General features: G+C 63.3%; 46 protein-coding genes (2 of these 46 only partly in view). 24 read left to right on the forward strand and 22 right to left on the reverse strand.

The window, feature by feature from the left end; genetic code table 11:
* Nucleotides 1-110 precede the first annotated feature (110 nt).
* A complete protein-coding gene (locus tag BLT66_RS00005; RefSeq protein ID WP_092754075.1) occupies nt 111-2,306 on the reverse strand; it encodes a TonB-dependent receptor in 2,196 nt (731 codons plus the stop codon).
* A 563-nt stretch (nt 2,307-2,869) separates the two neighbouring features.
* Between BLT66_RS00005 and BLT66_RS00010 the strand changes: the two genes are divergently transcribed.
* From BLT66_RS00010 to BLT66_RS00030, 5 genes are all read left to right on the forward strand, one after another.
* Nucleotides 2,870-4,564, forward strand: a complete 1,695-nt coding sequence (locus tag BLT66_RS00010; protein WP_092754079.1) for a methyl-accepting chemotaxis protein — start codon at nt 2,870-2,872, stop codon at nt 4,562-4,564.
* A gap of 192 nt (nt 4,565-4,756) precedes the next feature.
* Nucleotides 4,757-5,572: a CDP-diacylglycerol--serine O-phosphatidyltransferase gene (gene pssA, locus BLT66_RS00015; protein ID WP_092754082.1), complete on the forward strand. Its 816-nt coding sequence runs from the start codon at nt 4,757-4,759 to the stop codon at nt 5,570-5,572.
* Nucleotides 5,573-5,874: 302 nt separating this feature from the next.
* Nucleotides 5,875-7,509, forward strand: coding sequence for a 2-isopropylmalate synthase (locus BLT66_RS00020; RefSeq protein ID WP_092754085.1), 1,635 nt, complete (start codon nt 5,875-5,877; stop codon nt 7,507-7,509).
* Between the two features lie 24 nt (nt 7,510-7,533).
* Nucleotides 7,534-9,072 (forward strand): 2-isopropylmalate synthase, encoded by a 1,539-nt coding sequence (locus BLT66_RS00025; RefSeq protein ID WP_092754088.1) that lies wholly within the window; start codon nt 7,534-7,536, stop codon nt 9,070-9,072.
* An 8-nt stretch (nt 9,073-9,080) separates the two neighbouring features.
* Nucleotides 9,081-9,803: a heparan-alpha-glucosaminide N-acetyltransferase gene (locus BLT66_RS00030; RefSeq protein ID WP_092754091.1), complete on the forward strand. Its 723-nt coding sequence runs from the start codon at nt 9,081-9,083 to the stop codon at nt 9,801-9,803.
* Nucleotides 9,804-9,845: 42 nt separating this feature from the next.
* Here BLT66_RS00030 and BLT66_RS00035 read toward each other — a convergent pair whose 3' ends face one another.
* From BLT66_RS00035 to BLT66_RS00055, 5 genes are all read right to left on the reverse strand, one after another.
* Nucleotides 9,846-10,631, reverse strand: coding sequence for a peptidylprolyl isomerase (locus BLT66_RS00035; protein ID WP_092754095.1), 786 nt, complete (start codon nt 10,629-10,631; stop codon nt 9,846-9,848).
* A 126-nt stretch (nt 10,632-10,757) separates the two neighbouring features.
* The gene (locus BLT66_RS00040; RefSeq protein WP_092754098.1) at nt 10,758-11,030 is read right to left on the reverse strand and encodes a BolA family protein; all 273 of its coding nucleotides are present in this window, start codon (nt 11,028-11,030) and stop codon (nt 10,758-10,760) included.
* The gene (locus BLT66_RS00045) at nt 11,027-11,593 is read right to left on the reverse strand and encodes a septation protein A (protein ID WP_092754101.1); all 567 of its coding nucleotides are present in this window, start codon (nt 11,591-11,593) and stop codon (nt 11,027-11,029) included. The genes BLT66_RS00040 and BLT66_RS00045 overlap by 4 nt, the downstream gene beginning before the upstream one ends.
* Nucleotides 11,594-11,622: 29 nt before the next feature.
* Complete coding sequence (gene msrB, locus BLT66_RS00050) at nt 11,623-12,033, reverse strand: peptide-methionine (R)-S-oxide reductase MsrB (protein WP_092754105.1); 411 nt, start codon at nt 12,031-12,033, stop codon at nt 11,623-11,625.
* Entirely contained in the window at nt 12,030-13,532 is a 1,503-nt protein-coding gene (locus tag BLT66_RS00055) for a protein adenylyltransferase SelO (protein WP_092754108.1), read from the reverse strand. Before BLT66_RS00055 ends, msrB begins: the two co-directional genes overlap by 4 nt.
* A gap of 118 nt (nt 13,533-13,650) precedes the next feature.
* Between BLT66_RS00055 and BLT66_RS00060 the strand changes: the two genes are divergently transcribed.
* A complete protein-coding gene (locus BLT66_RS00060) occupies nt 13,651-15,282 on the forward strand; it encodes a 3-(methylthio)propionyl-CoA ligase (protein ID WP_092754111.1) in 1,632 nt (543 codons plus the stop codon).
* A gap of 78 nt (nt 15,283-15,360) precedes the next feature.
* Here BLT66_RS00060 and BLT66_RS00065 read toward each other — a convergent pair whose 3' ends face one another.
* On the reverse strand, nt 15,361-15,768 hold the full coding sequence (locus BLT66_RS00065; protein ID WP_143029118.1) for a hypothetical protein: 408 nt from the start codon (nt 15,766-15,768) through the stop codon (nt 15,361-15,363).
* 248 nt (nt 15,769-16,016) lie between these two features.
* Between BLT66_RS00065 and BLT66_RS00070 the strand changes: the two genes are divergently transcribed.
* The 9 genes from BLT66_RS00070 (at nt 16,017) to BLT66_RS00110 (ending at nt 27,511) form a co-directional block, all read left to right on the forward strand.
* Nucleotides 16,017-17,177 carry an ABC transporter permease gene (locus BLT66_RS00070; RefSeq protein WP_092754117.1) on the forward strand — a complete coding sequence of 387 codons (1,161 nt, stop codon included), beginning with the start codon at nt 16,017-16,019 and terminating at the stop codon, nt 17,175-17,177.
* 1 nt (nt 17,178) lies between these two features.
* Nucleotides 17,179-18,018: an ABC transporter ATP-binding protein gene (locus tag BLT66_RS00075; protein ID WP_218922538.1), complete on the forward strand. Its 840-nt coding sequence runs from the start codon at nt 17,179-17,181 to the stop codon at nt 18,016-18,018.
* Nucleotides 18,015-18,962: an MlaD family protein gene (locus tag BLT66_RS00080; protein WP_218922539.1), complete on the forward strand. Its 948-nt coding sequence runs from the start codon at nt 18,015-18,017 to the stop codon at nt 18,960-18,962. The genes BLT66_RS00075 and BLT66_RS00080 overlap by 4 nt, the downstream gene beginning before the upstream one ends.
* Nucleotides 18,959-19,591 (forward strand): ABC-type transport auxiliary lipoprotein family protein, encoded by a 633-nt coding sequence (locus BLT66_RS00085; RefSeq protein WP_092754126.1) that lies wholly within the window; start codon nt 18,959-18,961, stop codon nt 19,589-19,591. The genes BLT66_RS00080 and BLT66_RS00085 overlap by 4 nt, the downstream gene beginning before the upstream one ends.
* 110 nt (nt 19,592-19,701) lie before the next feature.
* Nucleotides 19,702-20,415 (forward strand): translesion DNA synthesis-associated protein ImuA, encoded by a 714-nt coding sequence (gene imuA / locus BLT66_RS00090; RefSeq protein ID WP_092754129.1) that lies wholly within the window; start codon nt 19,702-19,704, stop codon nt 20,413-20,415.
* A complete protein-coding gene (locus BLT66_RS00095) occupies nt 20,378-21,685 on the forward strand; it encodes a Y-family DNA polymerase (protein ID WP_092754132.1) in 1,308 nt (435 codons plus the stop codon). The genes imuA and BLT66_RS00095 overlap by 38 nt, the downstream gene beginning before the upstream one ends.
* Complete coding sequence (locus BLT66_RS00100) at nt 21,678-24,791, forward strand: error-prone DNA polymerase (protein WP_092754135.1); 3,114 nt, start codon at nt 21,678-21,680, stop codon at nt 24,789-24,791. The genes BLT66_RS00095 and BLT66_RS00100 overlap by 8 nt, the downstream gene beginning before the upstream one ends.
* A gap of 177 nt (nt 24,792-24,968) precedes the next feature.
* Entirely contained in the window at nt 24,969-27,044 is a 2,076-nt protein-coding gene (gene ppk1 / locus BLT66_RS00105; protein WP_092754138.1) for a polyphosphate kinase 1, read from the forward strand.
* Nucleotides 27,045-27,049: 5 nt separating this feature from the next.
* Nucleotides 27,050-27,511: a SixA phosphatase family protein gene (locus BLT66_RS00110; RefSeq protein ID WP_092756939.1), complete on the forward strand. Its 462-nt coding sequence runs from the start codon at nt 27,050-27,052 to the stop codon at nt 27,509-27,511.
* Here BLT66_RS00110 and BLT66_RS00115 read toward each other — a convergent pair.
* On the reverse strand, nt 27,508-28,020 hold the full coding sequence (locus BLT66_RS00115; RefSeq protein WP_176954930.1) for a hypothetical protein: 513 nt from the start codon (nt 28,018-28,020) through the stop codon (nt 27,508-27,510). The genes BLT66_RS00110 and BLT66_RS00115 overlap by 4 nt on opposite strands.
* Nucleotides 28,021-28,189: 169 nt before the next feature.
* On the opposite strand from BLT66_RS00115, the gene BLT66_RS00120 reads away from it, so the two are divergent.
* The 3 genes from BLT66_RS00120 (at nt 28,190) to clpA (ending at nt 32,848) form a co-directional block, all read left to right on the forward strand.
* Nucleotides 28,190-30,001 carry an EAL domain-containing protein gene (locus BLT66_RS00120; RefSeq protein ID WP_092756941.1) on the forward strand — a complete coding sequence of 604 codons (1,812 nt, stop codon included), beginning with the start codon at nt 28,190-28,192 and terminating at the stop codon, nt 29,999-30,001.
* 66 nt (nt 30,002-30,067) lie between these two features.
* Entirely contained in the window at nt 30,068-30,427 is a 360-nt protein-coding gene (gene clpS, locus BLT66_RS00125; RefSeq protein ID WP_092754141.1) for an ATP-dependent Clp protease adapter ClpS, read from the forward strand.
* A gap of 81 nt (nt 30,428-30,508) precedes the next feature.
* Nucleotides 30,509-32,848, forward strand: a complete 2,340-nt coding sequence (clpA, locus tag BLT66_RS00130; protein ID WP_092754144.1) for an ATP-dependent Clp protease ATP-binding subunit ClpA — start codon at nt 30,509-30,511, stop codon at nt 32,846-32,848.
* A 72-nt stretch (nt 32,849-32,920) separates the two neighbouring features.
* Here clpA and BLT66_RS00135 read toward each other — a convergent pair whose 3' ends face one another.
* Entirely contained in the window at nt 32,921-33,613 is a 693-nt protein-coding gene (locus tag BLT66_RS00135; protein WP_092754147.1) for a nucleotide-binding protein, read from the reverse strand.
* A 291-nt stretch (nt 33,614-33,904) separates the two neighbouring features.
* Between BLT66_RS00135 and BLT66_RS00140 the strand changes: the two genes are divergently transcribed.
* Nucleotides 33,905-34,972: a serine hydrolase gene (locus BLT66_RS00140; RefSeq protein WP_092754150.1), complete on the forward strand. Its 1,068-nt coding sequence runs from the start codon at nt 33,905-33,907 to the stop codon at nt 34,970-34,972.
* 27 nt (nt 34,973-34,999) lie between these two features.
* Here the strand turns inward: BLT66_RS00140 and BLT66_RS00145 are convergent, their stop codons facing one another.
* The 5 genes from BLT66_RS00145 to BLT66_RS00165 form a co-directional block, all read right to left on the reverse strand.
* Nucleotides 35,000-35,788, reverse strand: a complete 789-nt coding sequence (locus BLT66_RS00145; protein WP_092754153.1) for an IclR family transcriptional regulator — start codon at nt 35,786-35,788, stop codon at nt 35,000-35,002.
* A gap of 101 nt (nt 35,789-35,889) precedes the next feature.
* Complete coding sequence (locus BLT66_RS00150) at nt 35,890-36,630, reverse strand: arginyltransferase (RefSeq protein WP_092754156.1); 741 nt, start codon at nt 36,628-36,630, stop codon at nt 35,890-35,892.
* The gene (gene aat, locus BLT66_RS00155) at nt 36,627-37,403 is read right to left on the reverse strand and encodes a leucyl/phenylalanyl-tRNA--protein transferase (protein ID WP_255406700.1); all 777 of its coding nucleotides are present in this window, start codon (nt 37,401-37,403) and stop codon (nt 36,627-36,629) included. Before aat ends, BLT66_RS00150 begins: the two co-directional genes overlap by 4 nt.
* A gap of 18 nt (nt 37,404-37,421) precedes the next feature.
* The gene (pdxH, locus tag BLT66_RS00160) at nt 37,422-38,072 is read right to left on the reverse strand and encodes a pyridoxamine 5'-phosphate oxidase (RefSeq protein WP_092754159.1); all 651 of its coding nucleotides are present in this window, start codon (nt 38,070-38,072) and stop codon (nt 37,422-37,424) included.
* 85 nt (nt 38,073-38,157) lie between these two features.
* Nucleotides 38,158-39,678, reverse strand: coding sequence for an acetaldehyde dehydrogenase ExaC (locus BLT66_RS00165; protein ID WP_092754163.1), 1,521 nt, complete (start codon nt 39,676-39,678; stop codon nt 38,158-38,160).
* Nucleotides 39,679-39,966: 288 nt separating this feature from the next.
* On the opposite strand from BLT66_RS00165, the gene BLT66_RS00170 reads away from it, so the two are divergent.
* The 3 genes from BLT66_RS00170 to BLT66_RS00180 all read left to right on the forward strand — a co-directional run bounded on the left by BLT66_RS00170 (nt 39,967) and on the right by BLT66_RS00180 (nt 44,444).
* Entirely contained in the window at nt 39,967-41,886 is a 1,920-nt protein-coding gene (locus tag BLT66_RS00170) for a sigma-54-dependent Fis family transcriptional regulator (protein WP_092754166.1), read from the forward strand.
* 90 nt (nt 41,887-41,976) lie between these two features.
* Nucleotides 41,977-43,794, forward strand: coding sequence for a phosphogluconate dehydratase (gene edd / locus BLT66_RS00175; RefSeq protein WP_092754169.1), 1,818 nt, complete (start codon nt 41,977-41,979; stop codon nt 43,792-43,794).
* Nucleotides 43,785-44,444: a bifunctional 4-hydroxy-2-oxoglutarate aldolase/2-dehydro-3-deoxy-phosphogluconate aldolase gene (locus BLT66_RS00180; protein WP_092754172.1), complete on the forward strand. Its 660-nt coding sequence runs from the start codon at nt 43,785-43,787 to the stop codon at nt 44,442-44,444. The genes edd and BLT66_RS00180 overlap by 10 nt, the downstream gene beginning before the upstream one ends.
* Nucleotides 44,445-44,485: 41 nt before the next feature.
* Here BLT66_RS00180 and BLT66_RS00185 read toward each other — a convergent pair whose 3' ends face one another.
* The 4 genes from BLT66_RS00185 to BLT66_RS00200 form a co-directional block, all read right to left on the reverse strand.
* Nucleotides 44,486-45,373, reverse strand: coding sequence for a caspase family protein (locus BLT66_RS00185; RefSeq protein WP_092754175.1), 888 nt, complete (start codon nt 45,371-45,373; stop codon nt 44,486-44,488).
* Between the two features lie 103 nt (nt 45,374-45,476).
* The gene (gene gloA, locus BLT66_RS00190) at nt 45,477-45,884 is read right to left on the reverse strand and encodes a lactoylglutathione lyase (protein WP_092754178.1); all 408 of its coding nucleotides are present in this window, start codon (nt 45,882-45,884) and stop codon (nt 45,477-45,479) included.
* Nucleotides 45,885-45,931: 47 nt separating this feature from the next.
* Nucleotides 45,932-46,477, reverse strand: a complete 546-nt coding sequence (locus BLT66_RS00195; protein ID WP_092754181.1) for a PaaI family thioesterase — start codon at nt 46,475-46,477, stop codon at nt 45,932-45,934.
* A 194-nt stretch (nt 46,478-46,671) separates the two neighbouring features.
* Nucleotides 46,672-48,543, reverse strand: a complete 1,872-nt coding sequence (locus BLT66_RS00200; RefSeq protein ID WP_092754184.1) for a DEAD/DEAH box helicase — start codon at nt 48,541-48,543, stop codon at nt 46,672-46,674.
* Nucleotides 48,544-48,799: 256 nt separating this feature from the next.
* Here BLT66_RS00200 and ettA point away from each other — a divergent pair, with 256 nt between their 5' ends.
* Nucleotides 48,800-50,461, forward strand: coding sequence for an energy-dependent translational throttle protein EttA (gene ettA / locus BLT66_RS00205; RefSeq protein WP_092754187.1), 1,662 nt, complete (start codon nt 48,800-48,802; stop codon nt 50,459-50,461).
* 27 nt (nt 50,462-50,488) lie between these two features.
* Nucleotides 50,489-52,648 (forward strand): DUF1631 family protein, encoded by a 2,160-nt coding sequence (locus BLT66_RS00210; RefSeq protein ID WP_092754190.1) that lies wholly within the window; start codon nt 50,489-50,491, stop codon nt 52,646-52,648.
* A 52-nt stretch (nt 52,649-52,700) separates the two neighbouring features.
* On the opposite strand, the gene BLT66_RS00215 is transcribed toward BLT66_RS00210, so the two are convergent.
* Nucleotides 52,701-54,059 carry a TAXI family TRAP transporter solute-binding subunit gene (locus BLT66_RS00215; RefSeq protein ID WP_092754193.1) on the reverse strand — a complete coding sequence of 453 codons (1,359 nt, stop codon included), beginning with the start codon at nt 54,057-54,059 and terminating at the stop codon, nt 52,701-52,703.
* Between the two features lie 12 nt (nt 54,060-54,071).
* Entirely contained in the window at nt 54,072-57,089 is a 3,018-nt protein-coding gene (locus BLT66_RS00220) for a bifunctional diguanylate cyclase/phosphodiesterase (protein ID WP_092754196.1), read from the reverse strand.
* Between the two features lie 181 nt (nt 57,090-57,270).
* Nucleotides 57,271-57,671, reverse strand: the 3' portion of a protein-coding gene (locus BLT66_RS00225; protein ID WP_092754199.1) for a hypothetical protein. The gene runs 1 nt beyond the window's last position; the window shows 401 of its 402 coding nt (coding positions 2-402); its start codon straddles the right edge of the window (only 2 of its three bases are visible, at nt 57,670-57,671); the stop codon is at nt 57,271-57,273.
* On the reverse strand, nt 57,669-57,671 hold the final stretch of the coding sequence (locus tag BLT66_RS00230; RefSeq protein WP_255406701.1) for a heavy-metal-associated domain-containing protein. Its footprint extends 291 nt past the window's final position; the window shows 3 of its 294 coding nt (coding positions 292-294); its start codon lies beyond the right edge, outside the window; the stop codon is at nt 57,669-57,671. Before BLT66_RS00230 ends, BLT66_RS00225 begins: the two co-directional genes overlap by 4 nt.

Raw genomic sequence — 57,671 nt, forward strand, 5'->3', positions numbered from 1 at the left:
GTCTGACTGGAGTTGCTGGTAATGGAGGACTTTTGTCATTTCTGCACCTTAGTTGAATAAGGTGTTGCACTTCAGATTTGAGTCCGCCCAGCGCTGGCAGCTATTTTTTCTTAAAAGTCGAAGCTGGCGCTGAGGTTGACGCTGCGGGGCGCCCCGGCCACCAGGTAGCCGTAGCCCGAGTAGCCGCCGACCGAAGCCCAGTAGCTCTTGTTGGCCAGGTTGTCGACCCGCAGGCGCAGGGTGACGAGCTTGCCTTGCACCTCGGTCAGGTAGCGGGCGCCGGCGTCCAGCCGGGTCCAGCCAGAGACCTTCAGCGTGTTGACCGCATCGGCGTAGCTGGCGCCGGTGTAGACCACGCGGCCATCGAGCGCCAGGCCGGGCACGCCGGGTACATCCCATTCGGCGCCCAGATTGGCCTGGCGCTTGGGCACGCCGATGACTTGCTTGCCGTCGGTCGTGGCCGAGCCGGTGGACTTTTGCTCGGCGCTCAGCAAGGTTAGGCCACCCAGCAGGCGCAGGCCGCGGGTGGCTTCGCCTTGCAGGGTCAGCTCCATGCCCTGGTGGCGGTCTTCTCCGCTGGCGCTGAAGACGTTGTTGCTGACGTTCAGAAAGTCGCGCGGCCGGGTCGTGTCAAACAGCGCCAGCGTGCCGCCAAAGCGGCCCGAGTCCCATTTCAGGCCGACTTCCTTTTGCTTGGAGATATAGGGCGACAGGGTTTCGCCCTTGTTCACGGCGGTGCTGGGCGCGGTGCTGCCCTGGGTCAGGCCTTCCACATAGTTGGCGTAGAGCGAGTACTGCTTGTTGAGTTTGTAGACCACGCCGGCCATGGGGCTGAGGCGGCTCTTGTTGTAGTTGCTCGACAGTGCGCCGGTGCCGTAGTCGTAGTTGTCGATGTCCAGTGTTTGGTGCCGTGCACCCAGGGTCAGCAGGGTGCTGCCGCCGAACAGCGACAAGGTGTCGCCCAGCGCCAGGCTGGTCATCTCGGTGCGCCCCGTCAATGCGGGCGAGGCCAGGGTATTGCCGGTGAAGGCAGGCGCGCTGATCGCCGGCAATGGGGTAGCCACCGGGTTGTACAGGTTGGTGCTTTGCTGGTTGCCAAAGTCCATGGCGTAGGCGTTCTTCTTCTCCAGCTTGAAGCTGGCGGCCGAGACCACCCATTCATGGCCGACCGAGCCGGTCTGGAACTTGCCGCGCAGGCCGGCCTCCGTAGTCAGCACGCTGTCTTTACGGGTGTTGTCGAAGCGGTAGGTGCTGCCGGCGCCGGTGCTGGCATCGCTCAGCACCAGGTTGGCCAGGGAATTGGCCTCGCTGCTGCGGCGTGCGCCCAGGGCGGCCCAGGCGGTCAGGTGGTCGTTGATGTCGAACTCGCCGCGCAGCGTGCCGAACAGGTCGCGCTCGTTGGAATACGCGCCGGGCTGGGCCCAGTTGGTGGCGTTGTCGGGCGCTGCCGGCACGCTGGCCAGGGCGCTGATGTCGACGTTGGTGCGGGTTTCTTTGAGCTTGTTTTCCTGCCAGCCTATGTCGCCCGACAGGCGCACATCGCGGCTGCGCCAGTCCAGCGCGGCCGACAACAGGCCCAGCTGGCTGTCCTCTTTGTCGACTGCGGTGCCTCCGTTGCGGGTGGCGGCGTTGACGCGGATGCCGGTGGCATTGTCCGGGCCGAAGCGGCGCGCGATGTCGGCCGACAAGGTGTTGGCGCCGCCGCTGCCGGTACCGACGGTGATGCGGTTCAGCGGCTCATTGGGCGCGCGCTTGGGCACCAGGTTGATCGAGCCGCCAATGCCGCCGCCGCCCGGGTTGGCGCCGTTCAGGAAGGTGGAGGCGCCGCGCAGCACTTCGACCCGCTCAAACAGCTCGGTGGCGATGTACTGGCGTGGCAGCAGGCTGTACATGCCGTTGTAGGCCACGTCGTCCGAGCTCAGCAGAAAGCCGCGGATGAAATAGGACTCCTGGAAGTTACCGAAACCCCGTGCCATGCGCACTGTGGGGTCGTTCTGCAGCACCTCGCCCACGCTCTTGGCCTGGCGGTCCTGGATCAGCTCATTGGTGTAGCTGGTGATGGAAAACGGCGTGTCCATGTTGTCTTTGGTGCCCAGGATGCCGGCCCGGCCGCCGCGCGCCACCTGGCCGCCGGCGTAGGGCTTGCTCAGGCCTTCGGCCGAGGCATCGGCGCTGGCATTGACCTGCACGGCGGACAGCGTGCCGGCACTGTCGCTGGTCGATTGCGCGTGGGCAGCGATGCTGGCCAGGGTGAGCAATACCGCGGATGCGACGGGCGCGGGTTGAAAGTTGCGGCGTTGTGCCATGGTGTTCCTTGCAGTTGAAGTTCGGCGGTTGCTATGGATAAAGTAGCTGCTCGCGCATATGGGATAAGCGCCAGAGGCCAATTTGGTACGGATGTGCCCCGCACCGTAGTCGCCGAAACAGGGGGAGGCCGGTAGGGCAAGCCCAGCACCGGCCCGGCGGCGCGTGGAGGCGGCGGGGCAAAGAGTTTGGCTGGCTGCACGCCCGGCAGGGCATCGGCTTGCAAGAGGAGGGAGTTTAGCTTCGTAATGCGATTTATTCGCATTTGACGGCGGGTTTGTACCCATGCTTTACCGCGCGCAAGCCCAAAAAACAACAGCCATCCGCGCTATGGTGGTTGACCGGTGGCTCAGCGGCCGTGGTTCTGCAGCGCTACAGGCAAGCCACCTGGCGGTGCATGGCCCGATGCCCGTCTTGCATGCCAGAGACTTGTATCGGCATTGGCCGGCCAGGGGCTTTGTGGTTACATTCGCCGGCTTGCACGCGGCACCCTTATTGCTTACGTTTTGCTACAAACTACGCTTATTTGATTTTTACCTCTTACTGCCTCTACCGGACAAAACACATGCCTTCTCCCTCTCGACTCAAGTCTTTGTCCATTTCCAGCCGCCTTGGCCTTGGCTTCGGCTGCATGCTGGTACTGGTGATTGCCGTGGCCGCTGTGGGCCAGATCTCCGCCGGCATGGTGAACGGGCAAATGCGCCAGATCACCGGCACCAACGCCACCAAGACGCGGCTGGTCAACAGCATGCTGGAAAGCGTCAGCACCCTGGGTATCCAGAGCCGCTCGGCCGCTATGCTGACCGAAATCGACACCAAGCGCTCGGCTGAACTGGTCAAGCAAGTGCAGCAGACCCTGGATCAGTACGACAAGCGCGAAGCCGCGTTGACCGAGCTGTTCAAGGCGGCAGACACCTCATCCGCCGAACAGAAGCTCCTGAAGGACATTGGCGACATCGGCCGCAAGACCCGGCCTGATCTGCTCGAAGCCATGAAGGCCTCGGCAGACGGCGACAGCGTGGCCGCCACCACCGGCTTGATGAGCCGGGTCGACCCCAGCGAAGCCACCTGGCGCGCCAAGCTGGCCGAGCTGATCGAGCTGCAGAACACCTTGAACAACGACACCACGGCCTCGGCCGAGCTGACCCAAAGCCGTGCCCGGTTGACCGGCGGCCTGCTGGTCTTGCTGTCGCTGGCCCTGGGCGGCCTGATCGCCTGGCGCATCACCGGCAGCATCACCCAGCCGATTGGCCGTGCGGTGGTGGTGGCCGAGCGGATTGCCCGCGGCGACCTGACCTCGCAGGTTGAGGTGCGCATCCATGACGAAACCGGTCGCCTGCTGGAAGCCATTGCCGCCATGCAGGACCGGCTGCGCGCCATGGTCGGCGACATCGGCCAGACGGCAGAGTCGATCCAGGTGGCCAGCGCCGAGGTGGCCTCGGGCAATCTGGACCTGAGCCAGCGCACCGAGCAAGCGGCCAGCAACCTGCAGGGCGCGGCCACGGCTTTGTCGGACCTGACCGGCACGGTCAGCCACAGCGCGGGCTCGGCCCGCCAGGCGAACCAGCTGGCAGCCAGCGCATCCGAAGTCGCCACCCGCGGCGGCGAGGTGGTGCTGCAGGTGGTCAAGACCATGGACGAGATCAGCACCAGCTCGAAGAAGATCGCCGACATCATCAGCGTGATCGACGGCATCGCCTTCCAGACGAATATCCTGGCGCTGAATGCGGCGGTTGAAGCCGCCCGTGCCGGCGAACAAGGCCGTGGCTTTGCGGTGGTGGCCAGCGAAGTGCGTAGCCTGGCCGTGCGCGCAGCCACGGCGGCCCGCGAGATCAAGGCCTTGATCGGCACCAGCGTGGAGCGGGTGCAGGTGGGCAACGACCTGGCCAGCCATGCGGGCCAGACCATCCAGGAACTGGTGCAGTCGGTCAAGCGGGTGTCGGACATCATGGCCGAGATCACCTCGGCCACCGAAGAGCAAAGCCAGCGCATCGGCTCGGTCAGCCATTCGATGGAGCAACTGGAAAACGTCACCCAGCAGAATGCCGCCTTGGTGGAAGAGGGCGCGGCCGCCGCCGACAGCCTGCAGGATCAGGCCGGCAAGCTGACCCAGATGGTGCATGCCTTCCGCCTCAGTCGCGAAACCACCGATGGCCGCACCTGGCAAGAAAATGCCCAACCGGTGGCCGCACCACCGATTCCAACCAAGCCCGCTGCGGCGCTGGCCCGGGCCTCCGTACCGGCGCTGCCCCGCCGCTGAGTCCACCCAAGCACACCGGCGCCAGTGGCGAAAAGGCCGGTGTACTGGCTTACACTCGACCGGATGCGGTGTATTTTTGCAAGCCTGCACGTGTGAAGCACGGATGCACCTGCCCCCAAAGCCTCTTCTTTTTTAACGCGCACGGTGCAGCAAGCCGTGCCGCGCCATTTCTTTTTTGACAGGCGACCCGCCATGCATAACGGCAAAGACTCCAGCCTCACCTCCAACCCCGAAGTCCTGGTGCGCAAGCGCCGCAAGGGCATCTACATCCTGCCGAATCTGTTTACGCTGGCGGCCTTGTTTGGTGGCTTCTATGCCATCGTGATGGCGGTGAACGGCCGCTTCGACCAGGCCGCGGTCGGCGTGTTCTGTGCCATGGTGCTCGACAGCCTGGACGGCCGCGTGGCCCGCATGACCAATACCCAGAGCGCGTTTGGCGAGCAGATGGATTCGCTGTCCGACATGGTGTCGTTTGGCGCTGCACCGGCGCTGATCGCCTACATCTGGTCGCTGAAAGACCTGGGCCGCTGGGGCTGGATCGCAGCCTTTGTCTACTGCGCCTGCGCGGCTTTGCGGTTGGCCCGTTTCAATGTGAATACCGGGGTGGTCGACAAGCGCTACTTCCAGGGCTTGCCATCGCCTGCAGCCGCCGCCTTGATGGCCGGTTTTATCTGGCTGATGAACGACCAGGAGGTCGCGGGTGCGCATGTGGCCTGGCTGATGTTCGCGCTGGCGCTGTACTCTGGCCTGAGCATGGTGACCAATGCGCCGTTCTACAGCTTCAAGGACGTGCAGATGAAGAAGAGCGTGCCGTTTGCGGTGATCGTGATGATCGCGCTGGGCATTGCCATCATCAACATCCATCCGCCCATCGTGCTGTTCGGCGCATTTGTGATCTACGGCTTCAGCGGCTACGGCGTGTACGCCTGGCGCAAGTTCAAGGGCGTGCAGACCAGCGTCATCAGCACCTCGAAGGACGAACCCGATGAGCGCGGCCTGCACAAATAGGGCTCACCCCCAGGCTGCAGTGCTGCGCACTTTTCGCCAACCCCCTTGCAGGGGGCAACACCAGCAGCCTGGCAAAGCCAGCTCTGCGGTGTTTCTGGAATGCTTGCGTTTAGCCTGAAGCTAAGTAGTTAAAACGCAGTTAGAATTCGTAGCTATGAACAAGATTTCGCTAGCCCTACTACTGATCCCCTCCGGGCGGAGACGGTAGCGCACGCGCAATTCCAGTCACAACGGCCCGTATGCACCAGCAACGGGCCGTTTTTCATTGGGTTGCTGGTTTTAGAAACTTGAGAGAAGTCACCATGTTGAAGCAACCTGCCAGCAAATACCCAGCCTTCCCGCCCATCGCTTTGCGTGACCGCACCTGGCCCAACGCCCAGTTGACCCAGGCCCCGGTCTGGCTCAGCACCGACCTGCGCGACGGCAACCAGGCACTGATCGAGCCGATGGACATGGCGCGCAAGCTGCGCATGTTTGGGCATTTGCTGCAGATTGGTTTCAAGGAAATCGAGGTCGGTTTCCCGGCCGCTTCGCAGATCGAATTTGACTTCGTGCGCCGCCTTATTGACGACAACATGGTGCCCGACGACGTGACCATCCAGGTCATGACACCCGCCAAGGAACCCTTGATCCGCCGCACCATGGAAGCCCTGGTCGGCGCCAAGCGCGCCATCGTCCACATGTACAACGCCACCTCGCCCTTGATGCGCCGCGTGGTGCTGGGCATGGACGAAGACCAGATCGTCGAATTGGCCACCAGCCACGCCCGGCAGATCCAGGACTTGGCGCGCCAACAGCCGGTCACGCAGTGGACCTTCCAGTATTCGCCCGAGCATTTTTCCGGTACCGAGTTGGCATTTTCCAAGCGCGTGATCGACGCGGTCACCGATGTTTGGCAGCCGACTCCGGCTCAGCCCTGCATCATCAACTTGCCGACCACCGTCGAGCATTCCACGCCCAACGTGTTTGCCGACATGATCGAGTGGATGGACCGCAACTTGGCGCGGCGCGACAGCATCGTGCTGTCGGTGCACCCCCACAACGACCGCGGCACCGGCGTGGCAGCGGCCGAATTGGCCATGATGGCGGGAGCCCAGCGGGTGGAAGGCTGCTTGTTCGGCAACGGCGAGCGCACTGGCAATGTGGATATTGTGAATATCGCGTTGAACCTCTACACCCAGGGTGTTCCCCCCCAGTTGGACTTCTCGCAGATCGACGATATCCGCCGCATGGTCGAGCACTGCAACCAACTGCCGGTGCACCCGCGCCACCCCTATGTGGGCGAGCTGGTCTACACGTCTTTTTCCGGCACCCACCAGGACGCGATCAAGAAGGCTTTTGCCCTGCACACCGAAGACGCGGTCTGGGCGATACCCTACTTGCCTATCGACCCGAAAGACTTGGGCCGCAGCTACGAGGCGGTGATCCGCGTCAACAGCCAGTCGGGCAAGGGCGGCATGGCGTATTTGCTGGAAACCGAGTACGGCCTGGAGTTGCCGCGCCGCTTGCAGATCGAGTTCAGCCAGATCGTGCAGGCCGTGATGGACGGCGCCAACAAGGAACTCACGGCGCAGGATTTGTGGGAGCTGTTCCAGCGCGAATACGGTACCGCCAGCATCGCCACACCCATTGTTCCAGCAGCGGGGCAGGGCGTGGGGCCTATCGATGCCTTTGTGAACCACCTGAATGCCACCGGCGCCACCCAGGTCCGGGTGCTGGACTACCACGAACACGCCTTGGGCGCCGGCGCCAATGCCCAGGCCGTGGCCTATCTGGAACTGCGGATCGACGAGCAGCACACCGTGTTTGGCGTGGGCATGGACTCGAATATCGTGTCGGCTTCGCTGAAGGCGATTCTCTCGGGCTTGCAGCGCGCCCAAAGCCATGCGATTAAGCGCGAAAATACAGGGCTTGCCGAAGAACCGGCATCCGTCTAAAACTAGAACCCACAGGAGCTCTCCATGGCCGACAAACTCATCATTTTTGACACCACCTTGCGTGACGGCGAGCAGTCACCCGGCGCGTCCATGACGCGCGACGAAAAGCTGCGCATTGCGCGCCAGCTGGAACGCCTCAAGGTGGATGTGATCGAAGCTGGCTTCCCCGCCAGCTCCATCGGTGACTTCGAGGCCGTGCAGGCGATTGCCCGGGCCATCAAGGACTCGACCGTCTGCGGCCTGTCGCGCGCCAACGACCGCGATATTTCGCGCGCCGCCGAAGCCTTGAAGGACGCGGCCAGCGCGCGCATCCACACCTTCATCGCGACTTCGCCGCTGCACATGGAGAAAAAGCTGCGCATGACGCCCGACCAGGTGTTCGAGCAGGCCAAGCAGGCGGTGCGCTTTGCGCGCAACCTGGTCGCCGATGTGGAGTTCAGCCCCGAAGACGGCTACCGCAGCGACATGGACTTTTTGTGCCGCGTACTGGAGGCCGTGATCACCGAGGGCGCGACCACCATCAATGTGCCCGATACCGTGGGCTATGCGATCCCTGAGCTGTACGGCAACTTCATCAAAACCCTGCGCGAGCGCATTCCGAACAGCGACAAGGCCATCTGGTCGGTGCACTGCCATAACGACCTGGGCATGGCGGTGGCGAATTCGCTGGCCGGCGTCAAGTTGGGCGGCGCACGCCAGGTGGAGTGCACCATCAACGGCCTGGGCGAGCGCGCCGGCAATTGCTCGCTGGAAGAAATCGTCATGGCGGTGAAGACCCGGCGCGACTATTTTGGCCTGGAGCTGGGCATCGATGCCAAGCACATCCTGGCCACCAGCCGCATGGTCAGCCAGACCACCGGTTTCGTGGTGCAGCCCAACAAGGCGGTGGTCGGCGCGAACGCGTTTGCCCATGCCTCTGGCATCCACCAGGACGGCGTGCTCAAGGCGCGTGACACCTATGAAATCATGCGTGCCGAAGACGTGGGCTGGAGCCACAACAAGATCGTGCTGGGCAAGCTGAGCGGCCGCAATGCCTTCAAGCAGCGCCTGCAGGACCTGGGTGTGACCATGGACAGCGAGGCCGACATCAACGCCGCCTTTGCCCGTTTCAAGGAACTGGCCGACCGCAAGAGCGAAATCTTTGACGAAGACATCCTGGCTCTGGTCAGCGACGAGAGCATCGACCACGCGAGCGAGCAATACACCTTTGTCTCGCTGTCGCAGCACAGCGAAACCGGGGAGCGCCCGCAGGCGACGGTGGTGTTCACCGCCAACGGCAAGGAAGTCAAGGGCGAGTCCGACGGCAACGGCCCGGTGGATGCATCCCTGAAGGCCATCGAAACCCATGTGCAAAGCGGTGCAGAGATGGTGCTGTACTCGGTCAACGCCATCAGCGGCTCGACCGAAAGCCAGGGCGAAGTGACGGTGCGGCTACAGAACAGCGGCCGGGTGGTGAACGGCACGGGCTCGGACCCTGACATCGTGGTCGCTTCGGCCAAGGCCTACCTGAGCGCGCTGAACAAGCTGCAGAGCAAGGCCGATCGCGTCGCAGCACAGGGCTGATCGGGCTGATGCAGCGCTTCGACCGGATCGACGCCCTGCGTGGGCTGGCCGTCGTGTGGATGACGGCCTTCCACTTCGGCTTTGATCTGGTCCATGCGGGGCTGTGGCAGCAGAACTTCTACGCCGATCCGTTCTGGACCGGGCAGCGCACCGCCATCGTCAGCCTGTTCCTGTTCTGCGCAGGCCTGGGCCAGGCAGTGGCGGCGCAGCAGGCCGTTAGCTGGCCGCGTTTCTGGCGGCGCTGGGGCCAGGTGGCGGGCTGTGCGCTGCTGGTGTCGGCCGGTTCTGCCTTCATGTTTCCCAACAGCTGGATCTACTTTGGCGTGCTGCATGGCATCGCCGTGATGCTGGTGGTGGCGCGGCTGACGGCTGGCTGGGGCGTCTGGCTGTGGCCGCTGGGTGCACTGGCGATTGCTTCTAAATTCATAGCTGCTTACGCAATCAATATCAGCGCTACAGCCGTATTTTTTAACCAAAAGACGGTGAACTGGCTGGGCTGGATCACCCAGAAGCCCATCACCGAAGACTATGTGCCCATCTTCCCCTGGCTGGGCGTGCTGTGGTGGGGCATGGCGGCCGGCTTCTGGCTGCTGCGCCACCGGCCGGCCTGGCTGCAAGGCGCTGCGCCGCGGCCGTTGGCCTGGCTGGGCCGCTGGAGCCTGCCGTACTACATGCTGCACCAGCCGCTGCTGATCGCCGCCATCACCGGATTCACCTGGTTCAAGACGTAAAAAAGCGGCCTAGGCCGCTTTTTTGTGGGCAAGCGCTAAGGCTTATTCCACCTTCGCTGCAGCGCGCAGTTCTTGCTGGAATGCGGCGAGCTTTTGCTGTTGCAATTGCTGACCAATTTGTGGCTTCACTTCTTCGAACTTGGGCAACTGGGCTTGGCGCTCGTCGTCCAGGCGGATGATGTGGTAGCCGAACTGGCTCTTCACCGGGGTGTCGGTGGTCTGGCCCTTTTTCAGCAGGATCAGGGCTTCGGTGAATTCCTTCACGTAGCTGCTGGGGTTGGCCCAGTCCAGATCGCCGCCCTTGGCGCCGGAGCCTGGGTCCTTGCTGGACTTCTTGGCGATGGCAGCAAAGTTGCCGCCTTTCTTCAGCTGGGCAATGATGGCCTTGGCTTCGGATTCTTTTTCCACCAAGATGTGGCTGGCCTTGTATTCCTTGCCGCCGTTGGCCGCGACAAACTTGTCGTACTCGGCTTGCATGTCGGCGTCGGTCACGGGGTGGGTCTTTTGGTAGTCGGCGAACAGTTCGCGGATCAGCAGGGTCTGGCGGGCCAGATCCAGCTGGGTCTTGTAGCTGTCGGTGGCGTCCAGGCCGCGCTTTTGGGCTTCCTGCATGAAGACTTCACGCGCGATGACTTCTTCCTTGATCTGGCCTTCGAGTTCTGGCGTGATCTGGCGGCCCGACTGCGCGACCTGTTGGGCCAGCGTATCCACGCGGGATTTCGGGACTGCCTTGCCGTTCACGATGGCGACGTTCTGGGCGCTGGCCGACAAGGCCATGCCGCTCAGCAAAGCAGCGGCGACCATGGTGGATAACAGTGTTTTCTTCATACGTTTCCTAGGAGGGGGTTGGGAGTCGCCGATTCAGGATCGACTCTGATGGACAAGGTAAAAGGATGGCTTAACGTGAAACAACTTTCATGACCCGGGGAGCTCTGCCCCCCAAGTACATGAAAGTTAAAGCGCTTCAATCGCAATGGCGTGGACGCCCTGGTCGATGAAATCCTGCAGAGCATCATACACAAGGCGGTGACGCGCTACGCGGGACTGGCCCGTAAACAAAGGTGAAGCAATCCGCACCCGGAAATGGGTGCCGAAACCGCTGCCGTTGGCGCCCGCATGGCCGGCGTGGGCCGCGCTTTCGTCCAGCACTTCGAGCTGGGTTGGGGCCAGTTTTTCGCGCAGGCGCTGCTCTAGCTGGGCGGCGCTGTGGCTGATCACATCGTTCATACGGTTTTATCCGATTCGGCCACTTCGGTGGCGGGCGTATCCGAGCCCAGGTAGCGCGAGATATACCAGCCCTGGCCGCCCATGAAGACCAGCGGGAACACATAGCCCCAGATCTTGAAGTTGATCCACTGGTCGGTGGTGTAGTAGGCCGCCACATAGCCGTTGACCGCCGCCATGAAAAAGCAGTACAGCATCCAGGCGACGTTCAGGCGCATCCACACCGCATCGGGCAGCTCCAGCTGGCTGCCCAGCATCAGCTTCAGGTAGTTCTTCTTCATTGGCCACATGGCGATGCCCATGGCCAGCGCCATGGCGATGTACAGCACGGTGGGCTTCCATTTGATGAAGGTTTCGTCCTGCAGGATCAGCGTCAGCGCGCCAAAACCCAGCACCATGCCCAAGGTAATCTTGTGCATGGTGGTCAGGCGCTTGTCGATGGCGTAGGTGACGGCCATTTGCACCACGGTGGCGCCCATCAGCACGCCGGTGGCGATGTAGATGGTGGTGAGTTTGTAGGCGCCGACGAACAGCAGAATGGGTAGGAAATCGAGCAGGGTTTTCATGAAAAAGGCTTGGCAACAGACCCGGTAGCTTAACTGGCCTTGAAATCGAGCGATGCCGAGTTCATGCAGTAGCGCAGGCCGGTGGGCGAGGGGCCGTCTTCGAACACATGGCCCAGGTGGGCGCCGCATTCGGAGCAGACGGTTTCGACCCGGCGCATGCCGTGGCTGGTGTCGGTGATTTCTTCGATCGCGCCGGGTTCGGCCTCTTGCGAGAAGCTGGGCCAGCCGCAGCCGGCGTCGAACTTGGTGCTGGAGTCGAACAGCTTTGCGCCGCAGCAGATGCAGCGGTACTCGCCCTGCACCCAGTGCTGGTCGTATTTGCCGGTGTGCGGGCGCTCGGTGGCCGCATGGCGGGTGACCTGGAAGGCCGCGGGCTCAGCGCCTTTTTCGGCCAATACGGCTTTCCATTCGGCGTCGGTTTTTTCAATTTTGTGGGTCATGATGAACAGCTGATAGCGATGGAAGAAGCCCAGTCGGGCGGGAAGTCGGCGTAGGTGTCATACCCCGGATGTTCGTCAAATGGGGTCTCCAGCAGCGCCAACAAGGTGTGGACTCCGGAAAAGTCCTTTTGGTTCGCCAGGCGGATGGCTTGTTCGCCCAAATGGTTGCGCAACACCAACTTCGGGTTGGTTTTAAGCATTAAATTGCCCGCCAGCGCAGTATCTATCTGCGCAAGCCGCTCTTGATACTGTAGCAACCAGGCGTCCAACGCGTCACGGTCCACCAGCATGTCGCGCACCGCGTCAGGCGTGGTACCCGGGGTTTTGGCCACCCAGTGGCTGAGGCGGCGCCAGAAGATGCTGAAGTCCACATGCTCCTGGGCCAGCAGCTGCAGAATGCCCTCGGCCAGCGCTTGGTCGCCCGGCTGCGCGTCCGGCAGGCCCAGCTTGGCGCGCAGGCGGCGGGCCATGGCTTCGGGGTAGATGGTTTTATAGCTTTCCAGCGCGGCCAGGGCGTGGTCGCGCTCGCCTATCAGCGGCAGCAGCGCCTGGCCCAGGCAGAACAAATTCCAGTGGCCGATGTTGGGCTGCTGGTCGTAGGCATAGCGGCCCTGGTCGTCGCTGTGGTTGCAGATGTGGTCGGGGTTGTAGCCGTCGAGAAACTGGAACGGCCCGTAGTCCAGGGTCAGGCCCAGGATGCTCATATTGTCGGTATTCATCACGCCGTGGCAGAAGCCCACCGCCTGCCACTGGGCGATCAGCTCGGCGGTGCGCGCGGTCACCGCCTGCAGCAGGGCCGCATACGGGTTGCCGCCAAAGGCCTGGCTGTGCCGACACTCGGGGTAGTACTGATCGATCACAAAGTCGGCCAGTTGGCGCAGCGGCTCCAGCTGGTTGCGCGCGGCAAAGTGTTCGAAATGGCCAAAGCGGATGAAGCTGGGCGCCACCCGGGTCACCACCGAGGCGGTTTCCATGGTTTCGCGGCGCACCGGCGCATCCGAGCCGGTGATGCACAGCGCCCGCGACGTAGCAATGCCCAGGCCGTGCATGGCCTCGCTGCACAAAAACTCGCGGATGCTGGAGCGCAGCACGGCCCGGCCGTCGCCCATGCGCGAATACGGCGTGCGGCCCGCGCCCTTGAATTGCAGCTCCAGCCCCTGGCCGTTGGCGGCCAGCACCTCGCCCAGCAGGATGGCCCGGCCGTCGCCCAGCTGCCCGGCCCATTGGCCGAACTGGTGGCCGCTGTAGACGCTGGCCAGGGTCTGGCTGCCGCGGATGGGGGTGTTGCCGGTGAAGGCCTGTGCGCCGGCGTCGGAGCTAAGCCAACTGGGGTCCAAGCCCAGCTCGCGCGCCATCGCGGCACTGTGGCCTACCCAGTAGGGAGCGGGCAGGGGAGTCGGCTGCAGGTTCGTATAAAAATTGCTGCCCAGGCCGGCAAAGCGGTTGCGCCAGGTCAGGCCCAGATCGAGGTCTAGTGGAGTCTCAACGGCAATATTCATCGCTAGATTGTCCCGCAGATGCCACGGGACGCGCTGGCGACACCCTGCGGGTCAACACTGGGACCAGGGAGACTGGCGTTGGGCAATACTGGAATCCATACCAAAGAGGAGTAGACCGATGCTGGGCCTGATGCAAAACCAACCCCTGCTGATCTCGACGCTGATCGCATTTGCCGACCGCCACCATGGCGATGCCGAAATCGTTTCGCGCCGGGTCGAGGGCGACATCCACCGCACGACCTACCGCCAGGTGGCTGCCCGCGCCCGACAGGTTGCGAATGCGCTCGACGGCCTGGGCCTGGGCTTCAGCGACCGCGTGGCCACCCTGGCCTGGAACGGCTACCGGCACCTGGAGCTGTACTTCGGCGTCAGCGGCTCGGGCCGGGTGCTGCACACCATCAACCCGCGTCTGCACCCCGATCAGATCGCCTGGATCACCCAGCACGCCGAAGACCGGGTGCTGTGCTTCGACGCCACCTTCTTGCCGCTGGTCCAGGCGGTGCACGCGCGTTGCCCTACGGTGCAGCACTGGGTGATGCTCTGCGATGCCGACAAGCTGCCGGCCGACACCGGCATCCCCGGCCTGCTGAGTTACGAGGCTTGGATAACCGCGGCCTCCAGCAGCTACGACTGGCCGGTGTTCGACGAAAACACTGCCTCCAGCATGTGCTACACCAGCGGCACCACCGGCGACCCCAAGGCTGCGCTGTACAGCCACCGCTCCACCACCTTGCATGCCTACGCCGCCGCCTTGCCCGATGCCATGGACATCAGCGCGCGCGATGCGGTGCTGCCGGTCGTGCCCATGTTCCACGTCAACGCCTGGGGCATTCCGTACAGCGCGGCGCTGACCGGCTGCAAGCTGGTGTTCCCCGGCCCGGCGATGGACGGCAAATCCATCTACGAGCTGATCGAGGCCGAAAAGGTGACCTTCGCCGCCGGCGTACCCACCGTCTGGCAGATGCTGCTCGGCCATATGCAGCCGGCCGGCCTGCGCTTCAGCAGCCTGCAGCGCACGGTGATTGGCGGCTCGGCCTGCCCGCCGGCCATGGTCAACGCGTTCCAGAACACCTATGGCGTGGAAGTGCTGCACGCCTGGGGCATGACCGAAATTTCACCCCTGGGAACCCTCTGCAGCTTGAAGAACAAGCACCTGCTGCTATCTAAAGAGGAGCAAATGGCGATCCGCCTGAAGCAGGGGCGTGCGGTTTACGGCGTGGACATGCAGATCGTCGACGGCGACGGCCAGCCGCTGCCGCACGACGGCGTGGCCGCCGGCGACCTGCTGGTCAAGGGCCCGTGGATCGTGGCCGACTATTACAAAAGCCAGGTGCCCAGCCCGCTGGTGGACGGCTGGTTCCCCACCGGCGACGTGGCCACCATCGACGCCGATGGCTACCTGCAGATCACCGACCGCAGCAAGGACGTGATCAAGTCGGGCGGCGAATGGATCAGCTCGATCGCGGTGGAAAACATCGCCGTCGCCCACCCGGCCGTCGCCATGGCGGCCTGCATCGGCATCAAGCACCCCAAGTGGGACGAGCGGCCCATCGTGGTGGTAGTGAAGAAGCCCGGCGCCGAGCTCACGGCCGCTGAGCTGCTGCAGTTCTACGAGGGCAAAACCGCCAAGTGGCAGATCCCCGACGATGTGGTGTTCGTCGACGCGATCCCGCTGGGCGCTACCGGCAAGATGCAGAAGATGCGCTTGCGCGAGCAGCTGAAGGACTACCGCCTGCCCGGCAGCTCTTAAATTAAGTGCCAAATAGGCCGCTGGCGCAGTATCTAACTGCGCCAGCAGCTATGGATATAGGAGCGTATTCCGAATAACTCAGGGCGTGGCCGGCACGACTTCCACCTGGTTGTATTCGCGCAAGATGCCACCGCCAGCCACGCTGCCCGAGCTGTTGCCCTGGCCCATCATGCGGGCACGACAGGCGGTTTGGTCGTCGGGCGGCAGCTTTTCGCAGCGGGCCATGGCGTTGGCCAGCAATGTGTCGGCCGACAGGCTGCGGCGGCTTTTGTCGGTACGGGCATTGCGGGCTTCTTCCAGACAGGTCGCCAGGCTCTGCGGCGTGTGGCCGCTGCGGCAGGCGCGCACTTCGTCCTGGTAGTTGCCGGATGCGTCGATGCTGACTTGGGCCGTGGCGGCCGTGACCGCAAACAGTGCGATAGCGGCAAAGTACATATAACTACGGCGTGCTGATGTATGGGTGGAGATGTCTGCAGGGTGCGGCATGGTGTGCGCCTCCAAAGCTTTTAGGGTGGACCCAGTATGGTTTCCGCCTTGCGCGCGCGCTGCCAGACAGTGCGACGTGCTGCGGGGCGCCATTTTCTGAAGGCCTTGTAGGCCTATTCCTGCGTACGGTGGCGCACAGACGCCGGCCGTCGCCGGCCGCTAGGCTGCAGATGCACTATTTGAAAAGGAATGCATGTGTTCTGCGCTAGCTCAAATGCACACGCATGTCCTGCTGTGAAACTCAAATAATGGCAAATCTCAACCCCACGCCCGTGTCCCTGACGACCGCAGCGGCCGCCATCGCGCAACCGACTCCGCAAAGCCTGGTTTTGTCGGGCGCCTGGACTGCGGCCGGCCTGCAGGCCAACATGTTGCAGCAGCTGGATGCCGTGCAACTCTCCGCAGCGACCGCGCTCCGGGTCGATGCTGCGCAGGTGGCGGCACTGGATTCCGCCGGGGCCTGGGTGCTGCAAAAGCTGCTGCTGCGCTTGCGCAGCCAGGGCAGCGCGGTGGATCTGCAGGGCTTGGGCGCGCCGTTTTCCCGCTTGCTGGACTTTGTTGCGCAGCAAGTGGCCAACCAGGCCCGCAAGCCATTGCCCCCGCCGCTGCCCCAGCCCGGGGTGCTGGAAAGTGTTGGCCGCAGCACGGTAGAGGCCGCTGAGCAAGCCCTGGCACTGCTGGGCTTCATGGGTGAAACCGCGGTGGCCCTGGCCCGCTGCGTTGTGCAGCCCAGGCGGTTTCGCTGGCGCTCGGTTTTGGTCAACATCCGTATCGCGGGGTTTGACGCTCTGCCCATCGTCGGGTTGCTGGCTTTTTTGCTGGGCATTGTGGTGGCCTACCAGAGTGCCGACCAGTTGCGGCAGTACGGCGCCAACATCTTTATCGTGGACATCGTGGGCCTGTCGATGCTGCGCGAGTTTGCGCCCTTGATCGCTGCCATCATCGTGGCCGGCCGATCCGGCTCGGCCTATGCCGCGCAGATCGGCACCATGGTGGTGACCGAAGAGGTGGATGCCTTGCGCACCCTGGGCATAGCGCCGGTGGAGCTGCTGGTGCTGCCCAAGCTGATCGCCTTGGCGGTTGCGCTGCCGCCGTTGACGATGTTTGCCGATGTGCTCAGCGTGCTGGGCGGCATGGTGATGGCGCGCGCGCAGCTGGATGTGGGTTTTGCCGAGTTTCTGGACCGCTTTGTCAAAGCCGTCAGCGCCACCTCGTACATGGTGGGTGTGGGCAAAGCCCCGGTGTTTGCCGCCATCATCGCGGTGGTTGGCTGCTTTCAGGGGTTTCGCACCCGCGGTGGCGCCGAGAGCGTGGGCCGCCAGACCACACGCAGCGTGGTGCAGTCCATCTTTCTGGTGATCGTGGCCGATGCTTTGTTCTCCATCATCTTCAGCGTGCTGGACCTCTGATATGCCAACCACTCCCGCAGAAGATGGCCTGGTGATCGAGATGCGCAATGTTGCGACGCGCTTCGGCGCGCACACCGTGCATACCGATGTGAACCTGGGCATCCGCAAGGCCGAGATATTCGCCTTGATTGGCGGCAGTGGTTCGGGCAAATCTACCTTGTTGCGCGAAATGGTTTTGCTGCAGCGCCCCAGCGCCGGCTCGGTCAAGGTGCTGGGCATGGACTTGCTCAGCATCGGCGATGGCGATGCCCTGGCGCTGTGCCGCCGTTGGGGTGTGATGTTCCAGCATGGCGGTTTGTTCGGCGCTCTGACGGTGGGTGACAACATCGGCTTGCCGCTGCGCGAACATACCCAGCTGCCGCCGGCCCTGATTGCGGAAATCGCCGCGACCAAGCTGGCGATGGTCGGCCTGGCGCCCGAGGTGGCAGCCCAGTATCCGGCCGAGCTCAGCGGCGGCATGCTCAAGCGTGCGGCGCTGGCGCGGGCCCTGGCCCTCGACCCCGAACTGCTGTTTCTGGACGAGCCGACTGCCGGCCTGGACCCGGTCAGTGCGGCCGGCGTGGACGCCTTGGTGCTGCAGTTGCGCGGGCTGTTTGGCCTGACCATCGTGATGGTGACCCACGATCTCGACCTGCTGTGGCAGGTAGCCGACCGGGTGGCCGTGCTGGCCCAGGGCACGGTGCAAGCCATAGGTTCGATGGCCGAGCTGTCGCAGCTGGACAACCCGGCGATCCGGCCCTTTTTTGACGGTCCGCGCAGCCGGGCAGTGCAAGCGCAGGCCGGAGAGGCCGAACAGCCCGCAGGCGGCACAACCAGGAGCACACCATCGAAACCAAAGTGAACTACCCCCTCGTAGGCGTATTCGTCCTGCTGCTAGGCGCGGCCCTGGTGGCGGGCCTGCTGTGGCTCGCCTCTGGCGGCGCCGTGCGCAAGCAATACGACCTGTACCTGGCGATCGAGAACGAATCGGTTGCCGGCCTGAACCTGAACGCGCCCGTCAAATACAACGGTGTAGAGGTCGGCCGGGTGCGCGACATCCACCTGGACGCCGCTAACCCGGAGCGCGTGCAGCTGACCTTTGCGATAGAGCAGGGCACGCCGATCAAGGAAGACACGGTGGCCGTGCTGAAAACCCAGGGGCTTACCGGCATCGCCTACGTGGAGCTGGGCGGCGGCACCCCGGCCGCGCCACTGCTGCGTGCCAAAGCGCCAGGCCTGTACCCGGAAATCCGCACCAAGCCCTCGCTCAGCGCTCGACTGGAAAACGTGCTCACCACCGCCGCCGAAAAGCTCGACCGCATATCGAACAATGTGGATGCGGTGCTGAGCAACGAGAACCGGCTTGCCATCCGCCAGGTGCTGGCCGACATGGCCGTGATCAGCCGCACCATTGCCGGCCGCAAAGACAGTATTGACAAGGGCCTCGCCAACGCCGCGCGCACCTTCCAGAACACCGCCCAGGCGTCGGCACAGCTCGGGCTCGCGATTGCGCGCATCGGCCCGGCCGCCGATGCCGTGCAGAAAATGGGCTTGGAAACCGCCCTCACCAGCCAGCGGGCTGCGCAGGTGATCGATGCCGCCGCCATCGATTTGGCCCGGGTGGGAGGCGAAACCCTGCCCGAAGTACAGCGCTTGCTGGGTGAAATGAATGCCTTGTCCGGTTCGCTGCGACGCCTGAGCGAGCAAACCGAGCGCAACCCCGCTTCCTTGCTCTGGGGGCGCAGCCTGGTGCCGAACGGGCCGGGCGAATCCAACCCACAAACCCCACAGGCAATAGCACCATGAAATACTTCCCCTTGATGCACCCTATGGGCTGGTGCAGCGCCCTTGTCGCCTTGGCGCTGGCCAGTGGATGCACGGCATTGCGCCCGGCGGCGGTGGCGCAGCCCAGCGTCTACACGCTGGGCACTGCGCTGGCGGCTGCGCCCGTGCAAGCCGCCGCGTCGGCGCCGACCTTGCTGGTGGATCTGCCGCGCGCGGCGCCGGGGTTCGACACCGCCCACATCGTCTACGTGCGCAGCCCGCATACCCTGGAGTACTTTGCCCACAACGCGTGGGTGGATACGCCGGCCCGCATGCTGGCGCCGCGGATCGTGGCCGCGTTGGGCCAGGGCGGCGCTTTCCGCGCGGTGGTGCTGGCACCGACTGCGGTGGCGGGCAGTCTGCGGCTGGACACCGAAATCCTGCGCCTGCAGCAAGACTTTTCCACTGCGCCCAGCCGCACCCGCTTTACGCTGCGCGCCACCTTGGTGGATTCCAGCACCCGCCGGGTGCTGGCCTGGCGCGAGTTTGATGCAAGCGTGGCAGCCAAGACCGATGACCCTTATGGCGGCGTAGTGGCGGCCCATGGCGCGGTGCAGGCGGTGTTGGACGAGCTGGCGGCGTTTTGCGCATCCACGCTTGCCGACCGATAACGCCTGACCTTTGTAGGGGTGCTGCGCGCAGGGCTTGAGTATTTTTGGCTTGGGCCTAGAATGCAGATAACTGTTTATTTATCCAGTATTTTCTGCCGCTATTTACCGCCATGCCTGCCCGCGCTGTTCCCTTTCTCGATTCCGTCTGGCGCGCCAGCGAGCTGAGCGCGGGTGGTGCGCCCACGGTGGCCAGCGGCCATGCGGCGCTGGACGCGGCGCTACCCGGCGGCGGCTGGCCCTGCGGCAGCCTGACCGAGCTGCTGCAAACCCAGGCCGGCGTACACGAGTGGCGCTTGCTGCTGCCGGCGCTGCGCACCGTGCCGGGCGCGGTGGTGCTGGTGGCCAGCCCGCATCTGCCGAATATGCCGGCGCTGGCCAGCATGGGTTTGCCCATGGCTTCCGTCTTGCTGGTCCATGCCAGCCGGCCGGCCGACCGGCTGTGGGCGGCCGAGCAGGCGCTGCGCTGCCGCGATGTCGGCGCGCTGCTGGTCTGGCTGGACCAGGCCCGGTCTGAGCAATTGAGGCGTTTGCAGATGGCTGCCCAAAGCGCCAACCAGAACCAGGCGCCGCTGGTGTTTGCCTTCCGGCCGCTGGGCGCACAGCACGAGTCGTCGCCCGCGCCGCTGCGCATCCGCCTGGGCAGCGCGCCCGGGCACCGGCTGGAACTCGGCGTGTTGAAGCGCCGCGGCCCCAGCCTGGACCGGCCGGTGCTGTTGCTGCCCGCGCTGCCACCGGCCCTGGTGAAACCGGCGCGCATATTTACGCCCCTTGTTGGCACCCCGCTGCATGCTGTGGATCGCCCTCGCACCCCTAGCGCCGCCTGAAGAAGCCGCGGAAGCCGAGGCGCTGCTGCAAGCCCTGGCCTGGGCCGTGCTGCAGTTCAGCCCCCGTGTCTGCCGGCTGGAGCAGGCTGTGCTGCTGGAGGTGGAGGCCAGCGTACGCCTGTTCCACGGCCAGCGCCAACTGCTGCGCCAGGTGCAGCAGCAAGCGGCGCCGTGGTGCGCCTGCAGCCTGGCGCTGGCGCCCACCGCCTTGGCTGCGCTGGCCCTGCTGAAGCAGCGCAGTGCAGCCTTAGTGGGCTGTAGTCCGCACACTCTGCAGGCCCGTCTGGACGGCCTGCCCATGCAATGCCTGGCGGCGTTGGCCGCCCATCTGCCGACCCTGCAGCGCCTTGGCTGCCGCAGCCTGGGCCAGGTGCGTGCGCTGCCACGTAGCGGTGTGTCTCGCCGCTTTGGCGCTGGTGTGTTGGACGCGCTGGACCGGGCCTATGGATTGAAGCCCGAACTCTATCCCTGGGTGGTGCTGCCCGAGCAGTTTCGCCTGCGGTTGGAATTTAGCGGCCGCATCGAGGTGGCTCAGGGCATGCTGTTTGGCGTGCAGCGCCTGCTGCTGCAGCTGAAAGCCTGGCTGCAGGCCCGGCAAAGCGGCGCCATCGGCGTGCGCCTGCACTGGGAGCATGACATGCAGCGCCGCAGCGAGGCGGCGGCCGGCTGCATGGAGGTGCGCACAGCCGAAGCCACCCGCGACACCGCACACCTGGCCAAGCTGCTGGCCGAGCATCTGGCTCACACCCAGCTGGCCGCGCCGGTGGTGGCTATCACGCTGGAAGCGCTGGGCGTGGAGCGGCTGCAGGTCGGCAGCCAGAGCCTGCTGCCTGAGGACCGGGTGCGCGGCGAATCGCTGCAGCAGTTCATTGAACGGGTCTCGGCCCGGCTCGGGCCACAGCAGGTGCTGCGTGCCCACGCCGTGGCCGACCACCGTCCGCAGCGCATGCAGACCTGGGCCGCGGCCAGCACCACGCCGCCCGGCAAACCTGTCGCGCCCGATCCGGCCCAGGCCTCGCATCCGCCGTGGATCTTGCGCCAGCCACAACCTCTGGCGGTGCAGAACCACCGCCCGCTGTACCAGGGGCCGCTGCGCCTGCTGGCCGGCCCCGAGCGCATCGAGGCCGGCTGGTGGGAGGGTGTAGAAGATTTGACCCGGCGCGACTACTTCATCGCCCACAGCGAACATTCCGGCCTGCTGTGGGTTTACCGCGAGCGGGCACCGGCCCGGGGCAGCAGTGGCTGGTTCTTGCATGGCTTGTATGGCTAATAAGGAATTGCCCGGCTATGCCGAGCTGTATTGCCTGAGCAACTTCAGCTTTCAGCGCGGGGCCTCGCATCCCGAGGAACTGGTGGAACGCGCATTGGAGCTGGGCTACACCGCCCTGGCGATCACCGACGAATGCTCGGTGGCCGGCGTGGTGCGCGCGCATGTGGCAGCACGCCAGCAGCCTTTGCATTTGCTGATCGGTTCCGAATTCAAGCTGCAGGACGGCAGCCGCTTGGTGCTGCTGGCCCGCAACCGCCGCGGCTACGGCCAGCTGTGCGAATGGATCACCCTGTGCCGCGCCCCGCGCGATGCTGACTACCGGCAAGACTCCGCGCATTGGGAGGCCCAGGCCAGCCAGCTGAACGACTGCCTGGCCTTGCTATCCCCACCCCGGCTGGCCGATGCGGACGCCATCGGCGCGCGTGCCCAGTGGCTGCAGCGCCTGTTTCCGCAGCGTTGCTGGATTGCGGTGACCCTGCTGCAGCGCCTGGACGACGCGCGCTGGCTGCACACGCTGCAGCAGGCCGGCCAGCGCAGCGGCCTGAGGCTGCTGGCTGCAGGTAACGTGCACATGCATGCGCGCTCGCGCAAGCCCTTGCACGACGTGATCAGCGCCGTGCGCCTGGGGCGGCCGGTGGCCGACTGCGGCTTTGCCTTGCAGCCGAATGCCGAGTCCCATTTGCGCACCCGCGTGCGCCTGGCCGGCCTGTACCCGCCCGAGCTGCTGCAGGAAAGCCTGCTGGTGGCCGCGCTGTGCACCTTTAACCTCGACGAACTGAAGTACGAATATCCGCAAGAGGTCGTGCCGCAGGGCCATACCGCGACCAGCTTTTTGCGCCTGAGCGCGCTGGCGGGTGCCGCCGAGCGCTACCCCGAGGGTGTGCCGGCCGATGTGCTGGCGCGGCTGGACTACGAGCTGGCGCTGATCAGCGACCTGAACTACGAAAAATACTTTCTGACCGTCTATGACATCGTGCGCTTTGCGCGCAGCCGCAACATCTTGTGCCAGGGCCGCGGCTCGGCGGCCAATTCGGTGGTCTGCTACTGCCTGCGGGTCACCGAGGTCGACCCAGTCCGAAGCCATGGCCTGTTCGAACGCTTCATCAGCCGCGAGCGCAACGAGCCGCCGGACATCGACGTCGATTTCGAGCACGAACGGCGCGAGGAGGTGATCCAGTATCTGTACGAGCGCTTCGGCCGGCACCGTGCCGCGCTGACCGCCACCGTGGTCACCTACCGGCCGCGCAGCGCCATCCGCGACGTGGGCAAGGCCTTGGGCTTGCCGCTGGACATGCTGGAGGCGCTGGCCAAGAACCATGTGTGGTGGGACGGCCCCGAGGCCATGCCCGAGCGCCTGCGCGAGATCGGCGTGGACCCCACGCTGCGCAGCATCGTCTTGCTGCTGGAATTGACGCGTACGCTGATCGGCTTTCCGCGCCATCTGTCGCAACACACCGGTGGCTTTGTGCTGACCGGCGACCGGCTCACTTCCAGCGTACCGGTGCGCAATGCCGCGATGGAAAACCGCACCACCATCGAGTGGGACAAAGACGATATCGACGCGCTGGGCCTGCTGAAGGTGGACGTGCTGGCTCTCGGCATGCTGACCGCCATCCACCGCAGCCTGAACTTCATCAGCCAGTGGCGTGGCTACGCATTCACCCGGCAGCACATCAAGGAGGGCGATACAGCGACTTACGACATGTGCTGCGCCGCCGACACCATAGGCGTGTTCCAGATCGAGTCGCGGGCCCAGCAGAGCATGCTGCCCCGGCTGCGGCCGCGTTGCTATTACGACCTGGTGGTGCAGGTGGCCATCGTGCGGCCCGGGCCCATCCAGGGCGGCATGGTGCACCCATTTCTGCGGCGCCGCCAGGGTCTGGAGCCCAAAACCTTACCCAATGAAGCGCTTGGTCCAGCCCTTGAACGCACGATGGGTGTACCGATTTTTCAAGAGCAGGTGATGCAGATCGCCATGATCGCCGCGGGCTTCAGCCCCGGCGAGGCTGACGAACTGCGCCGCGCCATGGCCGCCTGGAAGCGCAAGGGGGGTATCGAGAAGTTCTACCAGCGCATCCTGGACGGCATGGCGGAGCGTAAATATGAACCCGAGTTTGCCGAGGCGATCTTCCGCCAGATGCAGGGCTTTGGCGAATACGGCTTCCCAGAAAGCCACGCGGCCAGCTTTGCGCTGCTGGTCTACGACAGCGCATACATGAAATGCCATGAGCCAGGCTGTTTTCTGGCGGCCATGCTGAATTCGCTGCCTATGGGCTTTTACGGCCCGTCGCAATTGGTGCAGGATGCGCAGCGCCATGGCGTGGAAGTGCGGCCGGCCGACGTGACCCACAGCGACTGGGACTGCACCTTGGAAGATGGAGGGCAGGACCAGCCAGCGGTACGCCTGGGCCTGCGATTGGTGTCGGGCGTGTCCCAGAAGAACATGGTGCGCCTGGTGCAGGCCCGTGCCGATCAACCGTTCAGCAGCACCGAAGACCTGGCCTTGCGCGCGCAGCTGGACGCGCCTACCTTGAATGCGTTGGCCCGGGCCGATGCGCTGGCCAGCCTGTCCGGGCATCGGCGCCAGCAGGTCTGGGATGCCTCGGCCTTGCATGCCACGCCTGCGCTGCTGCGCGATGCGCCGGTGGATGAGCAGGCGCTGGCTTTGGAAGAGGCCCCCGAAGCCGAGGAAATCGTCTGGGACTACGCGGCCCTGGGCATGAGCTTGCGCCGCCACCCCGTGGCCTTGCTGCGTGGCTATTTACGCAAGCGCTGGCTGCTGTCGGCCGCCGAATTGCGCGATCTGCCGGAGGCCGCCACCGGCCGCATGGTGCGCGCCTGCGGCTTGGTCACCGTGCGGCAGCAGCCGGGTACGGCCAAGGGCATCGTGTTTGTCACGCTGGAGGACGAAACTGGCAGCGTGAACGTGATCGTCTGGAAGAGCCTGCGCGACAGCCAGCGCGCCCCCTTGCTGCAGGCCAAGCTGCTGGCGGTGTACGGCCAGTGGCAGCGCGTGGGTGAGGTGCGGCACCTGGTGGCCAAGCACTTGCGCGATGTCAGCAATTTGCTGGGCGAACTGGCTACCAGCAGCCGGGATTTTCATTGAGTTGTCACACGAATGCTATTAAATAAATAGCTATTTGCGCTGGTGGAATATGTGCCAGAGGCCTAAAAAGCTTATGAAGTGGATAGGGCAGATGGGTCACGGCTTTGTCATCGTTTTGACATCAAATTTCATGACACTGGCCGCTACCATCCCGCGCCCGTTTGTCTGACCCTACTGATGTCCGCACTTAAAAAAAATACTTCCGTACCCGAGTCCACCCCTGGAGCGCTGCTGGACCGCGACCACAGCATCCTGGCTTTCAACGAAAGGGTGCTGGACTGCGCCCTTCGGCCTGATGTGCCCTTACTGGAGCGGCTGCGCTACCTGTGCATCGTCTCGTCCAACCTGGATGAATTTTTTGAAGTGCGTGGCGCCCCGCACCTGGTGGCGGCCCACAGCAACGACTACCGCGGTGTCTACACCGTCGACTCTTTCAAGAAACTGGCGGCCGATGCCCATGCGCTGGTAGCGCGCCAGTACGCGCTGTACAACGACCAGCTGCAGCCGGCGTTTGCCGAGCAAGGCTTCCAGATCATTCCGCATGGCGAGCGCAACCCCGTGCAGCGCCGCTGGGTCAAGGCCTACTTTGACCGCGAAGTCCGCCCATTGCTGATGCCGGTGGGGCTGGACCCCGCACACCCGTTTCCGCAGGTGGCCAACAAGTCGCTGAACTTCATCGTGCGTCTGCGCGGGCACGATGCGTTTGGCCGTGAGAACGAGATCACCATCGTCAAGGTGCCGCGCGTGCTGCCGCGGCTGATCCGCTTGCCGGATGCGGTGTCGGGCGAGCGCATGCTGTTCGTGTCGCTGTCGAGCGTGATCCGTGCGCATCTGCACGAGATGTTTGTCGGCCGCGAGGTTGGGCAGTTTTCGCAGTTCCGCGTGACCCGGCATTCCGACCTGGCGGTAGACGAGGACGATGTGCGCAACCTGCGCACCGCACTGCGTCAGGGCTTGGAAATACGGCACTTTGGCCAGGCGGTGCGGCTGGAGGTGTCGGCCGATTGCTCCGAGCATTTGTCGCAATTTCTGCTGCGGCAGTTCGACCTGCCCGAGCAGGCGCTGTACCGCGTGCATGGCCCGGTGAACCTGGCGCGGCTGACCCAGCTGATCGACCTGGTGGACCGGCCAGCCTTGCTGTTCCCGCCGTTCCAGGCCAGCTGGCCGCGGCAGCTGACGCGCGGGCAGTCGTTTTTTGAACGCCTGAAGCAAGGTGATGTGCTGATCCACCAGCCATTCGAGAGCTTTGATGCGGTGCTGGCCTTCTTACGCGAGGCGGTTCACGACCCGGCGGTGCTGGCCATCAAGCAAACCATTTACCGCACCGGCCCGGATTCCGAGCTGATGGCCTTGCTGCGTGAAGCCGTGCGCCGCGGCAAAGAAGTCACCGTGGTGGTGGAGCTGAAAGCCCGTTTCGACGAAGAAGCCAATATCAACTGGGCGGAGATGCTGGAGTCAATTGGCGCCCAGGTGGTGTACGGCGTGGTGGGTCTGAAAACCCACGCCAAGATGCTGCTGGTGACGCGCCGTGAAGGCAAGCAGCTGCGCCGCTACGGCCATTTGTCCACCGGCAACTACAACCCGCGCACGGCCCGGCTGTACACCGACATCAGCCAGCTGACCGCCGACGCGGCGCTGACCAGCGACATGGAGCAGGTGTTTGTGCACATCGCCGGCCAGAGCAAGCTGCCGCGCCTGCGCCGCCTATGGCTGGCACCGTTCCAGCTGCACCGCAAGCTGACCGACACGATGGATGCGCTGGGCAAGGCTGCGGCGCAGGGCAAGTCGACCCGCATCGTCGCCAAGATGAATGCGCTGACCGACGAGGCGCTGATTGCCGCCCTGGTGCGCGCGGGCCAGCAGGGCGTGCGCATCGACTTGGTGGTGCGCGGCGCCTGCATGCTGCCCGGCCAGGTGCCGGGCTGGACCGACAACATCCGCGTGCGCTCGGTGGTCGGCCGGTTTCTGGAGCATTCGCGCATCTTCTACTTCCGCAATGGCGACAAGGAAGATCTCTATCTGTCGAGCGCCGACTGGATGAACCGCAACATGCTGCGCCGCATCGAGCTAGCCTGGCCGGTCACCGACCCGCAACTGCGCCAGCGCGTGATCGACGAATGCCTGGTGCCCTATCTGCTGGATGAACGCGATGCCTGGGACCTGGGCCCGGACGGTAGCTATACCCGAACCCGCAGCGACGGCCCTGGCGCGCAGGCCGCCTTGATGGGCCGCTACGGCCAACGCCGCAGGTGAACGCCATGGACCTGATCTTGTGGCGCCACGCCGAAGCAGAGGAGGGGGATGAAACCGTGGACGACATGGTCCGTTGCCTGACGCCGCGCGGCGTCAAGCAAGCCCACCGCATGGCCCAGTGGCTGGACCGGAATCTGCCCGAAAGCACCCGGGTACTGGCCAGCCCGGCGCACCGTACCGAGCAAACCGTACGCGCTATGGGCCGCCGCTACAAACTGCGGCCTGAATTGGCGCCTGGTTGCAGCCCAGAGCAGCTATTGGCGGCTGCCCAGTGGCCGGACAGCAAGGCTGCGGTATTGGTTGTCGGCCACCAGCCCACACTGGGTCAGACGATTGCCCAGTTGCTGGGCATGGGCGACGTGGAGCTGTCGGTGCGCAAGGGCGCGGTCTGGTGGCTGCGCCGGCGCGACCGTGACGGCCTGGCCCAGACCGTGGTGGTCACGGTGCAGGCCCCGGAGCTGCTTTAGGCCTTCTTTGCGACCTTTTTGACTGCTTTCTTGGCGGCGGGCTTGGCCGGCGCTGCGCTGGCGGCTTCTGCTGCAGGGCGGCCGGTCTTGATGGTTGGCACGGCGTGCAGGGCTACCCGCAAAGCTGCATCCGACATGGCGGCCAGGGCCTTGATGCCGGCGCGCAGCAACTCGCTCTTCTTGGCGGGCTGGGCCAGCGCGATGGCGCGCAGTTTCAGGTCGTCCAGCACGGTGTATTCGGCTTTGGGGATGGTGAAGCTGTCGCGGACCAGCTTGGGCTTCTTGGCCTTGGCGGGCTTCTCGGCGGCGACTGCGGCCACTGGCTTGGGCTTGGCTACAACGGCCTTGGGTTTTGCAGCAGGGGCTTTGGTGCTCTTGGCCACTTTGGCGCGCACAGGGGCTGCTTTGGGTGCGGCGGCCTTGGCGGGCACAGTCTTTTCGACGGGTGCGGCGGGCGCTGCAACTGGTGCGGCTACGGGTGTGCTGGTGGCTTTGGGGGCGGCGGTCATGCGGAAATTCCTTTTTTAAACGATTTATATAGTTTATATGGTTTTGAGGAATTTTTGAAGCCGTCAGCGGGTGTTGGCGTACTTTTCACGCGGCTGTCATGGCCGTGACTTACTGTGCACGGTTGTCCCGTTGCGATGGAGTAATACTTTGGATGCTTTTGCGGTGGATATGCCCAGCCTGACCCGCGACTACCTGCCGACCAGCGTGCGCCAGGGGCGCGGACCCTTGGCCGAACTGATGCGCAAGAACGCACTGTATTCGGTGTTCCAGCCGATCGTGGACCTGCGCAATGGCAGCGTGTATGCGCACGAGGCCCTGATCCGTGGTGTGGAAGGCACGCCGCTGTTTGGCGCCGATGCTTTGTTCCAGGCCGCGCGCGCAGAAGGCCTGTTGTTCGAGTTCGAGCTGTACTGCATTGGCGTGGCGTTGGAAGGCTGGGGCCGTTTGCAGGAGCCGGGCCGCTTGTTTGTGAACATCAGTGCCGACGCCCTGGTGGACGTGGTGCAGCGCCAGGGCTGTACCAAGCTCGTGCATCTGGTGCGCAGCTTTCGGGTTTTGCCCCGCATGCTGGTGCTCGAGCTGACCGAGCATGAGCGTGTTAACAACATGGACCAGTTGATCGACGTGGTGCGCGAAGTGCGCGCGGCCGGCCTGTCGCTGGCGCTGGACGACTTTGGCGATGGGCGCTCCAGCCTGCGCCTGTGGTCGCAGGTGAAGCCGGAGATCGTGAAGATCGACAAGTACTTCACCAAGGACATCTCCCAGCATGCGGACAATCTACAAACCTTGCAGGCGCTGAAGCAGATTGCCACTATTTTCGGCACCCAACTGGTGGCCGAAGGCATTGAAACCAAGGACGACCTGCGGGTGTTGCGCGATCTGGACCTGGCCTACGGCCAGGGCTATCTGCTGGGCCGACCCGAGCTGTTGCCGCGGGTGAAGGTGAAAGAGCTGGCCCTGGAGGTGCTGAACGACACCTTGGTGTCGATCTTTCCGGCGTCCGGGCGGGTGTCCCGGTCAGGCGTGTTGCGTGGCTTGTCGGTGCAGCAGGCGCCCTGTGCCGGAATCCACACCACCAACGACCAGTTGTCGGTGCTGTTTTTGCAGCATCCTGAGCTGCATGCGATTGCCATCGTCGATCAGGGCCGGCCGCTGGCGTTGGTGAACCGGCACGAGTTCATGACGCATTACGCTACGCAGTACTACCGCGAAGTGCACGGGCGCAAGCCCTGCCTGGCCAATGCCAACCATGCGCCGCGGCTGGTGGAGCGCGACCATAACGTCGACGAGCTGGTGGGCATACTGACCTCGCAAGACCAGCGCTACCTGACCGAGGGCTTTATCGTCACCGAAAACGGGCGCTACATCGGGCTGGGTACCGGCGACCAGCTGGTGCGCTCGGTGACCGAGGTGCGGCTGGAGGCGGCCCGCCATGCGAACCCGCTGACCTTTTTGCCCGGCAATATCCCTATCAGCCAGCACATCGAGCGTTTGATGGACGCCGGTGCCGACTTTGTGGCCTGTTATGCGGACCTGAACCACTTCAAGCCGTTCAATGACCATTACGGCTACTGGCGCGGCGATGAAATGATTCGCCTGGTGGCCAAGCTGGCGCTGGCGCACTGCGATGCCAAGCGGGATTTCGTCGGCCACGTGGGCGGTGATGATTTCATTTTTTTGTTCCAGAGCAGCGACTGGGCCCAGCGTTGCGAAGCTATCGTACAGGAGTTTGCCGAGCGGGCCCTGACCCTGTTCGATGATGCGGCGCGGCTGGCTGGGGGCATCCAGGCCGAAGACCGCCAGGGCGCACAGCGGTTCTTTCCGTTCACTACGCTGTCGATAGGCGCGGTGCGGATCCAGCGGGGCCAGTACGGCCACGCCGAGGAGGTGGCGAATGCCGCAGCATTGGCCAAGCACGATGCCAAAGTGCATGGCGCCGGCCTGTTCGTACGTGGGGCGGCGGACATTTTGCCGGTTTGAGCCGGCAATTGCATTTGTAAGACATGGCAGTCTGCAGGGCCACAAACTGCTCTATAAAATGGGTGTATGGCCACCAAAACACCCAAAAAGCCACCGCAGCCTCCGACCCAGCCTTCAGTTCCTGATGACGGCGGTTCGGTCGTGCTCGAGCGGCGCACCGAAAAAGTCCAGCCGCCCCAGATGCACCAGGTGCTGATGCTCAACGACGACTACACCCCTATGGAGTTCGTCGTGGTCGTGATCCAGGAGTTTTTTGGCAAAGACCGCGAAACAGCCACCCAAATCATGCTCAAAATCCACTTGGACGGAAAAGCCGTATGCGGCGTTTATTCCAAAGATGTGGCTGCGACCAAGGTCGATCAGGTGCTGGAGGCCGCCAAGCAATCGGGACATCCATTGCAATGCGTCAGCGAACCTGTAGGTTGATAGCTTGAATAAGTAAAAGCGCAACCCATGTAGAGTGCGTCATCAGAGTGTCGTTAACAGCAAGGCAAAAAAGGAATTCACATGATTGCCCAAGAATTGGAAGTCAGTTTGCACATGGCTTTTGTGGAAGCGCGCCAGCAACGCCACGAATTTATTACCGTCGAGCACCTGCTGCTGGCCTTGCTGGACAACCCCAGCGCGGCCGAAGTTTTGCGCGCCTGCTCGGCCAATATCGACGATTTGCGCAAATCGTTGAGCAATTTCATCAAAGACAACACCCCGCAAGTCGCGGGTACCGACGATGTAGATACCCAGCCCACGTTGGGCTTCCAGCGCGTGATCCAGCGCGCCATCATGCATGTGCAGTCCACAGGCAGCGGCAAAAAAGAAGTGACTGGCGCCAATGTGCTGGTAGCGATTTTTGGCGAAAAAGATTCGCACGCCGTGTATTACCTGCACCAGCAGGGTGTAACGCGCCTGGACGTGGTGAACTTTATCGCCCACGGCATCAAGAAGAGCGACCCACCTGAGCCCGCCAAGGCGGCAGAAAGCCAGTCCGATGGTGAAGAAGGCGGTAGCGAGAAGAGCGAAAAATCGTCTCCCCTGGAGCAATTCACCCAAAACCTGAACCAAATGGCGAAGGAAGGCAAGATTGATCCGCTGATCGGCCGTGAGTACGAGGTGGAGCGCACGATTCAGATTCTGTGCCGCCGCCGCAAGAACAACCCGCTGCTGGTGGGCGAGGCTGGCGTGGGCAAGACCGCGATTGCCGAGGGTCTGGCCTGGCGCATCACGCAAAAGGAAGTGCCTGAAATCCTGGCCGAAGCCGTGGTGTATTCGCTGGACATGGGCGCATTGCTGGCGGGTACCAAGTACCGTGGTGATTTTGAGCAACGCCTCAAGGGCGTGCTCAAGTCGCTGAAGGACAAACCCAACGCGGTTTTGTTCATTGACGAAATCCACACGTTGATTGGTGCCGGTGCGGCATCGGGTGGCACGCTGGATGCGTCCAATCTGCTCAAGCCAGCCCTGTCCAGCGGCCAGCTGAAGTGCATTGGTGCCACCACGTTCACCGAATACCGTGGCATCTTCGAGAAAGATGCTGCGCTGTCCCGCCGCTTCCAGAAGGTCGATGTGGTGGAGCCGACCGTGCAGGAAACCGTGGAAATCCTCAAGGGTTTGAAGTCACGCTTCGAAGAGCACCATGGTGTGAAGTATGCGGTAGCCGCCTTGCAGGCCGCTGCCGAGCTGAGCGCCAAGTACATCAACGACCGCCATCTGCCCGACAAGGCGATTGACGTGATCGATGAAGCCGGTGCTGCCCAGCGTATTCTGGCGCCCAGCAAACGCAAGAAAACCATCACCAAGACTGAGGTGGAGGAAATCGTGGCCAAGATCGCCCGCATTCCCCCCGCCAATGTGTCCAACGATGACCGAGGCAAACTCAAGACGCTGGAACGCGATTTGAAGAACGTGGTGTTCGGCCAGGATAAGGCCCTGGACGTGCTCGCATCTGCGGTGAAGATGGCCCGTTCGGGCTTGGGCAAGGGCGACAAGCCGATCGGCTCGTTCCTGTTCAGCGGTCCTACCGGTGTCGGCAAGACCGAAGCGGCGAAGCAACTGGCCTACATCATGGGCATTGAGCTGATACGCTTCGACATGTCGGAATACATGGAGCGCCATGCGGTGAGCCGTTTGATCGGCGCGCCCCCGGGCTACGTTGGTTTTGACCAGGGCGGCTTGCTGACTGAGGCCGTTACCAAGAAGCCGCATTGCGTGCTGCTGCTGGATGAAATCGAAAAAGCCCATCCGGACATCTTCAACGTGCTGCTGCAGGTGATGGACCACGGCACCTTGACCGATAACAACGGGCGTAAGGCTGACTTCCGCAACGTCATCATCATCATGACGACGAATGCGGGTGCCGAGACCATGAACAAGGCGACGATCGGCTTTACCAATCCACGCCAGTCGGGTGACGAAATGGCGGACATCAAACGCCTGTTCACACCCGAGTTCCGCAACCGCCTGGATGCGACGGTCAGCTTCAAGGCATTGGACGAAACCATCATCCTGCGGGTGGTCGACAAGTTCTTGCTGCAACTGGAAACCCAGTTGGCCGAGAAGAAGGTGGATGTCACATTCACCGACAACCTGCGTAAGTATCTCGGCAAGAAGGGCTTTGATCCCTTGATGGGCGCGCGGCCTATGCAGCGCCTGATCCAGGACACGATCCGCCGTGCCTTGGCCGATGAGTTGCTGTTCGGTCGCCTGATCGATGGTGGCCGCCTGACGGTGGACATGAAGATCACCACTGACGAGAAGGGAGTGGAAACCGGTGAAGTTGAGTTGGATATCCAACCGCTGCCCAAGAAAGAAGGGCGCGCGAAGCCAGAGTCCGAAGAGGCTACGGCCGGCTAAAGCTTAAGCGCAACGCAAAAGGGGTGGTACTGCAAAGTACCACCCCTTTTTTATTAAAGGCTTCTGGATCGATTACAGCGGCAAGGTGTCCAGCGCGGAGTAGGCCTTGCGCAGCCAGGTTTTGACGCGCTGGCGTTCCAGCATGCCGAGGCCATCGGTTTCGCTGCGTTCGTGCACTGCACTCCAGAAGCTGGCATTTTGACGGTCAATCTTGCGCATGCTGGCGTCTTGCAGCTGTGGCAGCTCGATCACACGGGCGCCGCAGGCCAAAGCGTTCTGCATGGCTGCTGATGACTTCATCAACGAGAAATCGGATCCGCGGCCCAGATTCAGTACGACGATGTAGTTGGGCGCCGTGCCGAAGCTCTCCATCAGGTCGGTCAGCAGATTTACCGAATCTTTACCTTCATCAATAACGTGCCAAAAGTTCACGGCGATCTTCAAATCTGCCAGTACTTCAAACAGGTCCGAGTCTTTGATCCAGCGCGCTAGTGGAGCCGCAGTTTGCGCTGCCAAGTCAACGATAACGTTCTGTTCGGAGTTAACTTCAAAAGCTTCGGCAATGACATCCAGTCCTTCAAAGCTGTCGACCACTACAGGCGAAGCGAAGTCGGGATAAAACCGGGTGAAGGAATTGTGTGAACGGTCGGTATCAAAGCCGGTAAATGCTTTGCCGGTATCCAGAAAATACTGTGCCAGTACGCGTGCCGTCACCGATTTGCCTACGCCGCCCTTTTCACCACCAATAAAATTGATTGAACTCATGTATTTCCCTGGATTGTTTAGTTGATTCTACGGTCTGGGGTTTGAGCCCGTTAACGCATTTTCAAAGTTCTAAAAGCAAAAACTATGCGCAATATTTGTTGCATGTGCGTGAATGGATGCGCTCAGGCTCACGCAGCAGCGCGAAGTACGCCCCTGAAACTAGCTTGCCAGCGTGTGTAAAACTGCGCATTCAATGCCACCTTAAAAAGTCGATCTAAGTCTTTGATCTTGTGCCATCTTTTTGATTTCGATACACTTCGGTTTAATCGTTTCTGAACCGGAGATGAACGCATGCCCTCCACTGAAAGCCCCGCCTTGAACCGCCTGCTACAAATTGTTGCGATATTTACCTGCACCGTGACGCTCTGCGCGATGCCCGCACACGCTGCGCAGCGTAAAAAAGTAGAAATCCAGAAAACCAATGCCGCCAGCAAAGTTGCCAAGCGCAGCAGTGGCGAAAAGTCCGTGCGCGTTGCCCGGACCTCCAAAACTGCAGTTTCTGCAAAATCGCGGGTGCGCGTTCCCGTCACCATCATTCCGGCGATACCTTCGTTCGGTGAATTGGCTGGGTTGCACGGCGCACCAGATGCGCTAGCCCTCAAATCCAGCGTGGCCCTGGTGATTGACCAAGACACCCGTGAAGTGCTGTTCAGCAAGAATGAACAGGCTGTTTTGCCGATTGCGTCGCTGACCAAGTTGATGACGGGCGTGGTGGTCAACGAAGCCCATCTGCCGATGGACGAAGAAATTACCATTACCCAAGACGATGTGGATACCGAGAAGCGCAGCCGTTCGCGTTTGACCGTTGGTACCTCGTTGAGCCGCGGTGAGCTTTTGCATTTGGCGCTGATGTCAAGCGAAAACCGCGCAGCCCACGCGTTGGGGCGCACTTACCCCGGTGGCATGAATACCTTCGTTGCTCTGATGAACGCCAAGGCCAAGGCCTTGGGCATGAAGGACACGCGCTATGTCGAGCCTACCGGCTTGTCCAGCAACAACCAGTCCAGCGCCCACGATCTGGCCACCTTGGTGAATGCTGCGTACAACGAGCCAACGCTGCGTGAACTGACCACGTCGCCGGGTTACCAGGTGGATGTGGGCAGCCGCACCCTGCAGTTCAACAATACCAACCGCCTAGTCAAGAACCCCGACTGGGACATCGGCATACAAAAAACCGGCTTCATCAACGAAGCCGGACAGTGCCTGGTGTTGCAAGCCAAGATTGCTGGCCGCAAACTGATCATGGTGTTCCTGGATTCGGCTGGCAAGCTGAGCCGGATTGGCGATGCAGAGCGCGTCCGTCGCTGGGTGGAGTCTACCCCCCACGTGGCCAACAATGCCACCAAAGTCGCGGGCTAATAAGCCTTTAAGCCGCGACTTCCGAACTCAATGGTGGTTGGCCGCTTTGTAGCCCAAGGCGGAAGATATTGCGGTGGCGGTGTTCTGCAGTTTGGGTAGCCAGTTCTCATCCAGCCGATCCGCCGGCGCGGAAATCGACAGGCCGGCGATCAGCCGGCTTTGGTCATCGTAGATACCTACGGCCATACAGCGCACACCCAATTCCAGCTCTTCGTTGTCCCGCGCCACGCCGTATTGGCGGGTTTTAGACAGCTCGCGCTCCAGCAACGCCAAGTCGGTCAGGCTGTTCTTGGTTTGGCCGCTCAAACCGGTGCGCATGGCATAAGCCCGCACCCGCTGCGGGTCGTCCACCGACAGAAACAGCTTGCCCACAGACGTCAGATGCAGCGGGGCGCGTCCGCCAATCGCCCGCACCACCTGCATGCCCGAGCGTTCGCTAAAGGCTCGTTCCACATACACGATTTCATCGCCCTGGCGCAGGCTGAGGTTGACGGGTTGCTGCGTCAGCCGGTGCAGCTCGCGCATAGGGGCCAAAGCTGCATCGCGCACACTCAGGCGGCCTTTGACCAGGTTGCCCAGCTCCAGCAAACGCATGCCCAGGCGGTAGCTGCCCGGCTCTGGCCGGTCCACAAAGCGGCCGGTGGCTAGGTCGTTGAGGATGCGGTGGGTGGTAGAGGGGTGTAGGCCGGTCTTCTCGCTGATTTCCTTAAGCGACATGGCTTCTTCGCGCGAGGCCAGTACATCGATCAGGGCGAACATGCGTTCGATGACCTGGACGGTGGGCGTAACGGGAATATTGGGATCAGACGCTTTCATGGGCAGTTCTCGAAAAGAGGTGCTGCATCTTACCTTGTGAAATTCAACATTGCATGATGTGAAATCATGTGCGTGACACAACTGCTCTGGCAACCGGGCTTTTACGGCTGGCCCGTGCTCCAGACCCCATTGCGTAGCACCTCGTGGGGCATGAAGCGGGCCTTGTAGAGCATCTTCGGGCTTTGGTCGATCCAGTAGCCCAGGTAGACATAGGGCAGGTTCAGCTGCCGAGCTTGGGCTATCTGCCACAGCACGTTGTAGGTGCCATAGCTGGCGCGCTCTTCCGGTTCATAGAAGGTATAGACCGCCGACAGACCATCGTCGAGCACGTCCAGGATGGACACCATTTTCAGAGCGCCGGGCGTGCCATCGTCCTGCAGTGCACGGAACTCCACCAGACGCGAATTGACCCGGCTTTGCAGCAGAAACTGGGTGTACTGGTCGATGCTGTCCTGGTCCATACCACCACCGGCGTGGCGGCCGTTCTGGTAGCGCAGGTACAGCTGGTAATGCTCATGTACAAAGCCGAGGTTCAGCACCCGCGCCTGCAAACCGCTGTGCTGGTTGAGGGCGCGCTGCTGGCTGCGGCTGGGCTTGAAATCGTTGGCCAACACCCGCAGCGGTACACAAGCCTGGCAACCATCGCAGTAAGGGCGGTAGGTGAATAGTCCGCTACGCCGGAAGCCGGTACGTACCAGTTCCGAGTAGGTATCGCTTTGGATCAGGTGGCTGGGCGTGGCTACCTGCGACCGTGCTTGCCGGTCGGGCAGGTAGCTGCAAGGGTAGGGCGCTGTGGCGTAAAACTGCAGCGTTTGCAGGGGCAGATCGTTGAGGTGTGTCACGCGGAGTCGGGTGGTTGTGCCGTCAATGCGTTCCAGTATACGGGTTCAAATTGCCAGACTGGGCTGGGCTTTGCGGCGTTCACGGCAACCTGTGCACAGAAGGCCGCACGGGGTATTTCACGGGCTCCCAGCGAGGCCAGATGGGAGGTGTTCTGCTGGCAGTCGATGAGCGGAATGCCGTGCACGCGGCAGAAGCTGACCAGCGCCGCCAAGGCGATCTTGGAAGCATCGGGCACCCGGGTGAACATGGATTCGCCAAACACTGCCTGGCCCAGGGCGACGCAATACAAGCCGCCCACCAGCTCGCCGTCTATCCAGGTTTCCACGCTGTGCGCGGCGCCGGACTGGTGCAACGCCTGGTAGGCCTGCACCATGTCTTCCACGATCCAGGTGCCGGACTGGCCGGGGCGCGGGCTGCTGGAACAGGCGCGGATGACTTCGGCGAACGCGCTATCAAAACGGATCTCGCAGCTTGCGGAATCTTGGAACTTAGCTATGACTTTACGCAGCGAGCGGTGCAGTCTGAAGTGGGCCGTCTGCAGCACCATGCGCGGATCGGTGCTCCACCACAATATCGGCTGGCCGTTGCTGAACCAAGGAAAAATGCCGTTTTGGTAGGCGCGCCGCAGGCTGTCTACGTCCAGCGCACCGCCAGCCGCCAACAAACCCGGTGCCGGCGCCGATGCGCCCCAGGCCTGGCTAACCGGAGGGAAGTCTTCTCCTGGTGCGAGCCAGGTCACCGGCTTTTCCATGGCGGGCTTGAGCGGCGACATGCAATGATTTATGGGTGTTTAGGGTGCCAGGCGCTCACGGTTCCAGCGTGAGCCGCTATCTAATGTATAGCGAAGCCGATCGTGCAAGCGGCTTTTGCGTCCTTGCCAGAACTGCCAGTTGTCCGGCTGCAGGCGGTAACCGCCCCAATGCGGTGGCCGGGGCGGGTTGAGCATGAACTTGGCCCCGTACTTGGCGGCATTGGCCACCAGCACGGAACGGCCGGAAATCACCTGCGACTGCGGCGAGGCCCAGGCACCGATGCGCGAATCCAGGGGGCGGCTGTGGAAATAGGCGTCGCTTTCCGCATCGCTGACCTTGCTGACCCGGCCTTCGATGCGCACCACGCGCTCCAGCTCGACCCAATGGAACTGCAGCGCTGCAAACGGGTTGCCCGCCAGTTCCAGTCCTTTACGGCTTTCATAGTTGGTGTACCAGACGAGGCCGTGTTCGTCATAGCCCTTGACCAGCACGATACGGGTGGACGGGCGCAAGTCGCTGCCCACTGTGGCCAGGGTCATGGCGTTGGGCTCGGGCACCTGGGCGGAGATGGCTTCGTTCAGCCACTGGTCAAACTGCTTGAGCGGGTCGGCGTGGGACGCGTCTTCGTTGAGTTCGGCGCGCTCGTAGCTTTTGCGCAGATCGGCAAGCTGGGTATTGGTAAGGCTCATGCCCTAGATTGTGCCGCTGAACCCGACGGCATTGCGCCGCCGGGTGTATCCCGCCCAAGGCCTGGCGAGGCCAGACCTTGCGGGATCAGAAGAAGCCCAGCTTGTTCGGGCTGTAGCTGACCAGCAGGTTCTTGGTCTGCTGGTATTGGTCCAGCATCATCTTGTGGGTTTCGCGGCCGATGCCCGATTCCTTGTAGCCGCCGAAGGTCGCGTGGGCTGGGTAGGCGTGGTAGCAGTTGGTCCAGACCCGGCCCGCCTTGATGCCCCGGCCCATGCGGTAGGCCACGCTGCCGTCGCGGCTCCAGACGCCGGCACCCAGGCCGTAAGGTGTGTCGTTGGCCAGCGCCAGGGCCTCGGCCTCGTCCTTGAAGGTGGTCACCGCCAGCACCGGGCCAAAGATTTCTTCCTGGAAGATGCGCATCTTGTTGTGGCCCTTGAACAGCGTGGGCTGCACGTAGTAGCCGCCGGCCAGGTCGCCCGGCAGGCTGGCGCGCTGACCACCCGCCAGCAACTCGGCCCCTTCGTTGACCCCGATGTCCATGTAGGACATGATTTTGTCCAGTTGGATTTGCGAGGACTGCGCACCCATCATCGAGTCGGTATCCAGCGGGCTGCCTTGCTTGATCTGTTGCACGCGGGCCAGTACCCGGGCCATGAACTTGTCGTAGATCGACTCATGGATAAGCGCGCGCGACGGGCAGGTGCAGACCTCGCCCTGGTTGAAGGCAAACAGCACCAGGCCTTCGATGGCTTTGTCAAAGAACGCGTCGTCGGCGTCGGCAATGTCGGCAAAGAAGATATTGGGCGACTTGCCGCCCAGTTCCAGCGTGGCGGGAATCAAGTTGGTCGCCGCAGCCTGGGCAATGCTGCGGCCTGTGGCGGTGGAGCCGGTGAATGCGATCTTGGCGATCCGTTTGCTGGTGGCCAGGGCCTTGCCGGCATCGCGGCCGTAGCCGTTGACGATGTTCAGTACGCCGGGCGGCAGCAGGTCGGCGATCAGCTCCATCATCACCAGGATGCTGATCGGGGTGGATTCGGCGGGTTTCAGCACCACGCAGTTGCCGGCGGCAATCGCGGGCGCCAGCTTCCAGGCCGCCATCAGCAGCGGGAAGTTCCAGGGAATGATCAGACCCACCACGCCCAGCGGCTCGTGGAAATGGTAGGCCACGGTGGTTTCGTCCAGCTGGCTCAGCGCGCCTTCCTGGGCCCGCAGGCAGCCGGCGAAGTAGCGGAAATGGTCTACCGCCAGCGGGATGTCGGCGTTCAGGGTTTCGCGGATCGGCTTGCCGTTGTCTACGGTGTCGGCATAGGCCAGCAGTTCCAGGTTCTTTTCCAGGCGATCGGCGATTTTAAGCAGCACATTCGATCGGTCGGCGGCGGCGGTGGCGCCCCAGCCATCGGCGGCCGCATGGGCGGCATCGAGTGCCAGTTCGATATCTTCCGTGCCCGAGCAGGCGGCCTGGGTATAGACCTTGCCGGTGATCGGTGTGATCACGTCGAAATACTCGCCTTTGACCGGGGCCACCCAGCGGCCACCGATGAAGTTGTCATAGCGGCTCTTGAATTGCACGGGGGCATTGGCGCTGCCGGGGTTCGGATAAAGCATGAAAGTCTCCTGTAGGTATGGTTGCACTGCATGTTGGTGCGCTATAGCTACTGCACGCCGCATGCCATAGGAGGTCTGCAGCCGAACTACGTCTTTTCTGGTCGAAAGACGGGGTTTCCAAGGTCTGCGGGTGTTCTGTTGTCAGCAAGCTGTGGGACAGTTGTCCCAGAATGGAACAGATGGCGGCGCACTTGTGCTGAACCGCTTGGCAGTGCTACGCCCGCGCACTACATTCCAGAGCCAGATGACTGCCCCGGCATGTACCGGTGGCGGCAAGGAGACAACAGCATGCATTCCGGAACCCCTCCCGCCAGAACCACCAGCGTGGCTTTGCGCCAGGCACGCCGCCAATTGCTCGACCAGGGCGATGTCGCCCCCGGCCTGCTGGACGAGCGCCTGGCCCGTTCCTGGGGCCGCAGCCTGGACTTCGGCCTGCAAGCCAGCGGGCGCACGCCAGGTGCTCCGCATGCCTCGACTGCGCAACTGGCCCGGGCCCTGGAGCAGCAGCGCGAGCTGGTCGCCCATGCGCGGCCGGTGATGGAGTTTGTGTTTGAGCAAACCCGTGACAGCGACTGCATGGTGGTCCTGGCCGACAGCGGCGGCATGCTGCTGCACACCCTGGGCGACGCGGAGTTTCTGGACCGCGCCAGCCGCGTGGCGCTGCGGCCCGGTGCCACCTGGCACGAGCAATACCGGGGCACGAATGCCATCGGCACTGCCATGGCCGAACAGGCACCGGTGGTGGTCCACGCCAGCGAACACTATCTGGAGCGCAATTCCTTTCTGACCTGTGCAGCTGCGCCCATCCACGACCCTGCGGGGCGTCTGCTCGGCGCACTCGATATTTCCGGCGACCACCGTGGCTACCACCCGCATACGCTGGGGCTGGCCCGGTCGGCCGCCCGGATGATTGAGCACAAGCTGTTTGAAACCCGGCATGCAGGCCAGCTGCGTCTGCGCTTCCACAGCCAAATGGAAGGCATTGGTACGGTGACCGAATGCCTGCTGGCGGTGTCCCCCGAGGGCTGGGTGCTGGGTGCCAATACGGCTGCGCTGCAGTGGCTGGGCCTGGGGCGTGACAGCATAGGCCGTGTGCAGCTGGAAGCTGTTTGGCCTCTCGCGCATGCGCTGGTGCAGCAGCCCGGGCCGGCGGCGGTGCGTCCGCTGTTCGGGCCGCGCGGCGGGCAGGTGTGGCTGCGGGTGGACTTTGGCCGCAGCCGCCCAGCGCCGCTGCCGCGTGCGTTGGAGATGGCTGAGCCGGCGCCGGCAGATGCCTTGTCGGCGCTGGACACCGGCGATGCCACGTTTCGGGCTGCGCTGGACAAGGCCCGCCGGGTCGTGGGTAAGCCGATTGCGCTGCTGCTGCAGGGCGAGTCGGGCGTGGGCAAAGAGGTTTTTGCCCGTGCCGTGCATGCTGCCGGGCCGCGCCGCGACGGGCCATTTGTGGCGGTGAACTGCGCTGCCTTGCCAGAATCGCTGATCGAGGCCGAGTTGTTCGGCTACAGCCCCGGTGCCTTTACCGGCGCCCGGCGTGAAGGCTCCCCAGGGCGTTTGCGCGAAGCCCAGGGCGGCACCCTGCTGCTGGACGAAGTGGGTGATATGCCGATGGCCTTCCAGGCCCGCTTGCTGCGCGTGCTGCAAGAGCGGCAGGTGCAGCCTTTGGGTGGCGGCAAGTCGGTAGCGCTGGATTTCTGCCTGGTTTGCGCGACGCACCGGCAGCTGCGCGAGGAAATGCAGGCAGGGCGCTTCCGCGAAGACTTGTATTACCGTATCAACGGCTTGACCTTGCTATTGCCGCCGCTGCGCGAACGCAGCGACCAAGGTGCCTTGATCGGCCGCCTGCTGGGCACGCTCGCGCCAGGCCAGGCCCTGCAGCTGGCGCCCGAGCTGGTAACCGCGTTCCTGCATTTCAGCTGGCCAGGAAACCTGCGCCAACTGGCTAATGTGCTGCGTACCGCTTGCGCCTTGCTGGATGAGGGTGAAACCACCATCGACTGGCAGCACCTGCCCGACGATCTGGCGCAAGACCTGCGCGAGAAGGCTGCGCCGACAGACCCGGGGATGGATGGGCCGTTGCGCGCGCAATCGGTGCGCACCATGGAACGCGTGCTGCAGCAATGCAATGGCAACGTGTCCGAGGCGGCGCGCCAGCTGGGGGTCAGCCGTAACACCCTGTACCGCAAACTGGGTGCTTCGGCGGCCAGATAGACCCTTTCGTACCCTACTGGTAACTCCTAGCCTGCACACCCCTGCGGTTCGGGAGTACCATCGAGGTTGTAATTTAGTTACCAAAATACTATGAAACTCCACCCCACGGTAGCGGCGGTCACAGACCGCATTCGTGCGCGTAGCGGGCCTACCCGCAGCGCTTATCTGGAACGTCTGGATGCCGCCGCCCAGCGCAAGCCCGGGGCTGAGCGCATGGGCTGCGCCAACGTCGCCCACGCTTTTGCCGGTATGCCGGTCAATGACAAGCTCAAGGTCGTGGCCGAGAAGGCACTGAACATCGGCATCGTCACCGCCTACAACGACATGCTGTCGGCCCATACGCCGATGCAAACCTACCCCGACCTGATCAAGGCCGAGGCCCGCCGCCATGGCGCTACCGCCCAGGTGGCCGGCGGCGTACCCGCAATGTGCGACGGCGTGACCCAGGGCACGCCGGGCATGGAGCTCAGTCTGTTCAGCCGCGATGTGATCGCCATGGCCACCGCTGTAGCCCTGAGCCACGACATGTTCGATGCCGCGCTGATGCTCGGCGTGTGCGACAAGATCGTGCCCGGCCTGTTGATCGGTGCGCTCCATTTTGGCCATTTGCCGACTGTGTTCGTGCCCGCCGGACCTATGCCTTCAGGCCTGTCGAACAACGCCAAATCCAAGGTGCGCGAACAGGCGGCCCAAGGTCTGGTGGGCCGTTCCGAGCTGCTGCAGGCCGAGTCGGCCGCCTACCACGCACCCGGTACCTGTACCTTTTACGGCACGGCTAACAGCAACCAGATGTTGCTTGAAGCCATGGGCCTGCACGTGCCCGGCACGGCCTTCGTGGCTCCCGGCGGCACGCTGCGCGACGAACTCACCCGCGAAGCGGCACGCACGGTGCTGGCCGATGTCAAAGCCAAACGCTATGCGCCCATCGGCCATGTGGTGGACGAGCGCTGCATCGTCAATGCCATGGTCGCCTTGCTGGCCACCGGCGGCTCGACCAACCACCTGATCCACTGGGTAGCGGTGGCCGCCTCGGCCGGGATCGTGATCGACTGGGACGATTTCAGCGCCTTGTCCGACGTGGTGCCCACGCTGTCGCATGTATACCCGAACGGCAGCGCCGATGTGAACCAGTTCCAGGCTGCTGGCGGCCCGGGCTTCATCATCCGCGAACTGCTGGACGCCGGTTTCATGCACGAAGACGTGCTGACCGTGCGCCCGGGTGGACTGCGCGAATACACGGCCGAGCCGGCCCTGGTCGGCGAGGCTTTGCAATGGAATACGGTGCTGGAATCCAAGGACGACACCATCGTGCGCCCGGCCTCCAATCCGTTCAGCCCTACCGGTGGTCTGAAGCTGTTGCAAGGCAACCTGGGCCGCAGCGTGATCAAGGCTTCGGCCGTACCCGACGACCGCCACATCATCGAAGCCCCGATCCGTCTGTTTGATTCGCAAGAAGCGCTGCACGTGGCCTTTAATGCGGGTGAACTGAACCGCGACGTGGTCTGCGTAGTGCGCTGGCAAGGCCCGCAGGCCAACGGCATGCCCGAGCTGCACAAGCTGACACCGCCATTGGCTGTGTTGCAAGGCAAGGGCTACCGTGTGGCGCTGGTCACCGATGGCCGCATGAGCGGCGCCTCCGGCAAAGTGCCGGCCGCCATCCACGTGTCTCCCGAGGCCCTGGCCGGTGGCCCGCTGGCCAAGCTGCTGGATGGCGACGTGGTGCGGCTGGATGCTGTGGCGGGCACCTTGCAAGCACTGGTGCCGGATGCGGAATGGGCTGCTCGCCCCTTGGCCACCATGCCCGACGAATTGCGTCTGTCCAACGCCCACGGCATGGGCCGTGAACTATTTTCAGGCATGCGACGCAATGCCTTTACTGCAGAACAAGGAGCACTCACATGGATGTGAAAAACACGACAGGCCGTTGGACGGCCTTGCAGGTCATGCAAGACGCGCCGGTGATCCCGGTCATCGTCCTGAACGACGTGGCCCATGCCGTGCCGCTGGCGCGCGCGTTGGTCGCCGGTGGTATCCGCATGCTGGAAGTGACGCTGCGCACGCCGCAGGCGCTGGAGTGCATTGAGCGCATCGCCAAGGAGGTGCCCGAAGCCGTAATCGGCGCGGGCACCATCCGCAGCGCTGCCGATGCCCAGGCCTCCGTCAAGGCCGGTGCGCTGTTTGGCGTCAGCCCCGGCTATACCCGCAATGTGGGCCAGGCCTGCCGCGATCTCGGCCTGCCGCTGTTGCCAGGTGTCGCCACCGGCAGCGAAGTGATGATGGCGCAGGAAGATGGCTTTACCGAGCTCAAGTTCTTCCCAGCTATGCAAGCAGGCGGTCCGGCCATGCTGAAGGCCTGGAGCGGCCCGTTCTTTGACGTGAAGTTTTGCCCCACCGGCGGCGTGACCTTGCAGAATGCGCCCGAATTTCTGGCCTTGCCGAACGTGGTCTGCGTGGGCGGCTCCTGGATCGTGCCTACGGATGCAATGAAGTCCGGCGACTGGGGCCGCATCACCCAGCTGTGCCTGGATACCGTGGCCCTCAAGAAGAAGCCCGCGTAATCCGCCTGCAGCCTGGAAAAAGCGCCTTCGAGGCGCTTTTTTTAGACCGAAAACGGCGCTTGTGCCAGGAACTTGCCGGTGCGTCCCAGCGTGAACAGATTCGGCGATTGGCTGCTGGGCAGGCCGGCCCGCACCTTGGCGTGGAACTGGCCGTAGTTGCCCACAAACTTGCCCAGGTTCCAGGCCTTGAGCACCTGTTCGGTAAATGCTCCGTTGTGGTCGCCGTCCATGGAGGTCTGGTTGTCCTGGCAGCCCGAGATCAGGATCACCGAAGCCTTGATCTTGGCGACCACGGCTGACAAGTGGCCACTTGCCGCTACCTGGGCCAGCGCGGTGTCGGGGTCGACCAGCGGTGCGCCCACGGCCTTGGCAACGTCTTTTTGCAGCCTGTCGTAGAAAGCCTGGTGCTCGCGGTAGACGCGCATGGCGACCGGCACGGGCATGGCGCGTTCGCGCGGGGTGCTGGGCATCGCTTTGGTGACCGAGCCGCTGTGGCAGCTGTCGGACAGCACCAGAATGCGTACGCCAGCGGCAAACTTGCTCAGCTCCAGGTACAGCTCGTCGTCTATCAGTTGGCCGTCGTACAGGCACCAGGTTTCGTCCTTGCCGTCGGGTTCGTCGCCATTGATGTCGGTGACCTGGCCGCCATGGCCGGAGTAGGTCAGAAAGAACAGATCCCCGGCCCGCAGCGCCTTGGCCGCAGCCCGCAGGGCCGCCAAGGTCCTAGAGCGCGTGCCGCGCTTGGTCAGCAAGACCGTGGGCTTCATGCCCCGGGATTTGGCCAGCGCCTCCATGTCGTTGGCATCAAACTCACAGGCCGCCAGCGGCCCGGACCAGCCCGAGTAGGCCGCACTGCTGACGGCGTTCAGGCCGATGTGCAGCGACAGCGCTTTGGCAGCGACGGTGGGTGTGGGTTTTGGGCTGGCCATGGTGTCCCCTCAACGGTTGGTGGAGGGGCATATTCCGCCCGGCGGACCGCCTGTGTCAAGCGCGGCCCACTATCGTGGCCCTGCAGGGAGGAACGCTATGGCTTCAGAGCCCGGTGCCAGCCGCAAACTCGGCGCGTTGGATCAGCTCGATCTTGTAGCCGTCGGGGTCGGTCACAAATGCAATCACGGTCGTGCCGCCTTTGACTGGGCCGGCTTCCCGCGTGACCTGGCCGCCGGCGGCCTTGATCTTTTCGCAGGCCGCGTAGGCATCGGGTACGCCCAGGGCGATGTGGCCGTAGGCCGTGCCCAGCTCGTAGCTGTCGACGCCGTGGTTGTAGGTCAGCTCCAGCTCGGCATGGTCGGGATTGGTGCCGTAGCCTACAAACGCCAGGGTGTACTTGTACTCGGGGTTTTCCGAAGTGCGCAGCAATTGCATGCCCAGCACCTGGGTGTAGAAGTCGATGGAGCGCTGCAGATTGCCGACGCGCAGCATGGTGTGGAGGAGTCGCATGGTGGGTGTTTTTAGGAGGTGTTCGGGAGCCTGATTGTGCGGGAAAGCTAGCGCGCCTGGACCTCAAACACCAGGCAGGTGGTGGTGGCATGGGCATACAGTTTGCCGTCCGGGCCGACGATGCGCGCCTCGGCCGTGGCCAGCTGGCGGCCCGAGTGCAGTACGTTGGCGATGGCGCGCAACGGGCCGGTCTGGTGCGAGGCCGCGCGCACGATGTTCACCCCCAGTTCGGCCGTGGTGTAGCTGCGGCCCACGGGCAGGGTGCTTTGCACCGCGCAGCCCAGGGCCGAGTCGAGCAGGGTCGCATACCAGCCGCCGTGCACCGAACCCAACGGGTTGTAGTGCTTGAGCTGGGGCGTGCTCTGGAAGGTGGCGCTGCCGAAGCTGGCTTCGATCAGCGCAAAGTCCAGGGTGTCGGCGATGTGCGGATAGGGCAGGGCGCCGGACAACATGGCCTGCAGGATCTCCAACCCGGTCTTGCCTGCAACCTGGTCGGGGCGGGCCAAGCCGGCCTGGCCGCCGCCGGCGCGCATGATGGTGAGTACCGCGTCGCACTGGGCATTCCATTGGGCGGCAATTACTTCGCTTGTCATGGTTTTCCTATCAAAAGTGGCTTTGGCGCATATCTTATTTGCGCAAGCAGCTATAAAAATTATAGTAAATAAAAAAGGCGCATGCCGGATGACATGCGCCTTTGGGATGGAGTTCTAAAGACTCTCTATTTGATAGCGCCTACCGCTGGTGCAGCATGCGCTAGAGTCCTAAAACACCATAAATTTTGAGCAGTTTATCGGCCGAAAGAGCCGCGTGAGCCGCCGGGGCCACGGGAGCCGCCACCGCCACCACCGTTGCCACGGCCGCCGCCGAAACCGCCGCCATTGCCACCACCGTAGCCGCCGCCACCACCACCGCCGTTGCGGTTGCCGCCGCCGAAGCCACCACGGCGACCGCGGTCGACCATGCTGTCTACGCTGGTACGCATCGGGTCAGGCTGGCCGCCCTGGGTTGCGCGGGGGGCCGGTGCTTGGCCGCCCATGGACGCCGAGCGGGTGTGGTCGGGCTGAGCGCCGCCATAGCCGCCTTGACCGCCACCCTGGCCACCGCCATAACCACCACCGTTACCGCCGTAACCGCCGCCATTGCCACCACCGTAGCCGCCGCCACCGGTGCGGGCACCACCGCCGCCGCCTGGACGGCCACCACGGCCACCCTGCGGTGGACGTGCGCCTTGGGGGCGCGGCGCCATGCCGTCGCCCTGGGGTGGGCGGGGGCCGCTGCGGGGTGCATTGCGGGCACCGCCATTGCCACCACCGTGGCCACGGCCTGCGCCATCGCCATTTCCATTTCCATTTCCATTTCCATTTCCATTCGCGCCCTTGTTTTCACGCACGCGCTGCAGCATTTCGGTACGTGCAGCCTTGGCTGCGGCTTGCATTACATCGCGGCTTGGCGGTTTGCCAGCGCCGCCCCAGATGGTCTGGCGACCCATGGCGATGGGCTCGGCGCGTTCGCCGGATTCGGGCATAAAGCCTTCGATCACTTGCACGGCAATTTCTTGCTTGGTGAAGCGCTCGATGTCTTGCATGAAGCCTTCTTCGTCCAGGCACACCAGATTCACGGCAGCGCCTTCGGCACCTGCGCGGCCGGTACGGCCAATGCGGTGCACATAGTCTTCGCAGACGTTCGGGATTTCGTAGTTCACGACGTGGGGCAGGTCGTCAATGTCGATACCGCGGGCCGCGATGTCGGTGGCCACCAGGGCACGCACATCGCCGCTCTTGAAGCCTTGCAGCGCCTGGGTACGGGCCGACTGGCTCTTGTTGCCGTGCAGCGCCATCGCAGTGATGCCGTTCTTTTCCAGGAATTCGGCCACGTTGTTGGCGCCGAACTTGGTGCGGGTGAACACCAGCACCTGGCTCCAGTTGTGTTCCTGGATGATGTGGGCCAGCAAGGCCTTCTTCTTGCCGCGGCCCACCGGGTGGATCACCTGGGTGATGCGCTGCACGGTGGTGTTGCGCGGCGTGACCTGCACGCTTTGCGGGTTCTTTAGCAGGGTGGCTGCCAGGTCGCGGATTTCATCGCTGAAGGTGGCAGAGAACAGCAGGCTTTGCTTGTCCTTGGGCACGGCGGCCAGCACCTTCTTCACGTCGTGGATGAAGCCCATGTCGAGCATGCGGTCGGCTTCGTCCAGCACCAGAATTTGCACTTGGCCCAGGTCCAGCATGCCTTGCTGCATCAGGTCCAGCAGGCGGCCGGGGGTGGCAACCAGAATGTCCACGCCCTTTTTGACCTTGGTGATTTGCGGGTTCATGCCCACGCCGCCAAAGACGACGGTGGAAGTCAGTTCCAGGTATTTGCCGTAGGTTTGCACCGATTCTTCAACCTGGGCGGCGAGTTCACGGGTGGGGGTCAGCACCAGGGCGCGGATGCCCTTGCCGCCGAATTTGTTTTGCGCGGGAGCGCTTTCGCTCAGACGCTGCAGCAGGGGCAGGGTGAACGCTGCGGTTTTGCCGGTGCCGGTTTGCGCGCCGCCCAGCAGATCGTGCCCAGCCAAGACGACCGGGATGGCCTGTGCTTGGATTGGTGTGGGCTCGGTATAGCCTTGCTCTTGCACGGCCTTCAGAATGGCCGGGGCCAGATTCAGTTCTTCAAAGTTCATTTTGTTGCGCCCGTCCTGGGCGCTTGGAAGCCTGGCCTATCGCCCGCGTTGTGAAACGGGCACCAATCAAAGGCAGACATTTTTTAAAAATGGACGCAAAACAAGAGGGTTTATCTTGGTTTTGGCCCCCAGCGAAGTGCTGGCGTTGCAGCCAATTGGAATGCCGCAACCTGTGGATTGTCGCATGCTGGGATAATCGGCGTTCGCCCGACTAGTTTCGGCAGATTTTTTGTCAGCAACTTCACCCTCAAAAAAGATGGCCCAGTACGTATTTACCATGAACCGCGTCGGCAAGATCGTGCCGCCCAAGCGCCACATTCTCAAAGACATTTCGCTCAGCTTCTTCCCGGGCGCCAAGATCGGCGTGCTGGGTACCAACGGCTCCGGCAAGTCCACCTTGCTGAAGATCATGGCCGGCCTGGACAAGGAAATCGAAGGTGAAGCCATTCCCATGGCCGGCCTGAACATCGGCTACCTGCCGCAGGAACCCAAGCTGGACCCAACCCAGACGGTGCGCGAAAGCGTCGAAGCCGGCATGGGCAAGGTATTTGCCGCCAAGGCCCGCCTGGAAGAGGTCTACACCGCCTACGGCGAAGAAGATGCCGACTTTGACGCGCTGGCAGCCGAACAGGCCGAGCTGGAAGCCATCATCGCCACCGCCGGCACCGATTCCGAGCACCAACTGGAAATCGCCGCCGACGCACTGCGCCTGCCGCCATGGGACGCCAACATCGGCGTGCTGTCCGGTGGTGAGAAGCGCCGCGTGGCGCTGTGCCGCCTGCTGTTGTCCAAGCCCGACATGCTGCTGCTCGATGAACCCACCAATCACTTGGACGCCGAATCGGTGGACTGGCTGGAGCAGTTCCTGCAGCGCTATTCGGGCACCGTGGTGGCCATTACCCATGACCGCTACTTCCTGGACAACGCCGCTGAGTGGATTCTGGAACTGGACCGTGGCTCCGGCATCCCGTACAAGGGCAATTACTCGGACTGGCTGACGCAAAAGGGCGCCCGCCTGGAAGCCGAGCAAAAGGGCGAAGAAGCCCGCGCCAAGGCCTTGAAGAAGGAATTGGAATGGTCCCGCCAGAACCCCAAGGCGCGCCAGGCCAAGAGCAAGGCCCGTCTGGCCCGCTTTGAAGAACTGAGCGACTTCGAATACCAAAAGCGCAACGAAACCAACGAAATCTTCATCCCTGTGGCCGACCGCCTGGGCCATGAAGTGATCGAGTTCGTCAACGTCACCAAGTCCTTTGGCGACCGCGTGCTGATCGACGACCTGAGCTTCAAGATCCCAGCCGGCGCCATCGTCGGCATCATCGGCCCCAACGGCGCCGGTAAATCGACGCTGTTCAAGCTGATCGCTGGCAAAGAGCTGCCTGATTCGGGCACCGTCAAGATCGGCCAGACCGTCAAGATGGCCTTCGTTGACCAGCACCGTGACGACTTGTCGAACGAAAAGACGGTATGGGAAGACGTGTCCGGCGGACTCGACATCCTGAATGTCGGCAAGTTCCAGATGGCCAGCCGCGCCTACTGTGGCCGCTTCAACTTCAACGGAGCCGACCAGCAGAAGAAGGTGGGCATGTTGTCCGGTGGGGAGCGTGGTCGCTTGCATCTGGCCAAGACGCTGATTGCCGGCGGCAACGTGCTGATGCTCGATGAACCGTCGAACGACCTGGACGTGGAAACCCTGCGCGCGCTGGAAGACGCGCTGTTGGAATTCGCCGGCACCATGCTGGTGATCAGCCATGACCGCTGGTTCCTGGACCGTATTGCCACCCACATCCTGGCCGCCGAAGGCGACAGCCAGTGGACCTTCTTCGACGGCAACTACCAAGAGTACGAAGCCGACAAGAAGAAGCGCCTGGGCGAAGAGGGTGCCAAGCCCAAGCGCATGCGCTACAAGGCTTTGAAGTAATCTTCAAGCTCAGATTGCTGCTCCGCAATGGCTACTGAAGCGCAGGCATCTGCCGCGGACAAAGCGGTCTATTCGGTCCCTTACCGGGATGCACTCGCGCAGGCGGCGGCCAGCGGTAAGCCCATCATGAGCAAGGTGGTGCACCGGCTACTGGCGTTCTCGGAGGCCCAGCAATTAAAGCTGAGCGACCTGCAGGCGCGAGAGCATGTCGATGCGTCGGTGAAGCTCTTGCGGCAGCACCGCCAGGTTCTGTGTGAGCAGTTTCCTGGCGCGCTGCTGTCTGCTTTTGCGAAATCTTTCCAGGCGACGACGATAGATACGCGGGTGTCCGCCAAGGTCCATTTCGACCAATTGGAGCTGATGGCGCTGGACCAGGTGCAGGAAAGCATTGTGCTGGCGCGTACCCAGCAGGTGATCGTGCTGGCAGTGGATGCCGCCTTGGTGCAGCTCAACACCTATATTTGTGCGGCGCTCGGCCTGCCTTCGGTGCGGCCGGAATGCAATCCATTGCGGCCAGAGATTTTTTTGCAGGCCATGCAGGACGTGATTACGGCTTGCGGTGTGCCCAGTGCCATCCGGCTGGACTGGCTGCAACACTCGGCTGAGTTGCTGGGGCATGAGCTTTCTGCGCTGTATGCATCCCTGATACAGCAACTGCGTGCGGATGGCGTTCTGGCGGTGGGTTTTGCGGTGGCGCGCGGTCCCGGCGAGCAATCCTCTTCCTCTACGGCGTCGTCAGAAGCCGCCGCGCAAGGCACCTCCGCACCGCGCAAGCGCGGAGCGTTGCAAAGCCAGGTGGTGCTGACTCTGGATAAGCTCAACCAGCTTCTGGCGGGGGATTTTGAGGAGACTTCGGTACCCCAGGTACAAAATCTGTTGCGCAATAGCTTTGGCGACAGTCTCGGGGATACGCAGCCGCTGGGTGTGCCGCAGTTGGCGTTGCAACATTCTCGCCACGGCCATGACATCGGACAGGAAGTGGTCCGCCTCATGGTGGATAACATCGTCAACGATGACCGCCTGCTGGGGCCGGTGCAGCAGATCGTGCGGACTTTAGAGCCCACGCTGTTGCGGCTGGCAGCGGTGGACCCCCGGTTTTTAAGCGACCGGCAGCATCCGGCCCGACTGCTGTTGGAGAAAATCACCCAGCTCAGCCAAGGCTACCAAAGCGTTGCGGCTCCGGGCTTTAGCAGCTTCAACACGGTGTTGCATAAATCGGTGGCGCCCTTGGTCGAGCCTGGTGTTGACATCGATTCGGCCGCAGCCCCATTTGACCGCGCCCTGGATGTTCTTCAGACGCCGAGCAAAGAAGAGGTGCAGCAGCGGCAGCGCGCCATGGAGGCTTTGCAAACTGCCGAACAGCGCAATTTGCTGGCCCAGAAAATTGCCAAGGAGCTAGCAGCCAACCCCGAGGTGCAAAAGGCGGTACCGGTGGTTTCCGAGTTTTTATGCGGGCCCTGGGCGCAGGTGGCCGCCCATGTGCAGCTGACCGATAAATCCGGTGCAAGCGACCCAGGAAAGGTGCAGACCACCGTGGATGCGTTGCTGTGGAGTGCGCAGCCGGAGCTGACACGCAAGAATGTAGGCAAGCTGACCCGCCTGGTGCCCAAGCTGCTGACCAAGCTGCGCGAAGGATTGGCCTTGATCCAGTACCCGCAGGAGCAGACAGAGGCTTTTTTTGAATCCCTGTTTGGCCTGCACCAGCAAGCTTTGAAACCCTTGGCGGCCAGGCTGCTGGTCGCTCCTGCGCAGAAGGCTGCCGACGAAGAGCCTGTCGCTGAGTCCTGGGTGGCACCCCTGGAGGCCGCGGCTACCGGGTTCATGCAGGATCTGCCGAATGCTGCGGCAAAGCCAGAGGCGGCGCCCGTCGCGGAAGGGCCCTCGCATTCCCCCGAGCAAGCCATGCCCATTGGGACCTGGGCAGAACTGTTGCTCAATGGGCAATGGGTTCGAACACAGCTGACCTGGGCCACGCCACACGGCAGCATGTTCTTGTTTACCGACGCCAGCGGCGGCTGCCAGTCCATGACCAAGCGTTCGCGCGATAAACGTTTGCTGGATGGCAGCATGCGCATAGTGCAGACCCAGACGGTGGTCGACGACGCACTGGATGCAGTGGCCCAGACCGCCATGCGCAACAGCATCGATGCGATTCTGAAAACCAGTACCGACAATATTCTGATCTAGCCAGCACCCTTGCGGGCGGCTAGCCAAGGATTGGCACCTTGTCGGTGGCGGCTCAGCTTGCTGCTGCGGGCCCTGGTTCTTTAGGCCAATTCGCCAGCAGGCGCTTGCGCACCGCATAGATGTTGTTGCGCAGCGCGTAGAGCTCGTCGGTGTACGACAAGGGCACGGCAATGCCGTGGGTCACGCGGTCGAGTTCATCGATTTCGTCCAGCAGCGCATCGCGGTCGCCGGTGCGGGCGTCGACCTTGGTCTCGATCTCGCGCAGGCGTGCATACCAGCGGAACACGCGGCTGCGCACCCGGAACTGGTACAGCGGCGGCACGATCTTGGAGAGCGGCAGCATCAGCACCACCAGGCCGCCGAGCACCAGCCACATGCGTTCGATCAGGTTGCTGGCCCAGAAGGGCAGGTAGCGCTGCCAGAACGGCGGCGTGCCGTTGATGGCGCGGTCACCTTCGGGGCTGACAGGCAACTCGCTGGTCCGAGTGTTCGGAAAGTCGCGTGCACGGTTGAACCAGCCCGCTCCGCTGTGCACGGTCTGCGCGCTCTGGGCGAACAGCTGGCGCAGGGCAGGATGGGTCTGGTCGCTGGCCACCAACGATGTGGTCGCCGCCAGCATGGCTACGTCGTGCGGCGGCATGTCGGCGGCCAAGTCGACCACGCCGCGCGGCAGCGTGACGGCCGAGAGGAAGGCAAAGCGCCTGGCATACGCGTCGCTTTGGCCGAAGTCCATCAGCTGGATACCGCGGGCGCGCAGCAGGCGCTGCACCAGCGGAGACTGGGGTGCCGAGGCCAGCACGACCACGTCAACCTTGCCCGCCAGCAGTGCCTCTACCGCTGGCGCTGGCTCCAGGTTCGATAGCCGCAGCGTACGGGCCTCGATGTGGTTGGCCTTGAACATCTTCTCCATGATGTCGGGCACTCCGCTGCCTTGCTTGTCGATGTTGATGCGCAGGCTTTTGAGCTGCGGCAGCGCCGTCAGTGCGGCAGTATTCGGCTCGATCTTGCGCGCCGCGTCGCTGCGGTAGAACAGCCATAGCGGTTCATAAAACAGGCTGCCTAACGACATCAGGCCGGCTTCTTCGTCGGCCACCGGGTCAGCGCTGCCGCCGCGCACAAAGCCTATGTCGGCTTCGCCATTGCGCAGCATCTGCAGGTTGTCGGCCGCACCATCGGTGGTTTTGAGCACCACCTCGATGCCATTCGCCTTGAGCGCGCTGGCGTAGCGTTTGCCGAACTCGGCATAGGCGCTGCCTGCGGGGCCTGTGGCCAGTGTGACGGTTTTCGGCGGCTGCGGGTCCAGGTACCAGTAGGCTGCAGCCAGTGCGCCGATCACAATGAAAACCACCGGTCCGGCGGAAACGATCAGGTCGCGCAGCGACAGCAGAATCAGCTTGAGTGTCTTGGGCATCGAAAGTAAATATCAGAAAAGACTGGTGGCCGCGCCCATGGCGCCAGCCCGTGGAGATGGCAGCAGCCCGTCCTCGAAGGCCTGCAACGGCATGGGCCGGCCAAACAGATAGCCCTGGTAGGCATCGCAGCCGGCCAGTGCCAAAAACTCCTGGTGTGAAGCGGTCTCTACCCCTTCGGCGATCACCGCCAGGCCCAGGCTGTGGCCCAGGGCAATCACCGTGCGGGCAATCGCTGCATCATTCGGGTCGGTCAGCAAATCCTGCACAAACGACTGGTCGATCTTCAATTGCTCCAGCGGCAGGCGCTTCAGGTAGGACAGCGAAGAATAGCCGGTGCCAAAGTCGTCCAGCGAGAAGCCCACGCCGCGCATCTTCAGTGCATGCATTTTGGCGATGGTGTCTTCCACATCGTTGACCAGCAGGCTTTCGGTCAGCTCCAGCTTCAGCAAATGGGCTGGCGCACCGGTTTCCTGCAGCACCTGCAGCACCGACTCGGCAAACTCCGGCTGGCGGAACTGGCGGGCGCTGACGTTCACCGCCAGCGTCAGATGCCGCGTGTGGTCTTGCTGGCTCCACAGCCGCAGCTGGGTACAGGCGGCTTGCAGCACCCAATGGCCTAGCGGGATGATCAGGCCCGTGTCTTCCGCCAGGTGGATGAATTCATTCGGCGGCACCATACCGCGCTGCGGATGCGGCCAGCGCAACAAGGCTTCGGCACCGACCGTGCGGCCCCGTCCGTCGACCTGCACCTGGTAGTACAGCTGGAACTGCTGCTGCGCCAGACCGCGGCGTATATCGGCCTCCAGTGCCACCCGGGCGTTCACCACGGCCTGCATCTGGGGGTCGTAGAAGCGCAGGGTATTGCGGCCGGCAGACTTGGCCTGGTACATGGCCAGATCGGCCTGTTTCAGCAAGTCGTCAATGCTGTCCTGCGGGCCCTGGTACAGGGTGATGCCGATGCTGGCCGACAGCTCATGCTGGTGCGTGGCCAGGCTATAGGGGCGGGTGATGGCATCGCGCACCTTCTCGCCTACCGCCTCGGCGTGGGCGGCCGCAGCCTCGCGGCTGCTGCCCAGCTGGGCCAGCAAGACCACGAACTCGTCGCCGCCCAGGCGGGCCACGGTGTCGGCGGCGCGCACGCACTCGGTCAGGCGGGTGGCCACCTGTTGCAGCAGCAAATCGCCCATGTCATGGCCCAGGGTGTCGTTCAGTGCCTTGAAGTTGTCCAGGTCGATGAACTGCAGCGCGCCGAAATGGCCGTTGCGGCCGTGCTGGGTCAGGGCGTGGCGCAGCCGGTCCAGCAGCAGGCGGCGGTTCGGTAGATGGGTCAGCGGGTCGTAGAAGGCCAACTGGTTGATTTCTTCCTCGGCGGCCTTGCGCTGGGTGATGTCGTTGAAGGTGTTGACGTAGTGCGTGACCTCGCCATGGCCGTTGCGCACCGCGGTGGTGGTGCGCGCGTCGGGGTAGATCTCGCCGTTCTTGCGCCGGTTCCAGACTTCGCCGCGCCAGGTGCCGGTGGCCTCCACGCTGTCCCACATGGCCTGGTAGAAGGTGCGCGCATGGCGGCCCGAGTTCAGCATGTTCAGGCTTTGCCCCACGGCCTCCGCCTGGCTGTAGCCGGTGATCTGGGTAAAGGCCGGGTTGCAGCGCAGTATCAGCCGTTGTGCATTGGTGATGGCCATACCGTCCTGGGCATTGAAGGCGGTGGCGGCAATCCGCAAGTCGAGTTCGGCTTCCATGCGCTGGGTGATATTGCGTGCCAGCATGATGAAGCGCGGCTCGGCCTCGCCGGGGATGTCCTTGCGCGCTACCGAGATTTCAAACCATTGCTGTTGCTGCGCAAAAGGCAGCTCGAACTGCGCGCCTTCCGAATGTCCGGTCTGCCGGGCTTCTTCCAGCGCGGCAGTGACCACGCTGGCAGCGCTGGCCGGCAGGATGTCGGTCGCCTTGTTGCCTAGCAGCTCCTTCAGCTGGATGTCCGCCTGCATCGACGGTGGCAGGCGGCAGTCATGTACCGTGCTGTCCAGTCCTAGCTCAAACAGCAGGTCGGGAATCGCGTCTAGCGTGGCTTCCAGCTTGTTCTGGGTGGCGTAGATTTCGCGCGTGCGCTCGGCGACCTGGGCTTCCAGATCGTGCTCTTGCCGCTTCAGCTGCAATAGCAGCTGGGCTGCCCAGGCCAGCAAGGTGCTGAACAGCAGGCCGAGGGCGATTTTCAGGCCCAGCCCGGCGGGGTCGCCCCAGCCATGGAGGGGGGCGGCGCTGAAGGTCCAGCGGCCATTGGGGACCACTACATCGCGGTTCACCGGGCTTATCAACGATTTGGAGCCGGATGTGGCAATCGTCTGCCGCTGCTGGGTATCGGGCACGGTGCGCCATAGCTCGTAGGCAATGCCTTGGTCTATAAGCTGGTCGAGGCCGCTGCCCGCCAAGGCCCCGGGGAACTTGATCACCACGTACACAAAGCCCCAGAACTGCCGGTCTTTTTCAGGCGAAGTCACGCCGGGCACATCAGACAAATACACCGGCAGCCGGCCCACCACCCCCAGGCCGCCCTGCACCAGGTTCAATGGCCCAGCCAGAGTCAGCTTGCCGGTTTCCATGGCCAGCCGGGCTTCCTTGCCCTGTACCGGGTCTTTCAGCTGGTTGAAGCCTATCGAGCGTTCGTTGCCGGCCAAGGGCACGACCTGGCGGATGATGCCGCCGGGCGACAGGCCCAGGATGGACACGCCGGGGTAGGAGCGCAGCATTTCGCTGGCCACGCCTTCGAAGTTGGAGAACTCGCCACCCGCCTGGTGCACCATGGCCGACAGCGCGTAGGTGCTGGACAAGGCCCGCTCTATCGTCGCCTGGATGGCATAGGCGCGGTCAGATACCAGGCGGTCGATACGTGCGCGTTCGCCTTGTTCGCGGCGCTGTTCCATGTTCCAGATCAGCAGCCCGGCAGCCACGGCGGTAACCACAAAAACGGCGCAGCCGATCAGCCGGATGTGGACGGCACGCAGGATGCGGAGAGGGGGCCTGGTACTCATCGGGGTGCGCCTCTAGGGGGCCTGTAGCGGCTTCAGTGTGTTTCAACTTGTTGCATTGGACGCCGACTATAAGGCCTGCGCCCCATGGCCTCTCATGCAACACACAGCACAGAGAGTACCCCTGGCTGTGGCGGGCCAGGGATAGGTCTTCTTTATATAGCGCCAGTACCCCGGAAGGCAATCACTGCATGCTGCCCCACCACGGCAAAACGAACGCAAACGAGGCACCTAGCAGGTACACCGCCAGGCTCAGGCCATACATGCGCCGCGACAGCTTGCGGGTGCGCAGGCAGGCCTGGCGCAGTGCCGGGTCTACCGGGCAAGGGGCCACGCGGTTGTGCCATTGCAGTGCGCCGCCAGCGGCCAGCATCAGCCCGGCAAATACAAACAGCCCCTCTTTGTGTTCGCTGAGCCAGACCAGCTGCGGCACGGCCGACACCAGGCTGGACAGCACCGCGCCCGCGCCCAGCGCCACCAGCAGCGCGGGCAGGGCGCAGCAAACCAAAGTGCTGCTGCTGGCCAGCAGACTCACGAAGGCAGCCCACCAACCCGAGCGGCTCTCAGTCAGGCCGTTGGGGCTCA

It is taken from the genome of Rhodoferax sp. OV413 (assembly GCF_900104385.1).
Taxonomy (GTDB): domain Bacteria; phylum Pseudomonadota; class Gammaproteobacteria; order Burkholderiales; family Burkholderiaceae_C; genus Rhodoferax_B.

What these genes read in the sequence shown, in the direction of transcription:
- BLT66_RS00005 (WP_092754075.1), bottom strand. Translation starts at nt 2,306, where the DNA reads ATGGCACAACGCCGCAACTTTCAACCCGCGCCCGTCGCATCCGCGGTA.
- BLT66_RS00010 (WP_092754079.1), top strand. Translation starts at nt 2,870, where the DNA reads ATGCCTTCTCCCTCTCGACTCAAGTCTTTGTCCATTTCCAGCCGCCTT.
- pssA (WP_092754082.1), top strand. Translation starts at nt 4,757, where the DNA reads ATGCATAACGGCAAAGACTCCAGCCTCACCTCCAACCCCGAAGTCCTG.
- BLT66_RS00020 (WP_092754085.1), top strand. Translation starts at nt 5,875, where the DNA reads ATGTTGAAGCAACCTGCCAGCAAATACCCAGCCTTCCCGCCCATCGCT.
- BLT66_RS00025 (WP_092754088.1), top strand. Translation starts at nt 7,534, where the DNA reads ATGGCCGACAAACTCATCATTTTTGACACCACCTTGCGTGACGGCGAG.
- BLT66_RS00030 (WP_092754091.1), top strand. Translation starts at nt 9,081, where the DNA reads ATGCAGCGCTTCGACCGGATCGACGCCCTGCGTGGGCTGGCCGTCGTG.
- BLT66_RS00035 (WP_092754095.1), bottom strand. Translation starts at nt 10,631, where the DNA reads ATGAAGAAAACACTGTTATCCACCATGGTCGCCGCTGCTTTGCTGAGC.
- BLT66_RS00040 (WP_092754098.1), bottom strand. Translation starts at nt 11,030, where the DNA reads ATGAACGATGTGATCAGCCACAGCGCCGCCCAGCTAGAGCAGCGCCTG.
- BLT66_RS00045 (WP_092754101.1), bottom strand. Translation starts at nt 11,593, where the DNA reads ATGAAAACCCTGCTCGATTTCCTACCCATTCTGCTGTTCGTCGGCGCC.
- msrB (WP_092754105.1), bottom strand. Translation starts at nt 12,033, where the DNA reads ATGACCCACAAAATTGAAAAAACCGACGCCGAATGGAAAGCCGTATTG.
- BLT66_RS00055 (WP_092754108.1), bottom strand. Translation starts at nt 13,532, where the DNA reads ATGAATATTGCCGTTGAGACTCCACTAGACCTCGATCTGGGCCTGACC.
- BLT66_RS00060 (WP_092754111.1), top strand. Translation starts at nt 13,651, where the DNA reads ATGCTGGGCCTGATGCAAAACCAACCCCTGCTGATCTCGACGCTGATC.
- BLT66_RS00065 (WP_143029118.1), bottom strand. Translation starts at nt 15,768, where the DNA reads ATGCCGCACCCTGCAGACATCTCCACCCATACATCAGCACGCCGTAGT.
- BLT66_RS00070 (WP_092754117.1), top strand. Translation starts at nt 16,017, where the DNA reads ATGGCAAATCTCAACCCCACGCCCGTGTCCCTGACGACCGCAGCGGCC.
- BLT66_RS00075 (WP_218922538.1), top strand. Translation starts at nt 17,179, where the DNA reads ATGCCAACCACTCCCGCAGAAGATGGCCTGGTGATCGAGATGCGCAAT.
- BLT66_RS00085 (WP_092754126.1), top strand. Translation starts at nt 18,959, where the DNA reads ATGAAATACTTCCCCTTGATGCACCCTATGGGCTGGTGCAGCGCCCTT.
- imuA (WP_092754129.1), top strand. Translation starts at nt 19,702, where the DNA reads ATGCCTGCCCGCGCTGTTCCCTTTCTCGATTCCGTCTGGCGCGCCAGC.
- BLT66_RS00095 (WP_092754132.1), top strand. Translation starts at nt 20,378, where the DNA reads ATGCTGTGGATCGCCCTCGCACCCCTAGCGCCGCCTGAAGAAGCCGCG.
- BLT66_RS00100 (WP_092754135.1), top strand. Translation starts at nt 21,678, where the DNA reads ATGGCTAATAAGGAATTGCCCGGCTATGCCGAGCTGTATTGCCTGAGC.
- ppk1 (WP_092754138.1), top strand. Translation starts at nt 24,969, where the DNA reads ATGTCCGCACTTAAAAAAAATACTTCCGTACCCGAGTCCACCCCTGGA.
- BLT66_RS00110 (WP_092756939.1), top strand. Translation starts at nt 27,050, where the DNA reads ATGGACCTGATCTTGTGGCGCCACGCCGAAGCAGAGGAGGGGGATGAA.
- BLT66_RS00115 (WP_176954930.1), bottom strand. Translation starts at nt 28,020, where the DNA reads ATGACCGCCGCCCCCAAAGCCACCAGCACACCCGTAGCCGCACCAGTT.
- BLT66_RS00120 (WP_092756941.1), top strand. Translation starts at nt 28,190, where the DNA reads ATGCCCAGCCTGACCCGCGACTACCTGCCGACCAGCGTGCGCCAGGGG.
- clpS (WP_092754141.1), top strand. Translation starts at nt 30,068, where the DNA reads ATGGCCACCAAAACACCCAAAAAGCCACCGCAGCCTCCGACCCAGCCT.
- clpA (WP_092754144.1), top strand. Translation starts at nt 30,509, where the DNA reads ATGATTGCCCAAGAATTGGAAGTCAGTTTGCACATGGCTTTTGTGGAA.
- BLT66_RS00135 (WP_092754147.1), bottom strand. Translation starts at nt 33,613, where the DNA reads ATGAGTTCAATCAATTTTATTGGTGGTGAAAAGGGCGGCGTAGGCAAA.
- BLT66_RS00140 (WP_092754150.1), top strand. Translation starts at nt 33,905, where the DNA reads ATGCCCTCCACTGAAAGCCCCGCCTTGAACCGCCTGCTACAAATTGTT.
- BLT66_RS00145 (WP_092754153.1), bottom strand. Translation starts at nt 35,788, where the DNA reads ATGAAAGCGTCTGATCCCAATATTCCCGTTACGCCCACCGTCCAGGTC.
- aat (WP_255406700.1), bottom strand. Translation starts at nt 37,403, where the DNA reads ATGTCGCCGCTCAAGCCCGCCATGGAAAAGCCGGTGACCTGGCTCGCA.
- pdxH (WP_092754159.1), bottom strand. Translation starts at nt 38,072, where the DNA reads ATGAGCCTTACCAATACCCAGCTTGCCGATCTGCGCAAAAGCTACGAG.
- BLT66_RS00165 (WP_092754163.1), bottom strand. Translation starts at nt 39,678, where the DNA reads ATGCTTTATCCGAACCCCGGCAGCGCCAATGCCCCCGTGCAATTCAAG.
- BLT66_RS00170 (WP_092754166.1), top strand. Translation starts at nt 39,967, where the DNA reads ATGCATTCCGGAACCCCTCCCGCCAGAACCACCAGCGTGGCTTTGCGC.
- edd (WP_092754169.1), top strand. Translation starts at nt 41,977, where the DNA reads ATGAAACTCCACCCCACGGTAGCGGCGGTCACAGACCGCATTCGTGCG.
- BLT66_RS00180 (WP_092754172.1), top strand. Translation starts at nt 43,785, where the DNA reads ATGGATGTGAAAAACACGACAGGCCGTTGGACGGCCTTGCAGGTCATG.
- BLT66_RS00185 (WP_092754175.1), bottom strand. Translation starts at nt 45,373, where the DNA reads ATGGCCAGCCCAAAACCCACACCCACCGTCGCTGCCAAAGCGCTGTCG.
- gloA (WP_092754178.1), bottom strand. Translation starts at nt 45,884, where the DNA reads ATGCGACTCCTCCACACCATGCTGCGCGTCGGCAATCTGCAGCGCTCC.
- BLT66_RS00195 (WP_092754181.1), bottom strand. Translation starts at nt 46,477, where the DNA reads ATGACAAGCGAAGTAATTGCCGCCCAATGGAATGCCCAGTGCGACGCG.
- BLT66_RS00200 (WP_092754184.1), bottom strand. Translation starts at nt 48,543, where the DNA reads ATGAACTTTGAAGAACTGAATCTGGCCCCGGCCATTCTGAAGGCCGTG.
- ettA (WP_092754187.1), top strand. Translation starts at nt 48,800, where the DNA reads ATGGCCCAGTACGTATTTACCATGAACCGCGTCGGCAAGATCGTGCCG.
- BLT66_RS00210 (WP_092754190.1), top strand. Translation starts at nt 50,489, where the DNA reads ATGGCTACTGAAGCGCAGGCATCTGCCGCGGACAAAGCGGTCTATTCG.
- BLT66_RS00215 (WP_092754193.1), bottom strand. Translation starts at nt 54,059, where the DNA reads ATGCCCAAGACACTCAAGCTGATTCTGCTGTCGCTGCGCGACCTGATC.
- BLT66_RS00220 (WP_092754196.1), bottom strand. Translation starts at nt 57,089, where the DNA reads ATGAGTACCAGGCCCCCTCTCCGCATCCTGCGTGCCGTCCACATCCGG.